Origin of the sequence: Niabella agricola (assembly GCF_021538615.1) — a bacterium.
Lineage (GTDB): Bacteria > Bacteroidota > Bacteroidia > Chitinophagales > Chitinophagaceae > Niabella > Niabella agricola.
This window is the reverse complement of the sequence record NZ_JAJHIZ010000003.1, coordinates 3,978,660-4,036,330: the sequence shown is the minus strand read 5'-3', so window position 1 is coordinate 4,036,330 and position 57,671 is coordinate 3,978,660. Positions and strand designations below refer to the sequence as shown.

The window sequence follows — 57,671 nt, the reverse complement described above, 5'->3', positions numbered from 1 at the left end:
AGGTATCGTCAATATATTACCTCCGGAATCTTCTATCCGGTAATAGCCATCATTGGTTGGAACCAATTTCCATACAGGCGCTGAGGAACTATAGTAATTGAGCCTAAGTGTACTGCTGATATTTGCCATTGCATAATCCAGGTTGTAGAAGTTCATCGCATAATCACCGGAACTACCATTCAATGTCCAGGCATAGTAGAACCTTGTGAGACTGTCATTATTCACCAATTGTAAAAGTCCGTTTACGGGGTATAAAGGGGAGTAGGAAGAAGTGTCTACTCCAATCTCGTAATTAGAATCGAGCACTGATACAATGTGGTAGACACCGCCCGAAATAATAGACGGAGGCGCCACGCAGTCGCCAACATTCTTATTTGGCAATTGCCCTGATCCTCCCTCACAGAGAGTTATAAGAATAAACGCCTTTACATTAAAATTTCCAGGAGCCTTTCGTGTAACAACAGCAGAATCAGAATTAGCACCAAACACCTGTATGGATGCCTTCGAAGTATCATCAACACTCCATGTTACATATCCATATGAAGGGAAAGCGCCTCCGGGGGAACCAGCACTTGTTCCTTTGATCACATATGATTCAGGTGTACCGGCACATACCTGATCCGGACCAGTAATATCAAACTGCTCAGTTACTGAAGGACCTTCACCCGCACACCTTGGCGTCGCCGGCTTATCGCTAAACGAAGATTTAGAACAGGAAATACTGAATACTGCTGTTAATGCCAGCAATGAGAGCGTTAGATTTTTCATGCTGTTTCATTAATTCGGTATAAAAAGAGATTTAGAGACGCTGTTAATTTGGTTGTACCAAGGTACCATAGTTTGTACCCGTTGGCAATACCCCATAACGCGTATTTTACTTGTACAAAAGATATAAGGGTAATGTTGGTGATTACCTCAACTAACTAAAAAAGCAATCTTCAAATACAAGCTTGTTATAGATCAAAAGGAGACGCTGCCCGGCAGGCAACAAACTTCCATCGCAACCCGTATTTCACCAGACGGCCAAGATACAAGATCCCGACAATCGAAACGCACTAAAACGCAAAACCCGTACTGCCCTCGCCGCTCGGGTCTTGCCGTAAACTTATAAATACTGAGGAAAGCAGAATGCCTGCTTCAATTGATATAGGGGTAATTCTATGCGCTCTGGGCAGTTTCGTTTTCTTTGTTCAAAGGTCACATAACTATTTGCGTTAACACCCGGATGCTTCATTTTTAACTGGGTTGCCTGTCAAAACTATTGGTGCCCTACCTAGCTTCACAGACGCTTCACCATTTGATCCTGCAGATAAAAAACCAATTATCGCAGCCAGACCGCACTTCAGAAGAGGCAAATATAAAAAACGAAGAAGCCGCCTCAATATTGAGACGGCTTCTTCCTCTTAAATCTTATTCCTGATCAACAATCTGTGATTGCTGAGTTGGATTTGATCTTATTTTCCGTAAGAATCAGCGAACTGAGACAGAGCAGCAGCGTTGTTCACGTTGATACCTCTTGCAGCAGCAGCTTTAACGATATCTCCAGGAATTACATAAACCTGTACCTGAATCAGGGGTTTGCCCTGGAACCAGCTAGCCGGTTTACCATTCTTAATGCGGATTTCTGGTAATACATTGTTTGCCAGGAAGTCTGCATAAGCGGGGTGACCACTTACAACCGGACTACCAGTTACCCATCCAAACAGGTTGTTAGAACTTACTCTGTAGTAGTTGTTAGAAGGTACGCCATCTTTCCAGTAAGGAATGCTGCTATTACCTACGCCCAGTGCTGCATTGTAGTAGTTGTAATCACCAGTGTAGTAGTTTCCACCGATCCAGCTGTCATCAACAGGGTTGATAGAGCTGTTGGGGTTTACCAGGGTAATCGGACCGAACGGAACCTTAGTAGCAGTATCGCCCCAGTTGCTACCTGTTTTAACCTTCCAGTTAACTTTAAACACGCCGCTTCTAGCAATAGTGTTCATTGACTTACCAACAACTTCCAGGCTTTGATCCAGGTCAATCCAGTAAGCATGAGGATAACCACCGAAATGCTGCGTAGTGCGATTGGCTGGAATGAGCGGACCATTTACATTATACCCCCACAGGTAGCCCTGGTTGAACACATCAAATCCCTGAACACCACCGCCAGCTACAGTTACACCATGTAATGATGCAGTACCACCCAGCGCAGGCCATTCTTTGGTTACATTTACATCTCCAGGACCATAAGATACACCACCCAGGGTATAGTTATACAGGTAAGGAGTTGCTTCATACCAGCCAGCCTGGTTACCATTGTTATAAGAACCACTTCCAGCAGGAGTATCATCACCAAATTTGCTCGAAGTTGCATAGATAACTTGTCCGGTCATCGGGTTTACGTAACGATATTTCAGGAACACTTTACCATCTTGCTTGTATTTTTCCAGCTTGCTGCCTAACCCAGCAATTGTATTCAGATTCAGGTTTGATTCAGCGGAATATTCAGCATGGTATTTACCATCAACATCAGCTTGAGCATCAGACAGGTTGTCAATCTTAACGTTTTTAATCCGCCAGAAGTTGATACGATCGCCGTCTTTAACCTTGCTCAGGTCTGTGTTATGTACTGTAGGCTCGGCCTGGCTATTGGAGTACGCAAACGCTGCATAAGTCCAGTATTTGAAACCTTCACCAGCCTCAGACCGCATACGGTCAATATCAACCTGGCTCAGCGTAAATTCCTGAGTACCGGATGTAGTAGTACCATCATAGTTGGTATTACCAGAGAAGTTCTGCGTATAACGGAACTTCATACCAACCTGAGCCCAACCGCCACCACCGGGCAGGTAAGGGAATCCAGCAGCCAATTGGCTAGAGCTCCAGCCAAAATCGTTCGCAGACTGTGGAACTCTGTTAAAAATTCCAGAACCCGGAGTAGTTTCAAATATCATCTCACGGTTTAATCCCCAGCCTTTGTATTTAGCGATACGGTTCCGGTCATCAGCATTGAAATAAAATTCGCTGGCGCTGATTTCTGCCTTATCAAACTCAAATGAGTGATTTTGGGCATTTTTACGGTAAACCTGTTTTACATTTTCCAGACCTACAGTCAGGTAGAACGTCTTCGCTGCATTTGCTGCCCCGATCGGGAATACGTTAGCAGACCAAGGAGTAGCTCCTGCCACTTTCGGACCGTAGAAAGTAGAAGTATTTGTATCGAAATAGTAATCACCAACATTACCAGTACCAGCAGTGGGTGCGCCGGCTCCGGTTAAGAATTGAGTTCCGGGATCACCTTTAGCACCTGTAGCACCGGTAGGACCTGCAGCTCCGGGCGCGCCTGTGGCACCAGTTGCACCTGTGGCACCAGTTGCGCCTGTAGCACCTGTGGCACCATTAGCACCGCTACCGCCTAAAACGGTACCAGTACCCCAAGCACCTCCGGTTTTAGGACCATAAAGCGTTTTAGTTGTCGGATTGAACCAGAAGTCTCCATCTTTGGCAGCAGCAGGGTCGCTTGTTGCAGAATAGATCTTAGTTCCATCAGCACCTGTTGCACCTTTGGCGCCATCAGCACCTTTGGCACCGGCAGGACCAGCAGGACCCGCAGGACCGGTGTCCCCTTTCTTACAGGAATCCAAACCTGTAAGCAGGGAGGCTAGAACTAGGACGGATAAGAATGTACGTCTCATAAAAGTTTAATTTAATTTTATTTACTAGTTAATGATTAAATAATGCCTACTCTAGAAACTGCTTTTCGGCTTACGCAGGGTTGATTTTTTTATTGTGCCACAAGAATACGATGTTCTGTTTTTACTTTCACTAACAAAGGACATAAAGTGATTTTTGAAGGACGAAACAAAATCAAAAAACAATACGTCCTTCATTTTTGCGGTTAGTAGATACGATTTTATATAAGCGGCTCATGCCAATTTTGCTAAGCGATTTGTTAATTTCGTTTCCGTTGGTCAATTTTAACTTACACTCTTTGTTAAACACATCACTATCAAGATACACAATCTTGGAAATGTTAATGATGGTGCTTTTATCGATCCGGACCAGTTCCTTCAGGTGGATACGCTGATCAATAAAAGTGATGTTCTCATTCACCGTTTTCTGGCTGCCGTCCTTAAATGTGATCTCACAAATGTTCCGGTTGGATTCTACAAAAAGAATATCCCGTTGATTCACATACAGCAGTGAGCGGTTTGCTTTTAAAGTGATAAAATGATCTTCAATCATATCCCTTGCTTCTTCCTGAAGTAGTCCGATTACCCGGCTGATCGATTTCCGCAGATCATTGGAATTAATAGGTTTCATGATCAGTGAAGTAACCCCGATATCGATAATATTCTGCAACTGACTTAATTGATTGGAAGAGGCTACAACAATGATCTTTACCCTGAAAACCTTCTGATTGATGAGGCTTTCGATGATCTCAAATTCTTTATTCTTCAATAGCTTCAGGTCGAATATCAGGATATCGGGCCGGTGCATGAAAATAGCACCGATGGCTTGTTCCATAGTGGAGCAGTAATCCAGGAATTGCAATTGGTTATCGGTTACACTCTCTATTTTAAACTTCAGCAAATTCCATGATACCTTGTCCTCATCAACAATCTGAATTTTAAAACTCATAGATAATTACAGCTTGTTTAATTGTTAGTTTTTCGCAGTTATGTTTTACAAATGACACGTCAATACCGCCAGCCTCTCATACCGAAAAAAACGTATTGGTAGGTGCAATATATATTAACTTTTAAAAAAATATTAACTTTTTTTCATTATTTTTTTCCACAATACATTTCAATAGTGTAATAATCATACAGTTACACAAACTATTTAATAGAAAAATAATTTTACAATGGTTCTTCCCAAAGCGGCAAAACTACCATCCGGAAAAAACGATATACTGACAATAAAAGCGTCTTCTAGGCCGACACCGTATCGTAGGCTTCTTTTTTGCGTTCGCCGATCTGCTGACGCCACATAGCATAATACAGGCCTTTTTGCTGTAGCAATGCATGATGATCGCCGGTCTCGACAATTTCCCCCCGCTCCAATACATAGATCCGGTCTGCATGCAGTATGGTACTCAACCGGTGCGCAATCAGTACCGTAATCTGGTTTTTCTTTGAAGACACCAGCTTAATCGTTTTGGTAATTTCTTCTTCTGTAATCGAATCCAATGCAGACGTTGCTTCATCAAAAATCAGCAGATGCGGATGTCGTAGCAATGCCCGTGCAATGGCGATACGCTGCTTCTCGCCGCCGCTTAGTTTTAATCCTCCTTCACCGATCACCGTATCCAGGCCGTTCTCGGCACGCGCCAGCAAACCCGTACAACTGGCTTTTTCCAGCGCATCCTTCAGATCGTTATCGGTAGCTCCGGGATTTACAAATAACAGGTTCTCCTTTATCGTACCCGCGAAGAGCTGGGTGTCCTGTGTTACAAAACCAATCTGAACCCGCAGTTGGTCAAAGTCGATTGCTTCGCCGTCTACACCGTCATAATAAATCGTTCCTTTTGCCGGGCGGTAAAGACCTACCAGCAATTTCACCAGTGTACTTTTTCCGGAACCACTGGGTCCTACAAACGCGATCGTTTCGCCTTTTTTAACCGTAAAGGAAATATCATTCAGCGCATTAAAATGGGCCGTTTGATGACGGAAAACAATATTCCGGAACTCCAGCAATTCAATCATCCCGATCTGCCGGGGATTGGCCGGACGCGGCTCTGCCTTTCGCTGCATGAGCTTATGAAAATTATTCAGCGAAGCTTCGGCCTCCCGGTAAGAAATAATAATATTGCCAATTTCCTGCATGGGACCAAAAATGAAAAATCCATAAAACGAAAGGGAAAGATACTGACCGGGGGAAATGGCGTCTTTAAAGATCAGCCACAACAATGTAAACGCAATCACCTGTTGTAAAAAATTCACCATTGTACCTTGTATAAAACTGAGCGCCCGGATGCTCTTTACCTTTTTAAGCTCCAGCCCAAGAATCTTAAACGTATTGTTATTGAGTCGCTGTACCTCCTGTTCTGTCAGCCCCAGACTTTTCACGATTTCAATATTCCGCAGGCTTTCGGTAGTAGTACCCGCCAGCGCGGTTGTTTCTTTTACAATATTTTTTTGTATCACCTTGATGCGCCTGCTGAGCAGGCTGGTAACGAAGGCAATGGCAAAAATGCCAACAGCGTATACCGGCATAATAGACCAATGCAACTGGAAAGCATAGATGGATACAAAGACAATACTGACAATAATGACAAAAAACACATTGATAAAACTGGTGATGAATTTTTCGGTATCCGTCCGGACCTTGGTGAGGATCGAAAGGGTTTCCCCGCTGCGCTGATCCTCAAAATCCTGATAAGGCAATCGCATGGAATGCTTCAGCCCATCCGTAAAAATAGTTGCGCCAAACTTTTGAATGATCACATTGACAAAATAATCCTGGAAGGCTTTGGCAATGCGGCTCACCATCGCCGTGCCAATCAGTAGTATTAAAAAGAACAATAATCCGTGATACCCGTTGCTGCCAAACAGGTACTGGTGTTCCGAACGCGGCAGGGTTTTGGCATGATCAAAATGATGCGGATGCGTGGCAAAAAGATCCAGCAACTTTCCGCTGATCAGCGGGGCAAAAAGTGAAAAAATCTGGTTTACGGCCGCCAGGAACAGCGCAAACACTACCAACCAGCGATAGGGCTTGATATATTGAAGAAGAATACGCATATGACTAAGTATATTTTTATAAAAATAATCCCAAAGTAAAAATTTCCTTTATTCCGGGAAATTTTTATTTACACAAACAATAAAAAACACCAATAGTTGGCTAATAATGCCTTATCGTAAAAAGCATTCTACAAACTCCGCATCCCTTCAATTATAGCATCAACGCCCTGACCGCCTTTCTTCCGCATTAAAAAACAGATCAATTTACTACAGAGAGCTTATTTTTGATCTGATAATACCGACTAGTCAGCAAAGAAAAACGCGATCTACTGCGATTTCGATAACGTTGTATAATTAATATGATTTCAGCTAAAGAGCACACATTTGTAGTACCGGCATACAAAGATTCACCGCACCTGACCAGATGCATCGAAAGCTTGTTAGAGCAAACCGTTCCAACCCATATCCTGATTGCGACATCCACCCCTTCTGATTACATAAAAACCACCGCTGCCCGGTACCAGGTTCCCTATTTTGTTTCGGATGCAGCCAGTTCCATTGCAGGCGACTGGAACTTTGCGATGAACCAGGCCACCACCCGGTATGTGACCATCGCGCACCAGGATGATATCTACAACCGGGATTTTGCAAAAGAAGTGCTTATTAAACTAGAGCGGTTTCAAAACAAAAAACCGCTGATGGTGTTTACGGATTACGATGACCTTGTCAACGGCCAAAAGCGAAAAAACTCACTCAATGCGGTTGTAAAAGACGCACTGTTGCTCCCGTTCCATTTGAAACAGGCCATCCGGAGTCCATTCGTTAAAAAGTCGGTTCTGGCACTGGGTAATTCCATTTGCTGCCCTTCTGTAACGCTCGACCGGCAGCACATTAACGGAATGCAGTTCTCGCCGCAGTATACCTGCGTTTTGGACTGGGTGGCCTGGCTCACCCTTGCTAAACAGGAAGGCGCTTTTATTTTTATCAATAAAAGGCTGGTTCAGCACCGGATCCATATCGATTCTGAAACCACTAACCAGATTAAAATAGGAAAGCGCCAGCAAGAAGAACAGGCGGTATTACAATCCGTTTGGGGCCAGACATTGGGGGGGCTGATTGCAAAGCTTTACAGCAGAGGACTGAGCGACAATAAGGTTTAGGCACTACAATTTTTGCTCAATCGCCCATTTCAAATTAGCCGGGGCATTGGGGTGCCCGGGATTCAGCTGCAGGGCCTTTGTACAGGCTTCACGTGCCTTATCCCATTGCTTTAGCATATTGTAAGCTGCACAGATATTGTTATACGCGTCGGCATTGTTCGGGTCCAGAGACAGCGCTTGTTTACAGGTATTGATACACGCTTCATACTCGCCCTCGTTATACTGCTCCAGGCTGATATTGATATAATTGATTACCGAAACGGCATTTGTGACATCTTTAGGGAGTGGCGTAACTGTTTTACGCTGTTGAGCTGCCTGCAGGTATTGCAGGGCCTTCGGATCCTCCGGATTTAACTGAAGCGCTGCCGCTGCCGTCTGCTTTAACTGATCCCACCTGCTCAGCCCCTGTAAGGCTCCCATCAATACCTCGTAGGCCATATATGAACGACTGTTGATTGCCAAAGCCCTTTCTGCCATGTTTTTGGCATCTTCAAAACGGTTCTGCTCCAGGAAATAGCGGGCAAAATAGCTGTAGCCCACATCGTCGCCGGGTGCCAGTAGCAGGGCTGTTGAAAAATTTTCTATCGCCTTGTTGTGCAACTTCAATCCTCCATACGCAATGCCAAGATTGACGTATACAGTGCTATACCCGGAATTGAGATCTCTTGCTTTAGTAAAGATCGCCACAGCTCGCTTGTAATCGCCTTTTGCCATCAGTGTTAGTCCGTAGTTCATCCATCCTCTTCCGTTATTGGGACTTTTTTCTGTTACATCTTTCCAGAGAGTTTCTTCATTATCCCATACCTGGTTGCGTTTATACACGCCAAATGCATTCACAGCAATCACCAAAAACGCCGCAACGATGAGGAACCGGTAATGCTTATTCCTGGTAAAGTATGCCTCCCGCTTAATAACCAAAAGTCCCAGGGTAGTAACGACACTTAAGGTAAGTCCCACAAAGGCGAAATACATCCGGTGGTCATTCATCACCTCTGCAAAAGGCACAAGGGAAGTAGGCAGTAACGATGCAGCAAACCAGATCAGTCCGAAGGCTATGGGCCGGGTTTCACTTCTGCGGGATGTTTTAAAAATGGTAACGATTAACGTGGTAACAAACAATATCCCTGCAATAATACGCCAATCGAGCGGATTGGTAATCACTCCCAGATCCGTATCCGCGCTGAGATCAAACGGTAAAAAGAATGACCGGAAATAATGCAACCAAACATAGGTCTGCGTAAGCAGGTTATACCCCAGGGGATTCGACATTCCATGTGATGCAGAAGCCTGTGACATCCGGGAAAGCGTATATAGCTGAACCCCCGCTACAACCACAATCAGCGGCAGCAAAGACCAGATGCAAGCCAGCACCTTTTTGATGTTTGAGCGCCTGAAGAGATCATACAACGAAAACCCGTTTTCGAAAAGCAGTAAATAGAAGAACAAAAGGATAGGCAATACCGGAACCGTTTCTTTGGCAAAGACACCCAATACTGCCAGCAGGATATATAATCCATACTTTCTTTTCTCAGGGTAGGCCACATACGTCAAAAAGGAAGCTACAATAAAGAATGTAGATTGCACATCCGACCTGGAAATGATATAATTGATGGTTTCTGCAACAACCGTATGCAGGCCAAACCAGCCCGCACCCATCAAAGCGATAAATGGCACCCACTTATGGGTGTTGACCTTCCCGATCAACCTCCGGTACATAAAAAACAACATAATACACAACCCGATATGCCAAAGGAATGTGGAAAGCTGAAACATGAACGGGTGCAAACCGCCACCCAACCAGTAATCAATGGCCAACGAGGTGGTTACCAACGGGCGCAGGCCTCTGTGGTTGCTACTGGCGCTAAACATATCGGGGTTAGTAAAGAACTCAGGAATATTACCAAGTTTACGGATGGCTACATTCTCCTGGATGGTATGACTGTCGTCAAAATGAAAATCATTGTCGAAATGGTTGGCATACGCAAGAACTAAAAGAACCAGCAACGCCGCACCGGCTATTATCAAACTTTTAGGTTTCTTCATTTTTAACGGATCTTCAATTATTTTGGTCATAGTAGCCTTCTTTCCTGCCGGTTTACGCTGCCGGTGCCGGGTTAATGGATTGGTGGACTGCAATTAATGGCGGCAAAATTAACCCAAATGGTACAATCTTGTACAGATCGCCTAATTTTGTATATAAAATAAAACTAATAGCGAATGTCTTTAAACAGTTCTATCTGCGTGGTGATTCCCACATTTAACGAAGCGGGGGTCATCAGAGAAACGCTCAATGAGCTGTTGGCTTATCGATATGTAATTGTGCTTGTGGATGATGGATCTTCAGACAACACAAGGGAAGTTGTATGGGACCTGCCCATTTATTATCTCCGCCATGCAGTAAACCTGGGCCAGGGAGCCGCCATTCAAACCGGGCTAAATTTTGCAAAGACGCTCCCGGGGTGCAACTATTTTGTAACTTTTGACGCGGACGGACAACACCCTGCGGAAAAAATTACACCCATGACTGAGTTTCTTATAGCCGGTAACCTGGATATTGTGCTGGGTTCGCGGTTCCTGGGTACAAAGGCGCTTAATATGAGCAGGACCCGCGGCATGCTTCTAAAAATAGCAAGGGTCGTTAATTATTGTTTTTCCGGACTTTTTCTTACCGATGCGCACAACGGATTTCGCGTGATGAACCGGAAAGCAGCCGCTGCGATTCATCTTAATGAAAACGGCATGGCCCATGCCACGGAAATCTTAATACAGATTAAAGCGTGCAAACTGGCCTATGCCGAATTCCCCGTAGTGATCGCATACACCAGTTATTCGCTTCAAAAAGGACAGCAAAACCTGGACAGTGTTAAAATCCTGCGGCAGATATTGATCAATAAATTTTTTAAATAATGAACAGTATTCAAATCATATTGATCGTTTGCGTTTCGCTGATGACCCTGTATATCACCAGTATTTTCAAGCCCAACAAATTACTCATCCTATTACTTTTTCTTGCGTGCGTATTCATCATCGTGTTCCCGGACGAGCTGACGGCGATTGCCCACCTGGTGGGGGTAAACCGGGGGGTGGACCTGCTCTTTTATTTTACGTTTCTTTTTTTATTCCTTACCATTATTGTTTTATACAAAAAGATCCGGGATCTTCAAAAAAAGATCACCAAACTCATCCGCAACGATGCCGTCGGCAATGCAGAGCAGCTCTCCGGCACAGCCGAACCGGCAGACGGGCAATAAATGCATCCTGCCACGAAATATAATCAACCCTGATACAGGCCTCAAAAATCAATGACAGGTTTCCGGGCAGTTTTAAGAGGCGGGTATAGTGTTGGCCGGTTATTTGTACTTTACAAATTTTAATATCAAAACCGTAACGCTGATCTAAGCGCCGATCCTTACCCCGCCCAGCTTTCCCGGTCAAGGCTGCGGTATTGAATCGCCTCGGCGAGAAACTCCGGACGGATCTCCGGCACACCTTCAAGATCGGCTATCGTGCGCGCCACTTTTAAAATGCGGTCATAAGCCCGGGCCGAAAGACCCAGTTTTTCCATTGCCCGTTTCAGCAACACTTGCCCAACATTGTCAATAACACAGATCTCTTTTAACTGCTTGCTGTTCATTTGCGCATTGCAGTAAATGCCGGGCGTTTCCTCAAATCGGACCAGCTGGATTTCCCGGGCACGGATTACCGCTTCCCGGATTACCCCGGAAGTTTTTTCGCCACGTGCTGAGGATAATTCACTGAATGGAACCGGCGTTACCTCCACATGCAGATCGATGCGGTCCAGCAAAGGACCGGAAATTCGGTTGAGGTATTTTTGAACCGCTCCCGGAGGACAGGTACAGGCTCGCTCCGGGTGATTATGAAACCCGCAGGGACAGGGGTTCATCGAAGCCATCAGCATAAAACTTGCAGGGAAGTCAACCGCGATCCGGGCGCGGGATATCGTTACCTTCCGCTCTTCCATAGGCTGACGCATTACTTCTAAAACGGATCGCTTAAACTCCGGAAGCTCATCCAGAAACAATACCCCGTTGTGTGCCAGCGAAATCTCGCCCGGCTGTGGCGTACTACCACCGCCTACCAGGGCTACATCAGAAATGGTATGATGAGGCGACCGGAATGGCCGTTTTGAGATCAGTGTGGCATTCTCCGGGAGCTTCCCGGCTACGGAATGAATTTTTGTTGTCTCCAGCGCTTCCTGCAGCGTAAGCGGTGGAAGGATTGTGGGTAGCCGTTTGGCCAGCATCGTCTTTCCCGCTCCGGGAGGGCCGATCAGCAGCGCGTTGTGCCCGCCTGCAGCTGCAATCTCTAACGCCCGTTTGATGTTTTCCTGGCCCTTTACATCTGAGAAATCAATATCAAAATCATATTGCGAATTAAAAAACTCATCCCGGGTGTTAACCACCACCGGGCTTAAGCCCTGCTCTCCGTTTTCAAAAAAATTCAAGACTTCCTGTATATGCGCCGCTCCATATACATTCAGATTATTAACCATGCCGGCCTCACGGGCATTTACTTCCGGTACGATCAATCCTTTAAAGCCCTGTTTACGTGCCTGGATGGCAATCGGTAACGCCCCTTTTACGGAACGGAGGGCGCCATCAAGGCTGAGCTCGCCCATAATTACATAGTCCGCTAATGCCTCCCTGGCCTTCAGTTGTTCTGTTGCAGCCAACAAGCCGATGGCAATTGGCAAATCAAATGCCGCCCCACTCTTTTTGATATCAGCAGGTGCAAGGTTTACTACAACCTTGGTCCGGGGCATCTCATAGCCATTGGTCTTAATGGTGCTTTCCACCCGTTGCCAGCTTTCTTTTACAGCACTGTCCGGAAGGCCAACAATCATAGGATCTTTACCAGAAGGCATCCAGTTAACTTCTATAATGATGGGTATGGCCTCCACTCCATAAACAGCACTGCCATTGATCTTCACCAACATTAAATGAAGTTAGTGCATTTTATGCTCATTTATGCCACAGAGGCGCCGAAACACCGAAGATTTTTCTGATTCAGTCAGCCGGCGCAGCAACTGCATAAAGATGCATAGAAGGAGGATTCCGACTGGCAAATGCAGGTTAATACACTTCCCGGTTGGTTTTATATTTACGCAACCGTTTTTCAGCGCGCTGCAGTTTCCCGTAAATATCATTTTGCTCTTTCGGGCTCAAATAATCATCGGCCTTTGACCGCTCAATCGTTTTGCGGATCACGTCCTGCTCTTCCAGCAATTTATAATACTCTTTGGGGGTTACCTGCTTTTTCCTGAAGGCGGCTTTAACCGCTGCTTCCAGACTTCGTTGTTTCCGTGCCAGGTCCTGTGCCTCCACCCGCAGGCCGGCACCTGACAGCAACAGACACAGCAGTATTTTTGTTATACGCATCTTTCCCGTTTTATACTCACTTCTTGTATCCGACGAAGCATTAATTTGTTGAAACCAGACCATTCCTGGTAACCGTCATTTTTCTCAAATCCATTTTATGTTGCCTTAAGAACCGGTAATATACCATATCCGAATCCTGCAGCTGCTGCATTTTATTTCCGGCCCTGCGCGCACCTTCATATGGTTCATTTGCAAAGACGAGATCATAGAGCAGGTACTCCGCAGCTTCCTGTTTTTTCCGGTGCGACCAACCGGCAACATCGATAATGCATGCAACCTGATTCCGCACGGCATTAATCTGCATTGCAGAAGGATCAATATGCTGCCCGTTGGCAATGCGCCACATCCCCAACAAATACGCACTAAAGGCATCTGCATAATTATGCTGCACATCCAACCCGATATTTTTTAGATACCCGGCATAGGCCGGCAAAGGGTTGTTTCGCTTCAGCACTACTTCAAGGTTATTACCTGATCCCGGGTTCTTCTTTTTGAGATCATCAATAATAGAGCGCTTTACGATAGCCGATACAGCAGCATCCGGCTCAAATAAAAATGAACGACCCGGGCGGATCGCCTTTAGCACTTCGTTGCTGTTTTGGCTACTCTTCCGCAGGATTTTCCCCTGTTCGTATTCACTACGGATCCGCTCCCGCTGAAAATCATGAATAGCAATATTGGCGATCGTTGCGGTAAGCATATCCTGTCCGTGGGTGTTTAGAGAATGCAGGCATAACAGGCCGCACAATAAGAATACCTTTTTCATTGATGCTGATTTTATCAGGTTTAGGCATATGCGCTCCGGTTTCCGGGATATCAGGGCAACTGCAGCGCTTTAAAATAATCAACCTGCATGGTTGAGTATTTCCGGATCTTAAAGCCCGGCTGATCAAGTGTACTGTTCCCTGGTGAAGGCATCGCAAACAGCTCCCGGTCGTTGATATAAAACCGGAGCTCATTATTCACCAGTGTAATACGAAGCTTGTTCAACTCGTTCTCGCGAATCACGCCATTCAACACCCAGTCCCTGTATATCACATACGGTTTTTCGGAACCATTAGGATATCCCCATACGGTGTAATAACCGTCATAACTTATCTCAAAGTAAAAGCTGGTATACAGGTCATTATCATCCTTTTTTTTCAATCCCCAGATCAACCCTCCTGCACCGTCATTGGCCCCTCCATTGGTACTCAGTTTCACGCTGGCTTCAAGCGCTGCTCCCCCCGTTGTTCCGGAGAAGATCTTTCCCGTCCACACCTCCCGTCCCCCACTGCCGCCTTTGAGGACATAATAGCCATTGCTGACGGCTGCGGATGCCCCGGCAGTGCCCAGGTTTCCAGTAGTCCAATGCCCGTCATCTGTACTAAAATCTGTTTCATACAACGGTATTTCTTTTTTTGAAACCTCTTTTTTCTTACAGCCAGCAAGAACAACCAGGGTCAAAAGCAGAATCCAGATCCATTTGTGTTTTTTCATGTTTATATTTTTAAAAATAAAAACTCAACCCAATGATCGGCGCGAACAAATTTTCTTTATACCGCAGATCTTTATTTGCTTTATTTTTCAGAGCACTGTGCGCATAGCGCAGGCCCAGTTCAACAGCCGCCTGTTTATTAATAAAATAGGCCCCGCCGAGAATGCCTCCCATCGTAAAACCGGAAAACTTATTAGTATCATCGCCTGTACCACTCCATGCGTATACAACTCCAGCCTGCACATAAGGTCTTAGCTGTGTACCAACCGGCAAATAATAACAGATGTTTGGACCAAGCGACATAGCGGATGTACGTGATTCCGCCGTATTACCATTACTGTACACCGTAGTCGTCTTGGACGCCTTGAGCATCACCTGGAAACTCAACAACAGATCTTTCATTATAAAATAGCCGCCATAAGGACTAAAATTGAACTCCCTGAAACGTATATCGCCACTGGGTTCCCCGGCCATCGTGTAATTTTGCTTACCGTTGGTGAAGCTTAATTCAGAGCTTCCCCCAATCGTAATCCTGCCTTTTTCCGTTTGTCCATGTACCGTTAAAGTGATAAATAGCAGAATGACGGCCATTACCTGTTTAGGTATACTGCTGTTTAATTTCATTTGTATGTTTTTAAATGGTTAAGAGATTTTTAACAGCGCTACACAATGGCATTCAACTCAAAAGCTGTTTTAAGCTTTCTCGGTTCCGCAGTTCAAAGATGCGCTGCATTCTCAGCTCCGGCAATACTCCCAAGGGAGTATTTTTTAGCCAATGCTATGCTTATCAAAAAAAATATGTAACATTACTCTTCAATTTTGCAGTTTGCGTGAACCGTTATGTATACATCATTATTGCATGTACGCTGGCTTTCCAGGCTGCCACAGCGCAATTGTACCAGCGCCGGGCAGACAGTTTGCAGTCCTTACTGAGAAAAGCATCCAGTGATACAAACCGCATATCGCTGCTGGGAGAATTATCCAACACCTATATCAATCTGGGTGCCTCGCCAACCGCCCGCGCGCTGGCCGCACAGGCCCTCACCTTAAGCCGGCAGATCCCCGGCAATTATTATAAAGCCATGGCATACCACCGGCTGGGTTATGTATACCTTATGTCGGCTCAGAACGACAGCGCGATCGAACAATTCAACCAGTCGCGGCAATTACTGACGGCAGATACAGTCAACCTGTTATCCAAAAAGTTGTATATCCGGAGTACCAACAATCTTGCCTTTGCCTATGATAACAAAGGCTACTCCGAAAAGGCGCTTGAACTGATCATTGCGGTGCTGCCAATGATCGAAGCAGTAAAAGATACGGTCCTGTATGCCGTAGCCCTGCACAATGTATCTGCAGGGTTGACTACCATGCAGCAGTACCAAAAAGCATACCCCTACTTCCGCAAAGATCTATCACTCAGGATACAGCGGGGACAACCGGACGAGTTAGCGACCGTATATCTGAGCGGCGCACTGCTGATGTATCTGATGGACAGTCTTGAAACCTCAAAACAATATCTTGATCAGGTATGGATACAGTTGAACGTCACCGGTCCAACAAAGCTTTGGGGTCGCTATTACAGTTACCTGTCGTTTTACTATACGGGAAAAAAGCAATACGATCTTGCAGCCGTAGCCAGCAAAAAGGCGTTTGAGCAACTGAAGCTGTATCCCGGCAGGGAAAATCTGTATGACGCCTATGATGCGCGCAAAACACTGGCCGCCGCGCGGGGAGATTTTCTTCAGGCAAGAGAAGCCGCATATACGATCAATAAGATGGCAAATGAAGATTCAGTTTCCACTTATATGCTTTCTTCTTTAAAAGACATTGCGGAATTTTCAAAGCAGGCAGGCGACATGAAAACTGCGTTCCACTACCTTGCACAATATACTCAACTGAAGGACAGTATCGATAAACAACAAACAGCGCTTAAAATGAATGAGCTGGAGTTACGGTACCGGTCTTCACAAAAGGAACGCCAGATATTAGAGCTAAAAACCAGAGCCAACATGCAAAAGCTTCTGTTGTGGAGCACAATGTTATTACTCACGCTTACCATCCTGTTTTTTATTTACAGAAGCAAACAAAAAAAAATACAGACGGCACAGCAATTAAAATCTCTGGAACAGACGCAGCAGCTTCAGGTATCTAATGCCCTGCTGATCGGCGAGGAACGAGAACGCAGCAGGTTAGCCCGCGATCTGCACGACGGGTTGGGCGGAATGCTGGCGGGCGTAAAGCTCAACCTGTCCGGGATGGTGTATCACTATGAGCAGCATCGTGGCAGCCTCGAACTTCACCCAATTATTGATCAGCTCGACAATTCGGTGAAAGAACTAAGACGGATTGCCCGCAATATGATGCCGGAATCCTTATTGCGATCGGGTTTGCAGTCAGCACTAAAAGATCTTTGCGAAAATCTCGCGCATCCCGGCACCATCATTGTTTTAAATGCCTTCCATATCCAACCCCATATTCCCCAGCAAGCACAGCTGATGATTTATCGGCTGATTCAGGAAATTGTTGGCAACGCCGTAAAACATGCCCAGGCCAGCAAAATTATTGTGCAATGCAGCCAGGCTGATACCACTTTCTTTATTACCGTTGAGGACAATGGTACCGGCTTTGATCCACAGCGTGAGGACCTGGAGGGCATGGGCCTCAATAATATTTACAGCCGAGTACAATTTCTGAAGGGATCCATCCATATCGATTCATCGCCGGAAGGTACCATTATAAATATTGAACTCAATGTGGCAGCCTGACCCCGTTGTTCATATCGCCATTGCAGACGATCATCCGATCGTGATCCAAGGTCTCAAAAATCTGCTGGAAGGTATGCCCTGTTTTTTGGTAACAGGCACGTTTACCACTGGAGGCCGCCTGCTCAATTACCTGGAACAACATACCGTAGACCTCCTGCTCCTGGACATTAGTTTACCCGATGGAAGCGGCATTCTTTTTTGCAGGGAGATCAGGAAAAAATATCCGGCAATAAAAATAATAGCCATCAGTAACCTCGGTGAACGCAGCATTATTACCCAAATGATGCAAAATGGCGCCTCCGGATACCTGCTTAAAACAGCCGCCGCGAAAGACATACTGGACTGCATGCACAAAGCTCTTAATGATGAAATTCCCGTTTTCAGCGCGGAAATCGGCGAGATCATGGCAAAACCAGAGCCCGACACCCTTCCTGCACTGCCCGATCTTACCAAGCGGGAAAAACAGATACTGTTACTACTGGCCAGTGGAAAAAAATCGGCAGAAATTGCAGCCGAGCTTTTTATCAGCCCGCTTACGGTAAAAACCCACCGGGCGACGCTTCTACAAAAGTTCGGAGTAAACAATATTGTGTCGCTGGTGAACCGCGCAAAGGAATATCGCTTTATTTAATATTAAACGGAAGAAGGGACACTGGTGGTCGTTCAGCCACTCAGAGCGCCCCTCTGCCTTTCGGCCGCCGCCTATTTGCCGGCCGTTTCTTTTTTCAGCTTCATCAACTCAACTTTCAACCGTTCGATCTCCTCCTGCTGCTGTTTGATCGAAGCTACCAATACCGGTATGAGGCCGGATTCATCGACGGTGCTTACGCGCGCATCCCGGTAAGCGTTTTTACCAAACATATACGCCACTTTCTTCTCTTTTACAAGATGCGGAAAAACCGCTTTCACGTTCTCTGCCATAAAACCATATTGGGCGCCTTCATCCAGTTTCAGATATTTATAAACCTTTGCCTTGTATTCAAACTGTTTGGGCTCCAACTGTACAATTTTTTGCAACGGATTTTCAATTGCAATCACCTTTGTTTTAAGTTCATTATCGGTTAAGGTTTGCGCTCCGGCAACCAGTGCCGCAGAGGAGCAAACAAACGCAGTCAGTACTGTTACAACAATTTTGCTGTTCATCATTATCATCAATTATATTAAATAAAGGAATAAAAACAGATCCGGGACCGGCATCCCGTTGTACATCGGTTATTTGTACGCAGTTATCCGGGGCGGCGGCGTGGGGATACGGGCATACAGGGCCTGAATATGAGGCTGCCGGAAAGCAGCAAATGCCTTTACGAAAGAAATTCCGGGTTGCTGTAACTGGAATCCATTATTATTGATAAATGCCTCCTGGGGCAGCAACTCTTTTAATTCGCTGGTTTTTTTTTCCATTCCGGCATCGGTCGCAAGGGAAATATCTTCCTTGTTTACATGCTTTTCATGCATCCATGCTATGCAGGGCGAAAAAGCGGCAAATAAAACCACCAGCCATAAAAAACCGGCAATACCATATCGTATCAGACCATACATGAATATTGCAAAGATAACCGAACCGATTATGACATACAAATGATCGTACAGGAATTAACATTATCATGTAAAGCGGAGCATGAATCCCCCACATCAGCCAACCCGGAGGGACCGCATATGCAATCATGCACAGTTTGAATTTCGCATCGCATTGCCCGCCACCAGACAGGTTATAGTTTAAGAATGGAGGCAACCTTTCCGTTCGCGGATGAACCAACACAAAAAACTCCTAATTTGCATTCATGGAAATTAAGATTCGGAGGGCAGTAGCGGCCGACTGCGAGCGGATACTGGAACTGGTGCAGGAACTGGCCGATTATGAAAAAGCCCCACAGGAGGTAACTGTTACCCTGGAGCATTTCAGGGAAAGCGGTTTTGGGCCCAGCCCGGTTTGGTGGGCATTTGTAGCAGAAAACGAAGCAGGTATCGTAGCCTTTGCGTTGTATTACATCCGCTTTTCCACCTGGAAAGGGCAGGCCATGTACCTGGAAGACCTGCTGGTAACCGAATCCATGCGTGGCCATGGAATAGGCGCCCGGTTATTTGACCAGTTATTTGAAGAAGCAAAGAAAAAGGGATTGAAACGCGTTTGCTGGCAGGTACTCGACTGGAACGAACCGGCCATTAATTTTTACAAAAAATACCATGCACAGTTCGACGGCGCATGGATCAACTGCTCGGTAGATATTTAATCCGGTCTGCTCCTATCGGTTATTATCATCCTTTAGGGTTACATAAAAAGGCGGGCCTTATGTAACTGTATTTTGTAACAAAAGCCCCGTTGCAAAACGGGGCTTGGATAACCAGCAGTAATGGTCCCTATCAGAAAGAATATACGGCAGCAAGTAAGAAGGTGCCGGTGCTTTTAGTTCCGTCGCCGGAATTTTTTGTAAAGATGGGATCCTTTGCACTGTCAAGCCGGAATTCTGGTATGATCATCAATCCGCTTACCGGCTTTATGTTAAAGGACAAAGTCCCCTGGATTACGGAAGTACCCAGCAAGGCACTACCGTCGGCGTTGGTGATCACGCCTTTTTTATCATCGAAATATTCCCCGCGCAGCGTGATTCCGAATTTTTCGGAAGGATCAACATTCACATATAATGCAGAACCCCACCAGGACTGTGAAGAAACATCAGGAGATTTTACAAATTTTACAGTACCGTCATATCCCAGCGAAAATTTGTCGGTGATTTTTGCTGTAGCAGTCAGCCCCAGCTGATTGGATGCAACCTCAGCCGTATCCTTACCGCCCACATAGTTTAAATAAAGATTCACCTTTTCAGAAGTTTTGCTGAACTGTCCGATAATAAATTTCTTGTTCCATGGAGCCGACAGATAATCGGTAGGATTGGTAACGCCGGCCATAATACCAAAACCGTCACCTACTGTAAAATCGGCTTTCAGCCCCGTATGGGAAAAAGGTCCGTAGGAGAACATATAGCTCATACTGTAATTCCGGTTCAGCTGCGGATCAAGCAACTCGTACCCCACATGCGTACCCCATTTTCCCGCAGATAATTTAACATGCTCCGACGGTGCATAGGTAATGTAAGCCTGTTTGATTGCTTGTGTAACCCCGGTTTCATTATAGGAGAACTCCCTTGCCCTTGTTCCAAAGCCCAGATCTACCACTACCCCGGCTTTCCCTTTGGTGTAACTTGCCTTTAATGATGCCATGCCCAGTTCAAACGAATTGTGGGAGTTGGTGAAACTGGTAAAATTATTCGCCTGCTGAACAGATTTAGCATGGTTAAAGTTAAACCGATAATAGGCGTCAACAGATCCATTGATCTGTAATGCGCCTTTTTCTTCTGTTTCCGGTGCAGTAGTATCTTGTGCCAGCAATGCGCCCGAAATAAAAATTGTTTTTGTGAGCAATAGCATTTTCCTCATTCAATAAAATTTTAATTTGTTTTAAAGTGTGTTTTATAGTTTTTCAAAGCAGGCATGTTCCGGTGATTTTCAGGCTTTTTCATGGAAAGAAGTTGTTCAGGCAGGACTTTGATATTAATATATATTATTTTAACAATGTTTAAATTTTCCATCAAATAACCGATAAATTATATTAACTACGTCTTTATGTTAATATTTACCTGATAAAAATACAAAATCAAACGACTTTAACTAAATATTTATTATATATATTTAATAATAATATATAATTCTATATTTTATTCATAAGGATTTGCAGCATATTTTTCAGAAAGGCTATTTGTGAACTTATTCTCAACTGCTATCTTTGCCGCCTCAAAAAAAATTACATGGCAAATACAGCAGACATCAGCCGCGGCATGATCTTAAAGCTCGATGGCAACCTTTACTCAGTAGTTGAATTTGGTGAAAACAAAACTGCACGCGCTGCAGCAAAGGTTTGGGCCAAATTAAAAGGTGTAGATAATACCCGTACAATTGAGAAAACATGGAATTCCGGCGATACGATCTATCCTGTTCGTGTTGAAAAGCGCGCCTACCAGTACCTGTATCAGGATGAAACCGGTTATAATTTCATGGATAATGAAACATTCGAACAGATGAGCGTTGCCGAAAACCTGATCGATGCGCCACAATTTCTGAAAGAAGGACAGGAGGTTGCGATCGCAATCAATACCGAAACCGAACTTCCGGTTAGTGTAGAGCTTCCCGATAAAATAGTAATGCTGGTTACCTACACCGAACCCGGACTGAAGGGCGATACCGCAACCCGCACGCTGAAACCGGCCACTGTTGAAACCGGTGCTACTGTAAGCGTTCCTCTATTTGTAAATGAAGGAGAACTTATCCGTGTAAATACAAAAACGGGTGAGTACGTGGAACGTGTAAAAGAGTAAGACAAGATATTCCTGAAAAATGGCTTAAATCACCCGATTTTAAGCCATTTTTCATATAAATCGTGGCATTTTTCCTTAAAATATCACAGAATTGCTAATGAAATGTTTACCTTAGCTTTTCACATTTTTTGTTGTTTTTTCCGTTAACAGTTGCAAAAAACTGACCCAAACTATTTTAAATCTTGAACAATATGGACTTTAAACAAATCCAGGAGTTGATCAAAATGATCAACAAATCTAATATTGGTGAGCTGAGTATTGAACAAAATGATTTCAAGATCACGATCCGCCAAAAAGAAGAGCAGGTAACCCAGGTGGTTACAGCCGCACCCGTACAACTTCAGCAAGCCCAGGTACCAGCTGCACTGCCTACACAAACGGCTCCTGCAGCTCCTGCAACAACGCCCAAACCAGCAGAAATTCCTTCTAATACCATTACCATCAAAAGCCCGATGATCGGTACCTTTTACCGGAAACCGGCTCCTGATAAACCAAATTTTGTGGAGGAGGGAGATGTAGTAAGTCCCGGCAAAGTGATCTGTGTAATTGAAGCAATGAAACTCTTTAACGAAATCGAAAGCGAAGTAAGCGGTAAAATCGTTAAAGTGCTGGTAGACGATGCCTCTCCTGTAGAGTTTGATCAGCCGCTGTTCTTGGTAGAACCCTAATTAATTTGATAATTAACCAATTTGTCCGAGGGACTCTCCAAAAAGGCCTTGCATCTTGGAGAAGATTTGAAAATTGTAACCTGTTTTCAATACTTTGATTGGTTTTTTATTTTTCAAATTGGCATATTTTCAAATTATCAAATTAGCAACATGTTTAAAAAAATATTAATCGCGAACAGAGGTGAAATTGCCCTGCGTGTGATCAGGACCTGCAGAGAGATGGGCATCCAAACGGTAGCTGTTTATTCTACCGCAGATAGCGAAAGCCTGCACGTAAAATTTGCAGACGAGGCCGTTTGTATCGGAAGGCCGGCCAGTGTAGATTCCTATTTAAATGTGCCCAATATTATGGCGGCAGTGGAAATCACCAATGCGGATGCCGTACACCCAGGCTATGGTTTCCTTGCCGAAAATGCCAAGTTTGCCAATATCTGCAATGAGAACGGAATCAAATTTATTGGCCCCACTGCTGAAATGATCAACAAGATGGGCGATAAAGTTACTGCAAAAGAAACGATGATCAAAGCAGGGGTTCCTGTTGTTCCGGGAGGTGAAGGATTACTGCAAAACCTCAACCAGGCCAAGGGCGTTGCGAAGGAGATCGGATATCCGGTTATTTTAAAAGCAACGGCCGGCGGAGGTGGTAAAGGAATGCGTATTGTTTGGGAAGAAGCAGAAATGGAGCGGGCTTATGATACGGCAAAGGCGGAAGCAGCCGCGGCCTTTAAAAATGACGGGATCTATATGGAAAAGTTCGTAGAAGAACCCCGCCATATCGAAATTCAGGTAGCCGGCGACCAGTATGGCACCGTATGCCACCTGAGTGAGCGCGATTGTTCTATTCAACGCCGGCATCAAAAGCTGGTGGAAGAATCGCCTTCCCCCTTCATGACCGACGAGCTGCGTCATGCAATGGGCGAAGCAGCAAAAAAAGCAGCAGGTGCTATTGGTTACGAAAGTGTGGGCACTATCGAGTTCCTGGTAGATAAGCACCGGAACTTCTATTTTATGGAGATGAACACCCGCATTCAGGTCGAACATTGTGTAACGGAAGAAGTCATCAATTTTGACCTGATCAAGGAACAGATCAAAATCGCTATGGGTGAAAAAGTTTCCGGAGCCGATTATTTCCCGCAAATGCATGCTATTGAGTGCCGCATCAACGCAGAAGACCCCTACAATGATTTTCGTCCCTCACCGGGAAAGATTACCAATCTTCATGTACCGGGGGGCCACGGGGTACGGGTAGATAGTCATGTATACGCAGGTTATACCATCCCCCCCTACTACGATTCAATGATCGGAAAGCTCATTACTGTAGCACGCACCCGGGATGAGGCCATCAATACCATGTATCGTGCGTTAAGCGAATATGTGATCGAAGGTATTAAAACCACGATTCCTTTTCATTTACAATTGATGCAAAATGAAGATTTCCGTTCCGGAAACTTTAACACCAAGTTCATGGATAGTTTCGTGATGAAAAAATAGCAATTGAATCTTGCTGATACGACCCCGGCTTTGCCGGGGTTTTTTATTATGCCGTTCCGACTGCTCCTCCTGTTTCAACAAGTGCACCCGAAGCCCAATTCTTTCACAACACATTTACCCCCCTTTACCAGCTCTTCCTTCAATTTATCTACGAAAAAGCGCAGTTCATACATCCTGCTTCCAGCTACCACATTTATACTAGTACTTTTACGGCAAACCAGAAGTTTTTCAACAACCATAAAAAGAACAACATGCGTACATTCATCCTACTGGCTGCTTATGCAACGGCCACTCTATGTTTTTCATGCGACCAGGCGGGTAGCTCCGGCAAGCCTGCAACCGCTCAACCCACAACCACGGATGCTGCCACAATGGTAACACGTGGTGAATACCTGGTAACCATCTCCGGGTGTAACGATTGTCACTCTCCCAAAAAAATGGGACCAAACGGCCCCGAAGTGATTCCGGAAACCATGCTTTCAGGATATCCGGCCAACCGGCCCATCAGCCAGTTCGACAGTGCCCTGGCTCAAAGAGGCATTGCTCAGTTTAACGAAGACATGACGGCCGCTGCCGGCCCATGGGGAATTAGTTTTGCATCCAATCTTACCAGCGATGACAGCGGCGCGGGAAGCTGGCCGCTCGAAAACTTTAAAAATGCGCTGCGACACGGGAAATTTAAAGGGATGGACGCTGCTCGGTCCTTGCTGCCGCCTATGCCCTGGTTTAACTTAGCTAAACTTACCGACGAAGATATACAGGCCATTCATGCCTATCTTAAAACCACCAGGCCTGTTAAAAACGTAGCTCCCGCTCCTGCGCAGTTTAAAGACATTCCCAGAAAACTATAGTGCCGCGGTCATCGCTCCAGTTACCATAAAAACAGCACCCCATTAAAGCCGGCAGTAAAAAACTACCGGCTTTAATGTTTACAATAAAAAAATTCAAAGCACCCTCCCGTTTTGTTCTCTGAAAAACAGGAACAAAGCGGGTGTTTTGTTAAAGGCATTTACTAACGTCATAATATAAACGCGCAAGTATAGCCCATTTCAATAATTAAAATAAGCCGGTAAAGATTGCTAATGATAACGCGAAGGTCTGGTTCTTCCTAAGGTATACAACAAGCGAGGCCTTCAACATTTTTTAAAGCCGAAGGGCAGCCTCCCGGCATATACAGTTCCTCACACACATAACGCTGCGTCTGGATTATCTCTCCTCGGTTATGGCTACATTTTTATTTCCTTTAAATTGCTGTTTAAGCACAATAACCCGAGACTACATACAGCTGATAAAAAGGGATGGAGTACGCCGGGATCGCATATTTTAATTCGAGCGCGCCATCATCTTCTTACCCACTAAAAAGCGGTTGCCGCATCACTTGAGACAACCGCTTTTTACCGAAATCATGATCCTTACTGGGCAGTTCGATATATAAAATGCTCCAGGATAACTTCCCGTGCATTTCCGGAACGATGCAACCGCATAGTGGTTGGATAATATCCGGACAGCTGTACCTTCGCCGGCTGGGGAATGGCCCTGCTGAATTCGGGATTAGCTTCGATAAATGCCTTGGTGATCATGGGCTCCATAAAGGTCACCTTACCATTGTAGGAACCGTAAAGAAACGTTTGCCCAAAAACAGCTCCATTTAATTCAGGAGATGTAACATCCATCCAATGGCACCCCATTTTGGGCACACCTCCACCCGGATTTATATAATTCACCGGGAAATAAGCTGCTTCAGGCCAGTTTTTAAATCCGGAACTATCTGCTTCATATGCCGGGATTGCCGCAACTTCATTTGGACTCATGCTATAAAAATGGAAGTCAAAATGCGGTAATCCGTAAACCGGCGCAGGCTCGTGCCCTTGCGGGTTCCAGTCTAACCCTACATGATTAAAGATGCGCTGGTCCACTTTTGGATGAAATGCCAACACCGTGTTGTTTGTATGGTGATGCCCGCCACCAGCCTGTACATCTGCCTCTGTAGGCAAACTGTTCCATGCAGCATCGTCCATCCAAATTGCCAAACGCAAGGGCTTGTCATCCACATCGGTTTCATACCAGGTGCTTGCCTTCCCTTCGTGAAACATCACTTCAGGTCCCTGATATCTTTTTTCACGCAGTTGTACCCCGTTTCTGGTACAGGATGCCGACAACAGTGCCGCACCCAAACTTAACATAACAAATTTCTTCATAGCTATTGTTTTTAGAGTGCGAAGGTGCTTCCGGATGATTTCGGGGAAAAGCATATGACGAACGAAATGCCAAATTATCTGCACGAATTGTTTGAACAGCTGTATCCAAATACCCCGACATAAAGCCCCCCTGAAACGAATACCAAATCAACTGCAAAAGTGGTAGCATGAATCGCTCAATTTGTTCAACCGGTTGTATACTGCTCTCATTTTTTTACGGTAGATTTGTTTTTACAAACCATTTTTTTTGATCAAACAACTGTTGTGTTTCATTTTACTGGTGAGGTGCTTTATAGCCAATGCGCAGCAAAACTACCTGTTTGCGCACCTTGGCCTGCGCGATGGGTTGGCCAGCAATACGGTAAGCAAAGTACAGCAGGATACAAAGGGTTATATTTGGATGGCAACGCCCAATTGCCTGCAACGTTATGACGGATACCGTTTCCTGAACTTTCGCACGGATGGCAGGCAACTTCCCCAGGGTGCGCTGAACGATCTTTATGTTGACCGCGGGAGCCGTGTCTGGATGATCATTGCCGACTCGGTATTGGGCTATCTCAATACAACCGATTTCAAATGGCACCCTGTGAAGTTAATTCGACCTGCACATATCCGGCCCAGGAACGCCAGTTTATTTGTAGACCAGGATGAACGCATCGTAGTCGTATACCGGTTGCAGGGATTTATGACCCTGAACGCAGCCGGAACAGAGGTAAGCGAACGTTATAATTGGTTTCGGCTACCGAACGGATGGCTTCCCACGCAGTTTTACCAGGATGCGGATCGGAACTACTGGATCGGCACTTCAAAGGGATTGGTAAAATACCATTCCTTCCGTCATCAGCTTTCTTATGCAGGTTCAAATGCAGGGAATGATCCTTCCATTGAGGCTTTCGGCAATTTGACAATGGTGAACTTTTTTTATGTGGATGCAGATAAAAGAAAGTGGATCGGAGCTTGGCCCGAAACGGGACTGATCCTACAAAGTATGGATCCGTCCGGACATATCAAGCGATGGGATGATAAGATTCTGCAGGTGCTAAAAAGTGAATATTTTACAGCATATGGCATTTTCGAAACCGAAGGAGGCGCTACATGGATCGCCGGCGATAACCTTTTTGCCAAACTAAACCCTTCGCAACATAAGGTGGAGCTAATCGAAAAAAATGCCCCGGGTATCTACAGCCTGCGATATGATATTGTGCACCACCTTTTACAGGACCGCGAAAAAAACATCTGGCTGGCTACAAATAAGGGGGTGTATCATTTTAACCCACCACAGCATCTTTTTAACTTTATTTATAACCGTGTCTCAAACAACGATGCTCCCTTTAAACAGGACGTAACGGACATCCTGGAAACCCGTACGGGAGAAATTCTTGTGAGCACATGGGGACATGGAATCTTTGCCTATAACCAACAATTTCAACCATTGGTTCCCGGCTTTTTTCCAGGTAATGCCGGGTTACAGGAAGGAATGGTCTGGTGCCTGGAGGAAACTCACAAGGGCGATATCGTATGGGGTATTCAAAACGGCGGCGTAGGGTTTTACAACAGGTTAACAAAGAAAATCACCCGGATTTATCCACCTGTCTTCCAGCAGACCACTGTACGACAGGTAGCAGAAGATAAAAACGGCAATCTTTGGTTCGGAACACAGGGCGGCCATATCGTAAAATACCACCCCGCCGAGCAAGCTTGGAAACTGATCGAAAAAACAAATTCACCAGTCTGCCGGCTGCACATCAGCAAACAAGATGAATTGTGGGCTGGTACCATCTGGGACGGCCTGTACCGGATCAATGTGCAAAAAGAATTAAGAACCGGGCATTATATGCCCAATCAACCCGAAGGAAAACGGATAATGGGCATTGCCGTTTCGGATATAGCAGAAGCTGCCGATGGCACCCTGGTATTTAGTTCAGACGGGCTGAATATACTGGATAAAAAAACCGAAACCTTTCGATACCAGAAAAAACAGGCACCCGTTGCCAACCTGGCCATCGATAATAATGGAGCCATCTGGACCAGCAGTCCCACCGGCATTACAGCCCAATGGCCGGATCAAAAAACCGGAACGTATGCGTTTGATGAACGTCACGGATTGGATGACATCAGTTACAATTATGCAGCTGAAACAACCCTTAAAGATGGGCGCATCGTTTTTGGCACCAATCACGGAATGGTAATTTTTAACCCTGAAGTGATCATGGGCCGGATCAAGGGACATGCTGCTCCCCGGATACAACTCGCAGAGTTCTATATCAATGATGTGCCCGTTCCGGTGGACTCAATCCTGGCTTTAAAGAAACTCCGGCTGGGCCCCGGACGGATCGCACTTAAGGCGCGGTTTACGACCAACACATTTCACACGACCTACCCGGTTTATTTTAAGTTTGAAGGAATGGACAAAAACTGGAAGGCGGCCACTGCTACCGGTGAGGTCCTACTCAATTACCTGCCCTCCGGCAAATACACCCTAAGCACCGCCTTCCTGGATGAAGGCCATATCCTGACGGGCATCCTCACTATTCCCGTTGTAATTGAAGCGCCCTTCTACAAAACGCTTTGGTTTTATATTTTGCTAGCCTTACTAACACTGCTTTTGTTGTATGTGTTTGACCAATACCGAATGAAGCGGCGCGAAGAAATGGAAAAATTACGTACCAATATCGGCAGCAGGCTCCACAATGATGTGAGCACTACCCTCGAAAACATCAATATCCTAAGTGAAATGGCCGTATTGAAACACCGTTCGGATCCAAAGAAATCGCAGGAGTTTGTGGAGCAAATCCGGTTCAGAAGTTCTGAAATGATATCAGCGATGCAGGACATGCTCTGGGCCATATCCCCCGAGAACGACAATACAGAACAATTGTTACGACGCCTTCACAAATATGTAGGCATTCTGAACAACCGGTACCGCACGCATATCGACCTGGCTCATGACCCCAAAGTGCACCTGCTTAAAATGAATGTACAGTTGCGGTACGAAATTCTTTTGTTATTTAAGCGCAGCATTAAAGCGCTACTGAATGCAGGAGCCGAAAACATCTGTATTCATTTCGGTGCTGATAAAAACCGGCTGTTGTATACCCTGCAGTTTTCGCACCAGCACTGTAACAAAGAGCAGTTGCAGCATTTCTTAACGAACCGCGAATTTGTGAGCAGGGTAAAGAACATTAATGGCTGGATCTATTCTTCGATACATACCAACCAGGCCGAAATTGAGTGCCGCATTCAATTATAGCCATCCGTTTATGAAACTGTATTTTTCTACATATACCTGGAAGCGTTTTAAAACGATTGCACTGATCTGCATCCCAACCGCATTGGTGGTCAATAGCATTTACTTCGACCGGTCTTATTACAGCAGCGGTTCCTTTTTTGTGGCCGCCACCAGCGTTACGTTTACAGAGTTGATGCTCGTATCCTTTGTCTGTACTTTTATTTCCTTGCTGCTCAGGAAACGGTTTCCCAAAGAAGAGGAGGTGATCAAAAAGTTGAGCCTGATGGTCATCACCTTTATCCTGGTAAGTGTTTTTTTTAAATACCTGCTTTTTAAAGTCTACGCAGCCATTCCTTTGTTTAAAACAGAATTCAATGAGCACCGGCTTGCCTGGATCTGCCTTTCCGTATCCATCATTACCATTTTTCTTACCTTCCTGATGGAGAGCATCCACCGCTTCCGGGAATGGAAATTGACACTGCAGGAGACTGAACAGTTGAATACTTCGTATAAACAAAGTCAGCTGAATGCGTTAAAAAGCCAGGTAAACCCGCACTTCCTGTTCAACTGTTTGAATTCACTCAGCAGCCTGATCGAAGAAGATGAAGAAAAAGCGGAAAACTTTTTAAATGAACTTACCCGGGTATACCGCTACCTGCTGCGAAATGATCATGAGCAGCTCGTAACATTGCATACAGAGATTGATTTTTTGAAAGCCTACACCCATTTACTCCGGGAACGTTTTGGTGAAGGCCTGCAGGTGCATCTTGCAATAGATGAAAACGACCAGGGGAAATTATTACCACCCCTGCTCTTACAGGCACTTATTGAGCATACCTGTGCCCAAAACATCATCAGCAAACAACAGCCACTCAGGATTCATATTACCTCTACTGGGTACCATGTACTGCGTGCTGCTTACAACCTGCAGCCCAAAACATTTTCGAAAGACCTGGATCATGACAATTCCCTGGATGCCATGATCAAAAAGTACAAGCTGCTGGGACTTGAACTAATCATTACAAAAGACCGGAACGGACAGCAGCTGATCCTGATTCCCCTGATATCCGAAAAAAAGGAGGTGGTACAATGAAGCGACTCAAATGGCCCAAACTGCGGCTATATTCATTTTTGTTTTCGATGCCGTTTATTACGGCCATGCTACACCTCATTATGTTTGAAGACCGCATCTGGAACGAACCGCTCATCTGGCTGTTTTCCGCCCCGCTGATCTTCGGTTTCGGAATACTGTCGATGGATGCGCATACCCGCTACGACCTTTTCATCGAAAAAAAATATCCTGCACTTAGTCAAACGCGGCAGCGCATCATGGGGAAAGCGCTGGTAACACTTTTTGTAATGACGCCTTCCGTTTACATCATTTTTCTCCTCTACCATGGACTGCATATTTTCAACTACCGGCTCCAGACATCACATCTCTGGCAGGGTGCATTGGTGGGCCTTTGCGTAAACCTGGTTTTTGAACCCCTCTACGAAACCGATTATATTTTCAGGAAATATAAGGAAAGTGCCACAGGGAAGGAAATGCTTCACCAGCTTTCGCTGAAACAGGAGTTTAGTGCGCTAAAAGACCAGGTAAACCCGCATTTTCTCTTCAATTGCTTTAATACCCTGTCGTCCCTGATCAGTCTTGAAAAAGAACGCGCCATCCGGTTCCTGGATGAGTTGAGCAAAGTGTACCGGTATCTTTTAAAAAACAACCGGGAAACCCTCAGCACCCTTACGGATGAACTTCAGTTTATCCGGTCCTATTTTAAACTCCTGCAAACCCGCTACGAAAATGCCATCGAACTGCATATCAGCATCGACAGTCAGTATTACAACTACTTCATTCCTTCCCTTACACTACAGTTAGCCGTAGAAAACGCCGTAAAACACAATACCATTTCCAAAAGCAGTCCACTGATCATTGAGATCTTTACCGCGGGAGAAAACAAACTGGTGGTAAACAATAATCTTCAGCGAAGAACAACATTGGTACCCACCAACGGCATTGGGCTCCAGAATATCCGGACCAAGTACCAGCTGCTTCAACAGCCCGGTTTCCAGGTGATGGAAGGACATAAGAATTTTACCGTGGTGCTGCCGCTGCTTTGGCGTGTATAGCACCGGGAGGATGCGTATAAGAGCAATTCATACGCATATAAAACAGTTAATACAGATATAGAACCGCTTTACCACGCATTTATTTAATTTTATCCGTCAAATATTTTTTTATGAAAGTGCTGATCATCGAAGATGAAGAATTGGCGGTTAAAAAACTAGAGAAAACCCTGATAGCGGTAGATCCTTCAATTGAAGTGATGGGCGTAGCAGACAGCATTAAAAGTGCTGTGGACTGGCTGGAAAGCAATCCCGACCCCGATCTGATACTGATGGATATTGAGCTCAGTGATGGCCAAAGCTTCGAAATATTTAATCTTACCGCCATAAAGGTCCCGGTGATCTTCACCACTTCCTATGATGAATTTGCGCTCAAGGCCTTTAAGGTAAACAGCGTTGACTACCTGTTGAAGCCGGTTCAAAAAGACGAGTTGAAAAAAGCACTGGAAAAGTTCCGGCAGAATTTTTCAAAACAGCGGGAACCATTGGGGTTTGAACACCTCGTAAAAGAACTGCAACAAAAACTGCAACTTAAAGAATACCGCAAGCGCTTTCTCGTAAAAAGCGGCAGCCGCCTGGTGAGCGTAGACATTGATGAGATCGCATATTTCTACAGTGACGGCCGGCTGATCTTTTTCAAAACAAAGGACCAGCGGAAATTTATTGTAGACTATACAATGGAAGACCTGGAAAGCATGCTTAATCCGGAGCAATTCTTCCGGATCAGCCGCTCCTTTTTTATATCGATCGGGTGCATCGAAAAGATTGATGATTATTTCGGGAACCGGCTTATTTTACAACTAAACCCTCCCATCGATAAAGACGCCCTGGTAAGCCGGGAACGCGTAACAGATTTTAAAGTCTGGATGGGGAAATAATTATTTTTCATAGAGCAGGTTCTTGAGCAGCACATCGATCCGTTTGCTGGAAAGCAGGTCGGTCAGCAAGATCCCTTTTTCCTTATTGGTATCCAACAGGGTCACGTCATGGTCGTATCCCAACTTAAAGTAAACACGATCGTCGATGATCCAACCCTGTACTCCAAATTTATATCCTTTATACGAAAGCCCCTTTCGGGCCGTTTGCAGGTCTTCGTCCAGCACGATATCTACAATATCTCCATCCTGGAAATTCCGGATCCGCCCCAGCACATGCGCCATCACATATTCTTCCCGCACTACTGTTTCTTTTTTGTCGGCATTTTTTGCTACCTCCTTTTCAATTTCCTGTAATACATCCGGGTCATTCACCACTTTCAGATCCCTGGAGGCCGGCATATTTTTCGGTCCTGATCTAGGATTAAAAATATTGTACCCAAACTTGGCATTATACAGCTCCGGGTATTCAAACAATTCCTTTACTGCAATGATCTTATATACATACAGGGCCGTTTCAGGATTCAGTTTCATGGTAAAATAATTATATCCCTGTGCTTTTACCGCCTTTACGATATTACCAATGCCAAAATTATACGCAGCGATGGTCAGCGGCCAGTTGGTTCGGCCTACAAAACGGATCAGCATATTGTAATTATCTTTTATCAGGGTACAGGCCAGGCGGGTAGCCTTATCAAAGTTCTCCCGTTCATCCCGGGTTTCATCGATCACCAGCCCGTAGCTGCGGGCCGTTGCGGGCATGATCTGCCAGATGCCTTTTGCGCCTACGGCCGATTCCTCCTCTGTAAGAAAGCCACTTTCAACAATCGGCAGGTATTTCAGATCCCGGTGAAGGCCATATGCGGCCAGGTAACGTTCTACCAGCGGAAAGTAGGCAAACGCTCTTCTCCGGAGCGCCGGAAAATTCACCACGTTTACCTGTTTACGAATGGTATTGATCAGTTTGTCCTGTATAAACTGCTGATCCATGGGAACTGGCTCCCCGCAAAAAGAAACCAAATGCTGCGCACTCCCGGGAATGGATACAAAAACCAGGAAGAGTCCTATAATCCGATATTTTTTACATGTATTCAAAGGTCTGAGTTTGCTTGTATAAGGGCCTTTCATATTCTGTTGTAGCGCCCGGAGCACGCTTTTATAATTGCCTGTTATTTTTTGCCCGTTTCTTTGTGCGGGAGTCACCGCCTGTTGCGGGTGCGGCGGTTTTACCTGGGGTAGAAGTTCCCACTCTTACCTGTACACTTTCCAATACCTTGTTATAATTGCTTCCCGGGATTACAATACTGGCCGTACCCTTTTCTTTTCTACGTTCGTCTACAAACAATACCAGGCTCTCATCGTTTACCATATTGGGAGAGCGCGTTACAAATACCACATGTTGCGTGGTCTTGGGCCGTACCAGCGGAAAAAAACCGATATAGGTAAGATAACTGCCCTTTACCATCATCTTCGCCCGGTCGGCGCCGTCGTACCAGTACATATAGGTTCTTCCCATAAGAAAGTCTTCATCAGTATTATTTTCAATTTTGAGTTTATAATAAGTATGTACGTCCTTAAACACAATATTTTCCAGTGAGATCACTACTCCTTTATTGATGGGTTTATCGGCAACGATATTGAGTTTATCCGGGATATCAGTATGGAGCAGGGAATCGGAGATCCGGAAATTCCTGAGCGTATCGCGTACCACGTAAAAATCCGAATTTACCGTTGGCACCTGGTTCCTTGGAAAATTATAGAGGTCTATTCCTTTTTTTCCATACCGCTGCCAGATACCCGCTTCCGAATACGCCTTTTCAGCTTCTTTCTTTTGACGCTCCGCCTCAAGCTTCGCCAGCCGCTCCTGTGCCTCCTTTCGTGCTGCTTCTTTGCGGGCCAGCTCTTCGGCAGCCCTTTTCCGTTGTTCTTCTTCCTGCTTTTTCTTCTGGGCCCATTGTTCCTGCTGCCGTTTTTCTTTTTCAGCCGCCTCTTTTTGTGCCTGGGCTAACGCTTCTGCATTTTGCTGCTCTCTTAATGCTTTCTGTTTCTTTTCATCCTGTTCCTTTTGTAAAGCCAGTTGAGCCGCCTCTTTGCGGGACTGCTCCTCCGCAGCTTTTTGGGCAGCCGCTTCCTTTTCAGCGGCCAGCTGCAGTTGCCGTTCTTTTTCCTTTGCTTCCTTGCGCGCAAGCTCCAACGCCGCTTCCCTCTGCCTGCGTTCCGATCCACTTTCTTCCGCCGCAGCTGCTGGTGCCTTTGTTACTGCCGACTCCTCAGATTTTTTCTGCGCAGCCAATGCCTCTTCCCGGCGTTCCGCAGCTTCCTTTTTTTGCCGCTCTTTTTCTTTTGCCAGTTCATCGCCTGTGCTTGTTTCAGACGGATCCTTCTGATTCTTTACAAAGGCTTTCAATTCTTTTAAATTGGAATGATCGTACCAGAGGGGCGGGCGGCTGTCATCATTGATATCATAGGTAGAATCAAACAACAACCGGAACATATGGCTGCGCCCGCCTTCATTTACCAGCAGTCCGGTAACCGGTCCGCTGGCTTTCTCTTTATTGAACTGGATAGAGATGGACCGTTCCTCTCTCCGCTTGGGAATATAGTAGTCGTATGCCGCCTCATCCGAAAAATTGATGTTCACCACCTTATCCGGAAAATTGATAATTGTAATGCTTTCACGTCCTACAATGATCTTTTCCCCGTTGATATTCTGGGACCTGGCCTGCGCGTAATAAAACGAACAACACAGTGCGATCAATAAACATTTTTTTAAATAACCGGATGTATACATATTCGAGATTTGAGATTTGAGATTTGGGTGCCTGTTTCACGCTATCCGCTTTTAGTAATAAGCCTTAGGAATCGTCATAGTCGGTGTCCCAAATTTTTCCCTCATCATTCTTCTGCCCTTCCATCTTGATCAGAAAGTTTTTGGCAGGGAAATAGGGCTTCATAAAAATATCCAGGTGAATATTGTCTTTTTTTACGGCATCCTGTTCGAAACGCCGGATTGTAAAATTCTCAACCAGTTTCCGCGGCCCTGAAATATTGTCCAGGAACAGCACCATCTGTGTCATGAGCTCTCTCCTTGTATTAGCATTAAAGTTTTCAAAGGCCCTGCGATTCAGGAAGTCGATCAGCACCTTGGTTACATAATCAAATACCCGGACCACAGAATAGGTCTGTAAACCCATATTATCTCCATTAAACAAGGTTTTTGCAGAAAAAGCCATTACATAGCCCTGTTCCTTTACCATCGGGATCAGGCTCATTTTTTCCAGGTGTGCAATCTCACTTTTCTTTAATTCGAAAGCCACCCCATTCACTCCCCGGAGCACTCCGAATTTTTTACCTGCGGCCACCTGGCTCATCATTGTTGTATACAGTTTTCCGGCCAGTGCCGGAGCAGGTGGCATAAACAGGTCTTCCTCTTCTCCGGCCACCGCATAACCACCTCTGGCCACCAGCCAGTTACAGGTCATCATTACGCTGGATAAAAACTTTTCGCCCCCTGCGTGTTGCACACGCTCAAATAGTTCCATCACATCATCCGGCGCATCCAGGTGTTCAAAATCTGTGATCAGCATTACCTTATGCTCATGCGCCAACTTTCCCCAAACTTCCACCATCGCTCTACCGCCGAGATAGCCCGGAATAACCAATAGGCTATAATGATCCCTGAGATCCAGCCGGTCATAGTTCTTTTTAAACTCTTCCCGTACAAAATTGATAAAAACCGGTGCATCTGTATCTTTTAGCTGTTCCAGACCAGCGTTCAAAAAGGTTACATTAGGAACGCGGTCTTTTTCTGTATTTTCAAAAAAGGCATGAACACAGCGGTACATGCATTCCAGATTTTTGCTGCACTGCAGAACCGCCTTCAGATTTTGCTGATAACGGCCTTGTTCTTCAGTTGCGATGTCTTCGCAATGGTTTGCCAGGGCATCTGCATCCAGTCCTGTGTCCAGCAAGGCGTTCCAGATGCGAAGCCGGGCCAGTAAACCAGCACGCTCTTCCCGGAAGCCGGCTTCACTTAGAAACAGATCCATTTGCGCCCTCCGGTCCGGGTTCAGGTATTGTATCGCTTCCATAAGGGATACAAGGAGTTCGAAACTATCCTCCGGGATCGATTGCACCGCCTCAATATCTGGTGCTAAAGAAACTGCTGTTATATGGTCGGTATGTGTTGTCATTGTTCCCAGGTTCAATGCCTGTTAATCGGGTATAAAGGAGCTAACCCCACCACCGGAAGTATTGTTGCTGGTGCCGGCTGTTTCACCCGACTTTGTTCCACCCGAGCCGGCGCCACCCCAGAATTTGGATTTATCAAACACTTCACCGTCAATTTCCATTTTGCTGCATGAGATGAGTAGCCCGATGGTCATTGGGTTTTCGCCCGACCCGGTAAAAGTTTCTGAATAGTTAAGGCAGTACCCGTTGGAAAACTTCACCCGCCGCATGGCTGCCTTGGTATCTCGTTTCATAAAAATGATTTCGCCATCCTGCGTCATCGTAGGAGACAGCATCCATTTTATAAACAAGGTATCCAGGGAAGACTCAACCATCAGGCTGATCATTCCGCCATCTGTTCCAACCCTGGGCTTACCATACTGATCGGTTGATTTTTTAAAATCATATGCAACGCTCAGTACATTGTAGGTCTTCCCGGAAATTTTTAGTATCGCATAAAATGACATACAAGACTTTTTATTTCATTTATAAATATTGTTCCAGCAGTACCATTATTTTTTTAATGGCGGTATGCATATCTGATCTCTTTTCTTTGGATACAAGTACCTGTCTTAAAGAAGCATTTGATCTCAACATACGGACGGCATTCAGATAGACTGTTGACTGAAACCGGCTTTCCCGGAGCACTCCGCTTCTGATGCCGATCTGACTGGGAGCAAAGTCTTCCAGGCCACAAAACCGAAGGGTTTCCTTTACGATGCCGCCTGTTGCCGCTTCCAGCGCTACCGCAAGTTCCGGCTGATAATGCGCAAACACCATTTCCAGGTTTTGCAACCCGTACACTGCCTCCGGCTTTAATGGTGCTTGGGCCGTTAACAATCCGGCAATCAGCGTCCGGTTCGGCGCGATCTCCGCCACCGTTTCCGCAAGCTGTTGCCTGCGGTTAAAATCCTCTCCTGCTATGTCATCTGTCATGATCTTTTGTTTTATTCGATAAAAACCCTTCTTTCCTATCGCACCCAACCCGGCAGGTACACAGACGGCATGGAAAGCACGGTAGTCCCTGTTGTAATATAGTCGGCCGCACCTGAAGCTTTCAGCCGTTCCATTGCCTGATGAATGCATTGGGTTGGACGTTGTTCGTTCGGATGCCAGGTATACGGATCCCGGATCGATACCTGTACCCGCATCAGGAAAACAGTGCCTCTGCGAAGCGCACGGAGCAGGTAAGCCCGCTCGTCGGTTTCGCGGTTATCGTAGGGATTGTAATCCCCTTCCAAACGCCAATGCACTTCATCGATATTGCCGTTAGCATTCAGCCAGTCTTCCGAATCATAATCTCCCTGGCTGATGGGAGGCGGGTGCCCGTCATCTACCCCACGCCCGATAATACTTCCCGAGTCATCATGAGGATGGACCTGCAATTGTCTCCCAATGGCGTCAAATATTTTCGACCGGATTCTCGGGTTCGCATTAAACAGATCGCCCAGCTGCGGTTCAGCATATTCGCTGCCCCCACCGCGCCGGTAGTGCCACAGGTGCGCCCGGGCATTGGGCTGCGGTGAGATCCAGGTCCAGTAATTCATAATCGAATTATACACCTGCTCGTCTGTCGCCCCCGTGCAAATAGCCTGGGCCCTCAAGTAATCTCCCAACCCGTCGAACATTTTTCTGTTTTTTTAAGACGCCTGCTTCTTTATGGCCGGCACCGCATCCTGCGCCCCCCCTGAAGCACCCTGCGTATATTCATTCTTTTCCAGGTTAAAAAAATGCGCTGCCCCTGTATTAACCATGTAATCCAGGTATCCGGTTTCCTTGTCTATGACCTGCAATACAGGGCCATACGCTTTTTTCAACATCTGGTTATGACTGTTATAAATAAAGTACAAACTGTTTGCATCCTTGTGCACGGGATAATTGTTCCGGTTCAAAAACCCCTTTACCCGTTTGAGTTCTGCATCAAAATTTTTTATAGATGTCTTTAAGCCGGGTTCCTCCGGAGTACCTTCATCAAAATCACCCAGGAATGTGCCTGTCAGTTGCTTCAACGGCGCGAAAGCCGCATCACCCGTTAGTTTCGAAAGAAAACCGTTTAAACCTCCAAGCGGGAGGTATTGCAATAATTTCGCATAAAATTTTTTCTTTGAAGGCATCATCGGCAACAAAAGAGCTGTAACCGCCGTTGCCATACGCGCTCTGTCCTCCCCCGAGATATTGGGATTTGCAAGATCCAGGTCCTGCTTTTCGGTTATTGCAACAATGCATTCCCTGCAGGTATTGATCATGGCCACAGACTGATCATATACAATCGCATTCGCCGATTGAGGGCCGGGTTCCTTTCCTTCTTTTTTTTGCTGTGCTTCCTTCACCTGTGCTTCCGCGGCCATCTTCGCTACCTTCTCCAGGTATGGGTCCACACCCAGCTGTGTAACGGCTTCGTTTTTCGGTGCCCGGATCTTTTTTACTTCCGCCTGCTTCATCAACCGGTCTACCACTGCATTGGAGGTTTCAGAGTCCACGGAAAACATCCGGAGCATATCTGTAAGCTTATCTACCAGCGGGCACAGAAAGTTTAAAACCTTTTCCTTTTTGATCCGGCTGGTATCCAGGCTCGTGCCCTGTGCGGCATGCTTAATTTCGTCAAGAAATTTTTCCAGCCGGCTCACTGATTGCCCCGGTATCGCATCAAGGTCCTTCAATAATTGATCGAACTTTGGAAGATCAGCTGGTTTCACCAGGTTCGGAATCACGTTCACCAGGTTTTTAACCGCATGCACACATTCCTCTATCAGCCCGCGTACCTCTTCCTTTGTTTGTTTCAACCGGTTCAAATGCCCTTCGTTATCCTTGCCGGTTCCAAACCCGTCAATACTTAGCAGGTTGGCCAGTGCCGCTACCAGCCGCATTTTAATTTTGCCTGTAAACACTGAAAGCGGATTGGCATTGCATTCGGCGATCACCCGGCGCAACGTATCGTTGGGTTCAAAATATTCGATCACCTGCGCGGTCAAATCAAAACGGTTACCAAAGGCATATTTCCGGCCCTTCCCTTTAAAAGCTGCCGGCTCATCGAAGGTATGCTGATAACGGTAGAAGGGTGTAGCCACATAGACCACCGACTGCACCCACCATTTATTTTTAAATCCCTCATCCTGGCTTAATTCCCGGATGCATTCATTGGCTACGTTACCGCCCTGCCCCAATCCCACAAAATGAAAGCAGGAACTGTATCCCTTCCAGGAGGCCGTTTTTGCCTTTATTTGTGTACAGAGCTTCTGCCCTTCTTTTTTCCGGCCTTCAGCATCGGAGGCATCGAAATCAAAAATCAGCGCCTCATTATCGATATGCAGTTTATTGGAAAGCTCGTTTTTCATTTTCCTGATATACGCATCCCAGTCTTTATAATCTTTATAATAAGTGTATTCTTTGTCGCATTTTTTTTCCGGTTCGGTTTCTTCTTTAAAAAACAGGTTAAGGCCGGGGATTGCGGCTGCAGCTGATTCCAGTTTATCAACCGCTCCTTGCAAGGTATCGGCCATGCCGCCCAACATGCTATCTGCAGCTACCGCGCCTGCAGGCCGGTACCGCACCAGTACCAGCAGTTGCCGGATATCGTTCAATTCAAAATCCTGTTTGGTATCGGCTCCTTTTCCCGGCATATCTTCCGTTTATTTTATTTGAGAAAAGCCACGGTACAGTCGGCGGTTGTATATCCTTGCAACGGTTCTGTGCTTCCGCCGGCAGAGGTTTTGCCCTCATGAATTTTACCATCGCTGGTCCGGATTTCATAACGCTTCCCGGCAACTGCTTTCTGCGCTTCATCCTTTAACGTAAAGCTGGCAGTAAAATCTTCACGGGTCGTTTTCTCAGCAACGGCGCCGCCTTTTTGTGCCGCTTCTTTTAAAGCCCCTATATTGGCTATGTCTTTCGCCTGGGCCGCGCCTATCGTTCCGCTTCCTATTAAATTGCCCCCTATACCAGCTCCTCCTCCTGCCCCGCCACCGCCGGTTTCGCCGATCAGAACGGTGAAGCATCCGAGTATAATACTTCCGCCATGAGCAGTGGTATCACCCATTCGCGCTGCCGGTCGCCCCCCGATGAGTACACCGGCGCTGCCCAGCACAATTACATCGGGGGGACCTGTGCAAACACAGAGATCACCCATTGTTGCTGCGGGCATACCGCCAATTAATACGTTAGGCACACCCGCCGGCAGCACTGGCCCGCCCACATGGGGCACCAGCCCGTTGATCAGCGGGCATACATGCATATCTCCAATCCTTGCTGCAGGTTTTCCCATTTATACTTTTTTACTCGATAAAGAATCTTCTGCGTTTGGAAGGCACATCCTTAACAGGAGCAGTCTCTTCATTAAATGCTTGTGGCTCCTCCGCCGTTTCTCCCTGTGGCTCCATTTCCGGCGCCTCACGATCCGGAAGTATGGCCGCTCTCCGTACCGGCATCCTTGTGAGCTCATACCGTCTGTCTGGTTTCCACTGATCCAACAAGGCTTCATCGGCTGCCTCCGTATAAAAACAATCAAAAAACTCAAAAAACATGACCCGGTCCTTTTCACTCCATTCTGCAAACTCCCTTAACAACACCCGGGGATCCCATATCCGGAAATAAACCAACCCGGTTTGACCATTCCGGTATATAAACTGCTGCAGGAACTGTACTACAGCCTCCATACACTCACCCGTTTCCAGCAGCATACAATGATCCAGCCGGATCAGCGAACTGTCTCCTCTTAACTCGTAAAAATTAGAATCTACCTCAAAAAGATAGGGCGCCGCATCCCAGATCTGTTCATCGTCCGTACCGGTAAACAGCGAACCATAACGCGGGTACTGTTGCAGGAGCCGGATCAGCGTATACTCCTCATTCAAAGCCGTATCGTAACATAGGAACCGCACAGGTCAGTTGATTTTAACAAGGGCCCCGGTCAACGATGCGATACCATCGCCTTTCAGATCCAGCATAGCACCGGCCAGTTTTGCCTGGCCCGATCCGTTAAGATCAAGTGAAGCGCTGGCATCTACTTTTATATCTGCCGCCGAAAGCTCCGCCGACATCTTACTTTTCAGCGAAAGCGTATCGTCTGCTTTTATACTTACGTTCGTCGCGTTAATGTTGATCTCATCTGCGGCCAGGTTAAGGGACTGCTTCGCTTTAATATTGATCGTACCCTCCGAAGTAATGTCCATAACTGTACCATCCCGTTGCATATCGATTTTAAGAATTACATTGCCGCCACTTTTCACGCCAACGGTCGCACGCCCCTTATCACCATCGAGAAAAACCACCGAAAAATTATCGTCGTCGTTACCGCTGGTAAGCTTTATTAGTTTTTGCTCCTTATTCTTTAATAAATAAAGCCGGTTACCGATATCGTTGTCAAAATCATCTGCCAGCATCATTTCACCTTTCTCGTCATCCATTTCCAGCCGCCTTCCTGTCTTGGTACCAATCCGTTTTATATGATTACCTTTTTCCGGTATTTGGGGTTTATGTTTTTCTGTATACAATGCGCCAACCACGTAGGGCCGCTCCGCATTATTGTCTGTAAAATGCACCATTACTTCATCCTCAATTTCCGGAAGGAACCGGAATCCTTTTCGGTCACCCGCATGGGGCACAACCAGTGGGATCCAGGGACTTTTTTCATCGTCCGTCATCCAGGGAAATTTCACCTTTACCCGCGCCATCCCGGCATCATCTTCATTGTCGGTTACAATACCGACCTGGGAAACAGCTCTTGGAAAAACAGCAGCATTGGCATAAGGGGGGATCTCCGATTCAAAAGGCACCGCCGTAAAATGGTTGCTGTAATGATCTGCCCGCATAGCGCTGTGATGGATCTGGGTGATGATAAACCGCTTTCCCCCGGAATCATCCTGGTCCTTGATCTGGATGATCCGGCCGATCGCCAGCTGGTTGTTCCGCGTGCTACCGGTTATAGCTGCCGAGGCTGTATAGCTGGACTGCTGGTCGATACGGAAAATATGATCCATCATTTCCTGGTCAAAACCTGAGGCCACGAAGTCATCGCCCCGCGTTTCCAGTGCTTTTTTGCCGGCGTCCTGTGCAGCTTTCAACATTGCATTCTCTGGAACAGCTTCTTCTTTCGAAGAACGAAGCGTTTCTCCTTTAAAACTGTCCGTGCCCACCATGGCACGCGCATTTCGCAGTACATGCGCATGAATATTCAGGTTAAACACATCATCCGGGGCAAACAATTCTATGGCTTGACCATCGGGCTTTTTTCCAAACAAAAAATATTCTCCATCATAGTAAGCCCATTCTCCGAATCGCAGCGCCAGCGATGTAGTAAAATCAAATAAGGTCTGATTGTATTGAACGGTGTAGTGGAGCGGGCGGGTATACCCGGGGGCTTTTTTCACCAGCGATTTGAGTTCCGAATCCTTATAGGCCTTATCAATGATATCCGAAAGCGTCTGTTTATAAAAAGAATGATATTCCGGTATCTTGTTGATTTTACAAAACAGCCCCGAGCCGCTGATCTGAAATTCGTAATAGTGTTCATCGATCAACGATGAGTTTACTGCTTCGATAACGCCCTTAAACCGGTGGCGCGAAGCATCGCTGCTGTCCTTGAACTCGATCTGAAGTTCCTTTCCCAGGACCGATTTTTTAAAATTGATGATCGCATCGAGGGTGGCATGATCATCATCTGCACGCATGGAAAAAGAGAAGTAATTCACTTTTACAAGCGCTTCATCCAGCAACAGATTCGAAAATAAAACAGGCTGGCTGTTTTGATATCCCTGGATGATAATTTCAGTTTTACTCAAAATGGCGTCGTTCGACATGTGTTGTGATTTAAGCCGGCTTTTAACAGATGAAATGAACCATTCACTGTATATAAGGTAAATCAACGGAACTGATACCCGATGCATACCTGTTGTCCTTTCCTAGATTACACAGCTCGCTATTGCCTAGTTTACAGAATAGGTTTTATTCTTCGTAAAAATAGATCATTGCCCCACTACAAACCATCGCTATTATTAGGTATAGCGGGCCGCCGCCTTTTTTTTTACTTTTGGTTATCCAGATTATATCGGTCTGGTCATGATGTCATAATTAAAACAACATGAGCTCCCGGGGTCACCATATTATGAAACCTCCGTTTCGCGCAGAAGCCATATGCGCGGGATTAATTGAGTCAGGAGTGGAGTTGGAAAAAATTATCGTCCATGCAAAAGGTGGTTTCAAAAAAAGCTTTAGCATGGATGTATCCGAAATGGTCGCAACCGAAACCGAAGGCATTTTTGAGATGATGTTGAACCGGGATGGTATCTATGATAAGCTGCCCGAGGGACTTTTTCATCAAACAAAGGGCAACAGCCGCGTGCGCACCGTTCAGGATGCCGTGGATGAGCACAAACGATTCAGGGAGGAAGAGCGGCAGGCCCGGAGTTTTTTTGCCCCCCTTGAACAATTATTGTTCCGGTATCAGGTTTTTGTGGAAGCGGAAGAACGGGAGGCGCTGTTTACACTGCAAAGCGGAAGGCGGGACCCGGCGTGGTTCCGTTTCTGGAATTTTAATGAATCACTTCCGGAGGAAGAAGCCGGCCGGATGCTGCAGCTAATGCCTTATCTCCATTTTATTAAGGGGGATGCGGCTTCCACAGAAGCGGCGCTTGGCCATATCCTCAGTAAAAAAGTAGTGCTGCGGCAGGAAGAACGCAGGAATACCGTGGCTATGCAACACCCCGCAATACTTACGGAAACGCATATGGGAATGGACAGTGTGCTGGGGCACAACACCCTTGAGTTTTTCCCTTGCTGGATTTTTACCATCGAGGGAACATCGAATGAAGAAATGCAGCCATTTGTCAAACAGCCCAACAAAATGACGATTCTTCAAAAATTTGAGGACCTCTTTATCCCTTTTGAAATGGACGTGCAGTTCGAATTCGAGATCCGGGAAGAAGCGGCCGGCAAAGACCTTGGCGCAGTATTAGGCTACGGAGCTCATATTTAGCCCGGGACTTTATAAACATTTATTTCAAAACTTCAGCACTATGGCGTTAAAGTTTTTTATACTCTACGCAGGGATCTTCCTTTTCTCTTCACTGGCCTTGATACCCTTTATCCGGCAAATGAGCAGCACTTTCAGCAACATGGGTAAAAAGCCCTGGATTTTTAGTTTTATAACAGCAGCAATTTCTTCCGGTACTGCATTTGCCATCACCTATATTACTCAAAACCTGTTTACTACTTTTTGGTTGCTGAGCGGGGTATTTCTCCTGCTTGGCCTGCTGTTTTTATTACTCATTCATAAAAAATATTTTCGAGCCCGGCGCGATAACCGGAACAAACAATTATTTGCCGAGCTTCTATTTGGGTTTTCCATTCTCTTCCTCTGTGTGTCGATCTTTTCTTCACTGCAATATTTCCTGAAAGACCGGAACTTCATGTACTTCCCCGTATTGCTGTGTATGCTGTTCTTTTTTATTCCCATTTTGCTGCTTCACACGTTCGATGCCGCCATCAGTATCCCGCCACCGGATTATACCTCCTGGACCTACCCGCAGCAGGAGATCGAAATGCCGGATGAAAAAGAGGGCGAGCACCTGTATGTGATCTGGTTTGAAATTGCAAAAAAGATTACCGGTGATCAGCAACGTACTTTTTTCAGAGGGAAAGCCCCGGAAGATATGCTGCTGGGGGATCTGTTCTATCATTTTATTAATGAATACAATGAAGACCACAGCGAAACACCCATCGAATATACCAGCCAGGGAAAGGTCGCAGAATGGTTGTTCCGTACCCGTCCGAAATGGTATCGTTTTTCCAGGGTGCTGAATGCAACCACGACCGTAGCTCAGAATCGTATCAAAGAAAATACCATTATTATTTGTGAACGCGTTTAATCATTTTTCAAAAGCTAAAACATGGACAACGGATTTCATTTTTTGCGTGTAAACTGGTCAGATGGCATGAAGCTGAATAAAGAACTTTTTATTGCCCAGGACAATGCCGCTGCCGCCACGGCCCACCAGCTTACGGCAACCACGCTTTCACCCATCCGGTATGGGCTGATCCCGGATGAAAAAAATTTCAATGTGCGCCTTTCCGTCGACAACCAGAACACCATCCGGGTATCGGTGCTGGCGTTGAAAGCACTTACACGGTCGGGGGTACCGGTCATTATCGATGCATTCACGGATGCGGCAGCAACAGATGGTGTTCCTGCAATATCACTGGAGATCAACAGTAACCAGCCAACCACCGGCTGGGTTGTATTGCTAGCAAAACCCTTTGAAAGAAATCCCGCAGGAGCTATCGATCCCGATGAAACGCCCGCCCGTTTTCCCTATGTGAAATCAGGATTCAGCGTCCATATTGCAGATGCGCACAATATCCAGCAATATAGCCAGCACCCTCTGGCCATCATTATCGGCAAGGTAATTATAAATGGAAATGGAGCACATATTGAAGAAGAATATATTCCTCCCTGCATCGCCACGGCTGCATCGCCGGACCTGACCGGGTTGCATGCTGAGCTAGACCAGTTCCTGGCCGGGCTGGAACAATCCTGCTCCATAATCGTTCAGAAAATCTATAAAAAAAGCCAGCAGAACGCATTATCGGAACTGGCACGATTCCTTTGCGACCGGATGATGCTTTTCCTGGGACAGGCGATCACCGAGTACCGGTGGAGCATTATTTACGAATCACCGGCGAAAATGCTCAGCTACATTGCAGCCTTGTCCAGAGTCATAAAAAACACGATCGATCTGCGTATCGGGTCCGGAAAAGATGAGTTGATGAGTTACCTGTGTGAATGGTGCGAACTGAACCAAGGCGAACTGGAAGGATTGCTGAATGAAATGGCCCTGCTCCGATACAACCACAATGATATCAATGAAAATATCCGGCAAATCATACAATTTGCCAAGGTAATCGGGAAACTCTTCAATACACTGAGCAACCTGGAATTCATTGGCAAACGGAAGGATTCGGGCCTATTCGTAAAGGAAGAGCAATCTTTCCCGGTTAATGATACCAACGCTCCCAAACCCAAGCGCCGGTTTTTCGGTTAAGGCCACGGTGCTTACTGACCATATATTCAATAAAAAAAAGAGCATTCATGAAACCCAACAATACCAACGAAAGAAGCAGTGCCTTTGCAAGGTTCCTCCTTTTCTTTTTTCTGACCATTGCGCTTATTATTACCACCATCTTCTTCGGCATCCGGATTCCCTATGCAGAAAACGAAAAGCTCCGCGAACAATTGGCCATTATTGAAAAAGAAAACCAGTTCCGGGATCATTTTGCAAATGACATGTTACAAACACAGTCGCTCCTGGACACCGTTAATATGGACCCTGCAAAATCAGGACTCATCGATGGACGCATTACTCAAAAAATCCAGGAGATGGATGCACAATTGAACAAAAATGAAACCAGTTCAAAAGAAATTTACGCGCAGATCATCAAAGCACTGAATAATACGCAAACCGATAAAAAAGGGTTGCGGGCCGCCAGCAGCAAGGATTCGGTAGTTGCAATGTACAATGCACAGATCCAGGAACTAAAAAATTCGCTTACAAAATGGCAGGACTCCTATAAACAACTGGAAATGCAGAACCTGCTCCTGCGCCAAAAATAAACAGATGATCTTAAATCTTTTACCGTATGCATTTTGTATATACCAAACAATGGGGCCGGCTGGATTTCAGGGTATGGTTCACCCTGATCATCGTTGCGGTAACAGCACTGGCGCTGCTTAGCTATAAGGTGGTAACCAATGTTTCCTGTCCAGAATTCCAGTTAAAGACCACGAGCAATATCAATCATATTTCGGATGGCCCGCACACGTACTTTGTAAATGAGCAGGTTCGCTTTTTTGCTACACACAATGATGCAAGCCTGATGGTTACCTGGAATTTTGGTGATAAATCCGCCACACAGATCGGCGCATCGGTAACACACAGCTTTATCAAAGAAGGCAACTATCTTGTTACCGCCATTATCAACGGTCGTTGTGCGGAATCCATAAATATCCGGGTCATTCAAAACAGTACGCTGGTCAGTACCAACAGCAGCCCCCAGATTAACCGCATTGTCTCGGATGATGTGGTGGCCACCGGCAATGAAACCGTATTCAATACCACTGCCGAATCAGCTACATACAACTGGAGTATACAGGAACTACCGGAAATGGGGCAACAGATTACTAAAACCGCAAAATTTATTTTTTCAAAGGCCGGCACTTTCACGGTGACCCTCAAGCTGGACCAGGGAGCTTCCTATCAAAAAACCATCCAGGTTACCGATCCGTTGGGGCCTGCTCCCAATACCACATCCAGCCTGCCATTGCCCCCTGGCCCCGCTGAAGTTGGCCCGCCCCCACTTCCTGCAGCAGCTCCTGAAAAAAAAGAGGAGGAGCCCAAACAGGAAGCACCCAAACCCGCAACCCAGGAACCGGAGCCCGCTACAGCAAAAGTATACGATCAGCTACCGGAGCCTGCCATACAAGCAATGCTTGAAGAGGTTACAGAAGGTAAAAAAAGTATTGCCGACTTTAATAACATCCTTTGCAATGGTGCAGGCACCAAGGTAATGGCCAACAATCAGTCTACCACCTTTGCAGCGCTCTGCAACGAGCTGAAGGAAAAAAAAGGATTACCGTTGCTAAAAAGGAAAAAAAGGATCCAGTCCTTTAAGGTAGTAAGAGACCCGGCAAACGGCAACTGTGTAAAAATCACATACATTACATATAAGTAAATTGATGCAAGTGAAAGAGTATTTAAAATTGCCGCTGCGATTCGACCAATTTTTCGATCGAAAAAAGCTTCCCTCCTGCGGTCTGGTGGATTCGATCTATCGCAACCTGCACCTGATCATAACAACAGGACGGGGCGAGAATAAAACAGATACCGCATACGGCGCTTCATTCTGGGAAACAGACTACGACATCCATCTCGATAATGATTCCCGGAAAGAATTAATCGTGAATAATTTAAAAAAGCAGATCGCCCTTTATGAAAAAAGGCTTGCCCATGTGGAAGTGCATGTAGACGTAACACTTACCGTGCTTAAAACACCAAGTGCCGATCTGCCAAGAAGAAAGATCGAGATTACGATCAGCGGCCAGATCCAGAAGACCTTGGAGCCGTTCCGGTTTCAAACCGGTTTATTCATCGGACCGCTCACATTGGATTAATAGCTATTTACTGTATCCATCCAATCTGATTCAATTATGGAACTCTTAAAAAAAGAACAGATCCGCGACCGGATGATTCGCCTGGCAGCAGCGCACTGGCAGGTTCCTGAAAACGAAATCGAAGCCAATTTTGATCCGCTGCTAATGTTGATTTTTGACGTATTGGCCGGAGAAGTAGAACATATCGGCTATCAGATCAATGACGTAAAAAGCCGCTTGCTTAATGAGCTGTCTACCATCATGCTTCCTCATGCTTTATTAAGGGCAAAACCGGCCTCCTGCGTTATTACAGCAACACCCGCGGAACAAACTGCGGTACTGGAACAGGAACATTGCTTTACAACGGTAGCTGCCTCGCAAACAGCCGGATCTCCATCTTCTGAAACCGAGCTTTGCTTTACCCCAAACGGCTCGGTAAAACTATTCCGGCTACATACCTTGTTCTTAAGAACAGGTAGCAGGGTATATAAACTGGGAGACGCCGGGCGTAAATCACTGGTATATGAAGCCCCGCAGGATAAAGCGCCTGTTAATGAGATTCATTTTACACTGCACACAAAAGACCTGTTTGAAAGCTTGCAGGGATTGCAGCTCTTTTTCGATCTTAAAGGACACTCTGAGGCTGCGAACTTTTATTTTGCGCTGCAACATGCCCGGTTGTTTATCAATGAACAGGAGACCCGTTTTACAAAAGGATATTATCAACAGCAGCAATACGAAACCAGCCTGAAAGACAGCCTTGAAATGGAAGGCGATTATAGCCGGAAAATCCGGAGAGAAGTCGCCGGTATTTATGAACAACAATTCATCACCGTACAGCAGGAATCCCTTGTCTCCGTTCCACAGGATGCTTCCATCTTACAAAATCTGCCGGATAAGCTGCAGGAAGAAATCCGCGCAAAGGAGGTGATCTATATCACTCTTAAATTGAGCCGGCACTTCCAACAGGAAGCGCTGGAGCGGATGCTGGTGGGCGTAAACGCATTCCCCGCATTAAACCGGAAACCGGAAAAAATCCACTTTAAAACTGAAAAATGGATCAATATCATTCCCTTGCCGGTAAAAGGGTCTTACCTCGATATTAAAAGCATCGAAGGCGCAAATGGTACCCGGTATCAACTACGGCCCGATGCCGGCGAAGACCCGATCCATGAAGGGCAGGCTATCGTAAGATCTGCGAAAGTTGGAAAAGAAAGCAGCCGCGATGTGCGCAATACCATTAACAGCCTGCTGGAAAGCATCCGGGATGAAAGCGCCTATTTTAGCAGAACCAGCAACGACCTGATTGCCTCCCAGCTTCACGAGATTTCCAAACTGCTGACACGCTTGCAGGAGCGTCTGGCCGTTTCCAAGGACGAAAAACCGGCCTTTAATTATGTGCTGCTAAGATCAAAGAAAGAGCAGGAAACCGTATTTGTAGAATACTGGTCCACCACCCCTGCCGCAGCGGCAGCTGTAAAGGCGGCAGCCGTGTTTAAACCGTTAATGCATACGTTAACGGGAAGCCCCTGCATCGCACTTACCGCCGTTAGCGGCGGTGTGGAAACATACAGCGATTATGCCCAGCAGCAAATGTTGATACGCCAGCTCTCTTCAAGAGGCAAGGTTATCAGCAAGGAAGATATCCGGCTCTTATGTCACGAGCTTTTTGGCAACCGGCTTCAAAAAGTGATCATTAATAAAACCATGAACGTACTCCAGGGTCCAAAAACGGGCATTACCCGAACCATTGGAATCGATCTTTATCTGAAAGAAACCGATTATACAGAAGACGAGTTAGCCTACCTGCAAAAGCAGTTGCGTTACCAGCTGGAGACCAACGCTTCCTTTTCATTCCCCTTTGAGATAAACATGGTATACAGCGACTAACCATTCTTTATAGAACATGTGATAACCGCAAACAGGGTCATGCAGTAACAAACAGGTCCGCAGCAATACCGTCGGCGAACAACTTTCCTTCACGGGTGAGCCGGATGCCGGTTTCATCAATAATCAGCAGTCCGCGCTCTGCATATATTCCGGCCTGCTCCAGGATCCGTTGTTTTGCAGGCCCATCCAGCTGTTTCAGTTTTATGCCTTCGCTTGTACGAAGTGCAATCATCACATATTCGTTTTGTTGCTGCGCCGGCGTAAGCACTTCTTCTTCATAGGGAATATGTCCGGAATTGATAGCTCGGATATACTGCTGGTTATTGGCAACATTCCAGCGGCGGATTACCTGATTATAAGAATGCGCTGCCGGCCCGAATCCATAATAAGGCGTGCCCTTCCAGTAAGCACTGTTATGCCGGCTCCGGAATCCGGGCTTCGCAAAATTGGAGATCTCATAATGTTCATAACCTGCGGCCTGCAACCAGTCCATCAACAGCAAAAATTGCTCCGATTGCACCTCCCCGCTGACATCCTCCTTTATATGTTTTCGTACCATTTTGTCCAGCGGGGTTCGGGGCTCTACTGTAAGGGCATAGCAGGATAAATGCGGGACTCCGGCCTCTAAAGCAGTAACCACATTTTGCTTCCAGCGTTCATTGTTCAGTCCCGGAACCCCATAAATCAGATCCATGGTGATATTATTAAAGTACTGCAGGGCCAATTCCAGTCCGCTCCTGGCCTGAGCCGCATTGTGAGCACGGTTCATCCATAAAAGATCTGATTCAAAAAAAGACTGCACGCCAATACTCAGCCGGTTAATTCCGGAGAGCTTCCATGCTTCCAGTTTTTCGGAGTTCAGGTCATCCGGGTTTGCCTCCAGGGTAATTTCAGCATCGGTTGCAAGCGGGTAGCATTCTCTTACCTTTTTTAACAGGAAATCAATATCCGCTGCAGGCAGCAGGCTCGGTGTACCTCCACCAAAGTACACGGTTTGCACCGGTGCCCGTTCTATAAAATCCGAGGTTGCGGCCATTGCCATTTCTCCTGCGATGGCCTGCACCAACTCTTCCCGGTAATGCAAGGAAGTGGAAAAATGAAAATTACAATAATGACAGGCTTGTTTACAGAACGGGATATGAATATAGATGCCAGACAATGAGGAGGATTTATTTGTTTACTATTTTTAATTCGAACACAGCGCCCAAACGATGCTTCGTTCAGTAAAATGGCGTTTATTTGTGTTTCCGAATGACAAAGGTACAACACCGGTTAACGCTGCTCCTGTTATTTTTATGGATGGGCTTCCAGGCCGCCTCCCAGAACCGGTATGCCCTGATCATTGAGGCTGTTGACCGGGCGCCTGCTTTCATCACCGACACCCTTGGTATTAAAACAGATTTCATCAACCAGGAAGATTGCCGCCAGTATACCCGTCAATTGCTGCCGCTGTTACAGGCAAAAGGCTATATCACCGCATCAGTTGATACCCTCCGGCTGGATTCCGCCTCCGCCTATATGCGGCTCTTTACAGGCATGCGATATACCTGGGAAGCGCTTTCCACCACCGAAGAAAGCCGTAAATGGCTGGCGCAGGTAGGCTATGACCCGCATCTATTTGAAGACCGCCCGCTGGATTACGATCTGTTGGGCAGCATTCAGCAACGTATGCTAAACTATTTTGAGAACCACGGTCATCCTTTTGCAAAAGTATACGTAGATGCGTTAAACATCCATGGTGAAAAAGTATCCGGGCAACTGCAGGTACACCCGGGGCCCCTCTATAAAGTTGACAGTATCCGGATCACCGGCAACGCAAAACTCAGCAACGACTATCTTCAGAATTACCTGGACATCCGGAACGGCTCCATCTATAATAAGGAAAAACTGCAGCGCATCTCTGCGGAGCTCAAAAAGCTTAACTATGTAGAGGAAACCTTCCCGCCCCGTTTTTATTGGGGAAGCATGGGGGGAATGGTTGAAGTTTTCCTGCAGCAGAAGAAAAGCAACCAGGTTAATTTTATTGTTGGCTTTTTGCCCAACAGCGATGTTGCGGCGGCGAAAAAATTGCAGATCACCGGGGAAGGTCTGCTCAACCTGAAAAATGCGCTGGGTGGTGGGGAAACCATTGGGCTGGTATGGCAAAAGCTGGCAGCCGCCTCTCAACAGCTGGATCTTGCGTTTTTGCAGCCCTATCTGTTCCGGTCGCGCTTCGGGCTTGATTTTGCATTTAATATGCTGAAACGAGACTCCAGCTACCTCAATTTTGAATACCGGGCCGGTACACAATATACCATCAACACCCGGCAAAATATTAAACTTTTCTATAACCAGTTCTCCACCATTATCAGCGTCATCAATAAAAACGAACTGCTGCAAACCCGGCAGCTGCCCAGGGAAGCTGATGTAAAAATTTCGAATGTTGGCATCGAGTACCAGCTCAATACCACCAATTATATATTCAACCCGGTTACGGGTTTTGATATAAAGTTTACGGGAACCGGCGGCATCAAGAAAATCAAGAAAAACAACCAGGTGCTGGAACTGGAAGACCCGGAGGATCCCGGATTTAATTTTGGCAGCCTGTACGACACTGTAAAACTCCGGTCGGTGCAGGTTCGTACGGTATTGTCAGCTTCCCGCTATATACCATTGTCTGCGCGTGGTGTCAGCACCATCAAAGCTGCGATACAGGGCGGATATCTGGCCGGCGAAAATATTTTCCGCAACGAGTTATTCCAGATCGGCGGATACCGGCTGTTGCGGGGGTTTGACGAGCAAAGTCAGTTCCTTTCGCAGTATGCTATTGGCACACTGGAATATCGTTATCTCGTTGGGGAGAATTCCTATCTTAACGCCTTTGCCGACGGCGGCTGGGGATACGACGGAAGCCGGGGTGTTCGCAAAAACTACAACTTTCTTGGAGTAGGCATCGGCCTGGCATTCGAAACAAAGGCCGGTGTATTCAATCTTGCCTGGGCTGTTGGTAAACGCAATGACACCAGTTTTAACCTGCGACAGTCGAAGATCCACTTCGGGTTCATCAGTTATTTTTAGGATATGCGGTCAGTTTTCAGCCATTAGCAGTGCACAATAAGCAGGCAGCCATCAGGTGCCCGTTTTCAGGTGCTGGACTTTCGATTCTGGATTCTCAATGCTCATTCTGAAAGAAAGAAAGTACCTTTGCACAAAATTTTTTCACATGAGAAAATTATTCTTCATTCTATCCGCATTATCTATGCTGAAAGCCAATGCACAACCATCTCTCAGCCCCGAAACGCTGCTAAAATTAGGCAGGGTCAGCGCAATAGGGATCTCTAAAGACAAACAGTCCCTGATCTATAAAGTATCGACCCCGAATCTCTCCGCCAATAAAATGGATTCAAAAGAATTTTCGATTCCCCTTGCCGGAGGGCAGCCAACTGAACTGACCAGTTCTGAAGACGTGATTGACAACAACCGAATATCACCCGACGGAACATACATTCTTAGCAGCGAAGCGGTAAAATTAAAAAAAGTGATGGGCAGTGATCTTTACCCCGAACTGGATCAAACATCCGCACAGGTATATACCGCTCTCAATTACCGTCACTGGGACAAGTGGTTTGACGGCAGCTTCAGCCATGTGTTTTTTGCGCCTTATACCAACGGGAAGGCCGGCGAAAAAAAGGACATCATGCCCAATGAACCCTATTTTTGTCCACAGCAACCCTTTGGAGGTGATGAAGATTTTATCTGGTCGCCCGATAGCAAGCAGATCATCTATGTAACCAAGAAAAAATTTGGCACCGAGTATGCCGTGAGTACCAATACCGATATCTATGCATACGATATCGCCTCCGGAACCACAAAGAATCTTACAGAAGCCAATAAGGGATATGATGTAGCTCCGGCATTTAACAAACAGGGAAAAATGGCCTGGTTGCAGATGAAGACCGACGGTTATGAAGCCGACAAAAATGACCTGGTGGTAATGACCAACGGGACTACAGTAAACCTGACCGGCCACAACGACCAGATCAATGTTTCTTCTTTTATCTGGAGCAACGATGGTAAAAACCTGTTCTTTATCGCCCCTGTAAACGGAACAGAACAGTTGTTTACGGTAAACGATATTGGCCTTACCCGCATGCTTCCCCGTATCCAGCAAATCACCAAGGGTGATTTTGACATTACGGCCATCGTGGCTCAAACCGGTGATGAACTTATTGTTGCAAGGGAAGATATTTCGCGGGCTTCAGAGATTTATAAACTTCATATCAAAACCGGTGCCCTTACACAACTGACGCATGTAAATGATGAAGCCTATCAGCAGATTGCCCCGGTTAAAACTGAACGACGCTGGATCACGACCTCCGATCAGCGGAAAATGATGGAATGGGTCGTTTACCCGCCCAATTTTGACCCTTCCAAAAAATATCCGACGCTCCTGTATTGCCAGGGCGGTCCGCAGTCTGCCACCACTCAATTCTACTCCTATCGCTGGAACTTTCACCTGATGGCTTCACAGGGATATATCGTGGTGATTCCCTGCCGCCGCGGGATGCCTGGCTTTGGCACACAGTGGAATGCAGAAGTAAGTAAGGATTGGGGCGGAAAAGTAATACAAGACTATTTAGATGCCATTGATGATATTTCAAAAGAACCTTATGTAGACAAAGACCGCCGGGCAGCGGTAGGTGCAAGTTTTGGAGGGTACTCTGTTTTTGCGCTGGCGGGCCGTCATCAAAAGCGGTTTAAAACATTTATTGCACACGACGGTGTTTTTGACTTTACCGCCATGACCGGCACCACGGATGAACTTTGGTTTGAGCAATGGGAAAAAGGCGGTTATTACTGGGAGAAAGAGAATAAGACGGCACAACGCTCTTATGCAGCTTCTCCGCTGCATGCGGTGGCCAATTGGAATACGCCCATCCTGATCGTTCAGGGTGGAAAGGATTACCGCGTACCCATTGAGCAGGGTCAGGGTGCTTTTCAGGCAGCCCAGCTCAGAGGCATTAAAAGTAAATTCCTGTTCTTCCCCGATGAGAACCATTGGGTATTAAAACCCCAGAATGCTCTTGTATGGCAGCGCGAATTCTTCGGATGGCTGAAGGAAACGCTGTAACAGCGCGGGATTCAATGCTAACAAATCCATCCGTCATAAAAATAAAGCCGGGGACATAAGCCCCCGGCTTTATTGTGTTTGGGAGTGCCCCGCCATCCACAAACGCCATCGCGTCCATGGCTTCCTATGCCTGCTATCGGCAAACATATATTCTTCGTTCCTCATCTATAAAAAAGATACCGGCGGTGCAAACGATTTACAACGTTTTCGTAAATCGTTTATATGGTTTGGTGCTTTTTATTCGTTATTTATTCGTTAGATTTGTAATGCTTGATCATGCGAAATGTAAAATCGGAATAACGATTGTATTTTTTTAAAAAATGATTTATTGGACGTAGATGGCATGCCCCCCGGGGTATAGGGATCATCATGCAATTGAATTCATAAAACGGTTCTCCAGGTATTAACTAAACCAAATTAAAATCATGTACAGTTGTAGGAATTGGATAATTGTCTTTATGACATTTATCGGGGTATGGAATGCGGGCGCTTCCTTTGCCCAAACCGGCAGATGGAAAATCTCCGGAACGGTTAAAAATCAGAGTGGCACTCCCGTGCCGGGTGTTACCGTGCTTATTAAAGCCACTACAACCGGAACCACAACAGACCAGGATGGTAAATTTACGTTGTCGGTTCCCGGCAACCGCGGCATCAAACTGGAGTTTACAGCCACCGGCTACCGGGCTCAGGAACAAACGGTCAACGGCGACAAAGAGATCAACATCGTATTGGAAACCGAGACCCTGGGTTTGGATGAAGTAGTGGTCGTAGGATATGGCACCGCCAAACGGAAAGACCTTACCGGCGCCGTAGCTTCTGTACAAGCCACCAAACTGGAGAAGGAGGCCCCGCGCTCTGTTCAGGATCTGTTGAGGGGTAACGCCGCTGGTATTATTATCGGGCAGAGCAACCCGGGAAATACCGCCCGGGGCGATGCCGATATCCTGGTGCGGGGATCAGGCACGTTAAAGGCCGGAAGTAACCCGTTAAACGTAGTAGACGGGGTCATTTTTGACGGATCCTTTTCCGACATCAACCCCAATGACATCCAGTCGATCGACATCCTGAAAGATGCTAGTGCCACAGCGGTGTACGGGGCAAAGGCGGCCAACGGCGTCATTCTTATCACAACAAAAAAAGGAACCTCCGGAAAGCCCCGGATCACCTTCAATGCCAATATCGGATTTGTAGAAACGGCTGGTATGCCCCGCGTGATGAATGGCGAAGAATTTCTGAAATGGCGCTATGATTACGAAGTAGGAAGACGTACGGATGCCGACCTTCAAAAATACCCTGAAATGTTTGTAGATCCACGTAAGCTAACCAATGTAACACAGCTTGACTGGTACAACTACGATCAGAAAACACCGGTAGCATCCGTAACCGAAGAGCAACTGATCCGGGCCTGGCTATCACGGCTTGAATTAAAGTCTCCCGAAATTGACAACTATATAGCTAATAAAATCACCAACTGGCAGGACCTGGTTTTCCAGAAAGGTTTTCAGCAGGACTATACCGCAGCCGTCTCCAATAAAAATGAAGGTTCCAGCTACTATTTTTCGCTCAACTATGTAGACCGCGAAGGAATAGTGGTAGGAAACCGGTTCAAGAACTTCAGAACCCGCCTGAACCTGGAATCAAAAATCACTTCTTTCTTAAAGGTTGGCGCCAACACCAATTTTGCCGTGCGAAACGAAGGCTTTCTGCAGGCAGACTGGGGACAGTCGGCCGTAATCTCCCCTTATGGCTCTAATAATATAGACGATCCCACAAGTATTTACCAGCGACTGCCTACGGGAGATGCCACCCCGGTAAACCCGTTTTATGACAACCAATTCCGGGATCGGAGAGATGTGTCCAGCACCCTGAACTCGA

49 protein-coding genes (2 of these 49 cut by a window edge) are annotated in these 57,671 nt (G+C 46.2%); 24 read left to right on the top strand and 25 right to left on the bottom strand.

What is annotated here, in order from left to right; translation table 11 throughout:
- The 4 genes from LL912_RS22270 to LL912_RS22255 form a co-directional block, all read right to left on the bottom strand.
- Positions 1-768 carry the 5' portion of an RICIN domain-containing protein gene (locus tag LL912_RS22270; RefSeq protein WP_235555821.1) on the bottom strand. The gene continues 420 nt to the left of window position 1, outside the view, so the window shows 768 of its 1,188 coding nt (coding positions 1-768); the start codon lies at positions 766-768; the stop codon falls past the left edge of the window.
- A gap of 686 nt (positions 769-1,454) precedes the next feature.
- The gene (locus tag LL912_RS26040; protein WP_264759843.1) at positions 1,455-3,677 is read right to left on the bottom strand and encodes a hypothetical protein; all 2,223 of its coding nucleotides are present in this window, start codon (positions 3,675-3,677) and stop codon (positions 1,455-1,457) included.
- A gap of 172 nt (positions 3,678-3,849) precedes the next feature.
- Positions 3,850-4,623 carry a LytR/AlgR family response regulator transcription factor gene (locus tag LL912_RS22260; protein ID WP_235555820.1) on the bottom strand — a complete coding sequence of 258 codons (774 nt, stop codon included), beginning with the start codon at positions 4,621-4,623 and terminating at the stop codon, positions 3,850-3,852.
- 293 nt (positions 4,624-4,916) lie between these two features.
- Positions 4,917-6,728 (bottom strand): ABC transporter ATP-binding protein, encoded by a 1,812-nt coding sequence (locus LL912_RS22255; protein ID WP_235555819.1) that lies wholly within the window; start codon positions 6,726-6,728, stop codon positions 4,917-4,919.
- Between the two features lie 299 nt (positions 6,729-7,027).
- Between LL912_RS22255 and LL912_RS22250 the strand changes: the two genes are divergently transcribed.
- Entirely contained in the window at positions 7,028-7,828 is an 801-nt protein-coding gene (locus LL912_RS22250) for a glycosyltransferase family 2 protein (protein ID WP_235555818.1), read from the top strand.
- Positions 7,829-7,831: 3 nt separating this feature from the next.
- Here LL912_RS22250 and LL912_RS22245 read toward each other — a convergent pair whose 3' ends face one another.
- Complete coding sequence (locus LL912_RS22245; protein WP_235555817.1) at positions 7,832-9,901, bottom strand: tetratricopeptide repeat protein; 2,070 nt, start codon at positions 9,899-9,901, stop codon at positions 7,832-7,834.
- A gap of 144 nt (positions 9,902-10,045) precedes the next feature.
- Here LL912_RS22245 and LL912_RS22240 point away from each other — a divergent pair, with 144 nt between their 5' ends.
- On the top strand, positions 10,046-10,735 hold the full coding sequence (locus LL912_RS22240) for a glycosyltransferase family 2 protein (RefSeq protein WP_235555816.1): 690 nt from the start codon (positions 10,046-10,048) through the stop codon (positions 10,733-10,735).
- The gene (locus LL912_RS22235) at positions 10,735-11,079 is read left to right on the top strand and encodes a DUF2304 domain-containing protein (RefSeq protein WP_235555815.1); all 345 of its coding nucleotides are present in this window, start codon (positions 10,735-10,737) and stop codon (positions 11,077-11,079) included. Before LL912_RS22240 ends, LL912_RS22235 begins: the two co-directional genes overlap by 1 nt.
- Before the next feature lie 158 nt (positions 11,080-11,237).
- On the opposite strand, the gene LL912_RS22230 is transcribed toward LL912_RS22235, so the two are convergent.
- The 5 genes from LL912_RS22230 to LL912_RS22210 form a co-directional block, all read right to left on the bottom strand.
- The gene (locus tag LL912_RS22230) at positions 11,238-12,785 is read right to left on the bottom strand and encodes a YifB family Mg chelatase-like AAA ATPase (protein WP_235555814.1); all 1,548 of its coding nucleotides are present in this window, start codon (positions 12,783-12,785) and stop codon (positions 11,238-11,240) included.
- A gap of 136 nt (positions 12,786-12,921) precedes the next feature.
- On the bottom strand, positions 12,922-13,227 hold the full coding sequence (locus tag LL912_RS22225) for a hypothetical protein (RefSeq protein WP_235555813.1): 306 nt from the start codon (positions 13,225-13,227) through the stop codon (positions 12,922-12,924).
- Positions 13,228-13,267: 40 nt separating this feature from the next.
- The gene (locus tag LL912_RS22220) at positions 13,268-13,993 is read right to left on the bottom strand and encodes a hypothetical protein (protein WP_235555812.1); all 726 of its coding nucleotides are present in this window, start codon (positions 13,991-13,993) and stop codon (positions 13,268-13,270) included.
- Between the two features lie 50 nt (positions 13,994-14,043).
- Positions 14,044-14,706 carry a hypothetical protein gene (locus tag LL912_RS22215; RefSeq protein WP_235555811.1) on the bottom strand — a complete coding sequence of 221 codons (663 nt, stop codon included), beginning with the start codon at positions 14,704-14,706 and terminating at the stop codon, positions 14,044-14,046.
- Positions 14,707-14,716: 10 nt separating this feature from the next.
- Positions 14,717-15,328 (bottom strand): outer membrane beta-barrel protein, encoded by a 612-nt coding sequence (locus LL912_RS22210; protein ID WP_235555810.1) that lies wholly within the window; start codon positions 15,326-15,328, stop codon positions 14,717-14,719.
- 98 nt (positions 15,329-15,426) lie between these two features.
- On the opposite strand from LL912_RS22210, the gene LL912_RS22205 reads away from it, so the two are divergent.
- Entirely contained in the window at positions 15,427-17,472 is a 2,046-nt protein-coding gene (locus LL912_RS22205) for an ATP-binding protein (protein ID WP_235555809.1), read from the top strand.
- Positions 17,459-18,103, top strand: a complete 645-nt coding sequence (locus LL912_RS22200) for a response regulator transcription factor (protein ID WP_235555808.1) — start codon at positions 17,459-17,461, stop codon at positions 18,101-18,103. Before LL912_RS22205 ends, LL912_RS22200 begins: the two co-directional genes overlap by 14 nt.
- 71 nt (positions 18,104-18,174) lie before the next feature.
- Here the strand turns inward: LL912_RS22200 and LL912_RS22195 are convergent, their stop codons facing one another.
- The gene (locus LL912_RS22195) at positions 18,175-18,618 is read right to left on the bottom strand and encodes a tail fiber domain-containing protein (RefSeq protein ID WP_235555807.1); all 444 of its coding nucleotides are present in this window, start codon (positions 18,616-18,618) and stop codon (positions 18,175-18,177) included.
- Positions 18,619-18,684: 66 nt separating this feature from the next.
- The gene (locus LL912_RS22190) at positions 18,685-19,011 is read right to left on the bottom strand and encodes a hypothetical protein (RefSeq protein ID WP_235555806.1); all 327 of its coding nucleotides are present in this window, start codon (positions 19,009-19,011) and stop codon (positions 18,685-18,687) included.
- A 242-nt stretch (positions 19,012-19,253) separates the two neighbouring features.
- Between LL912_RS22190 and LL912_RS22185 the strand changes: the two genes are divergently transcribed.
- Positions 19,254-19,703 carry a GNAT family N-acetyltransferase gene (locus tag LL912_RS22185; RefSeq protein WP_235555805.1) on the top strand — a complete coding sequence of 150 codons (450 nt, stop codon included), beginning with the start codon at positions 19,254-19,256 and terminating at the stop codon, positions 19,701-19,703.
- 130 nt (positions 19,704-19,833) lie between these two features.
- Here LL912_RS22185 and LL912_RS22180 read toward each other — a convergent pair whose 3' ends face one another.
- Complete coding sequence (locus LL912_RS22180) at positions 19,834-20,907, bottom strand: porin (protein WP_235555804.1); 1,074 nt, start codon at positions 20,905-20,907, stop codon at positions 19,834-19,836.
- Between the two features lie 368 nt (positions 20,908-21,275).
- Between LL912_RS22180 and efp the strand changes: the two genes are divergently transcribed.
- The 4 genes from efp to LL912_RS22160 all read left to right on the top strand — a co-directional run bounded on the left by efp (position 21,276) and on the right by LL912_RS22160 (position 24,852).
- On the top strand, positions 21,276-21,842 hold the full coding sequence (efp, locus tag LL912_RS22175) for an elongation factor P (protein WP_235555803.1): 567 nt from the start codon (positions 21,276-21,278) through the stop codon (positions 21,840-21,842).
- Between the two features lie 191 nt (positions 21,843-22,033).
- Positions 22,034-22,510 carry an acetyl-CoA carboxylase biotin carboxyl carrier protein gene (accB, locus tag LL912_RS22170; RefSeq protein ID WP_235555802.1) on the top strand — a complete coding sequence of 159 codons (477 nt, stop codon included), beginning with the start codon at positions 22,034-22,036 and terminating at the stop codon, positions 22,508-22,510.
- Positions 22,511-22,660: 150 nt separating this feature from the next.
- The gene (gene accC, locus LL912_RS22165; protein WP_235555801.1) at positions 22,661-24,001 is read left to right on the top strand and encodes an acetyl-CoA carboxylase biotin carboxylase subunit; all 1,341 of its coding nucleotides are present in this window, start codon (positions 22,661-22,663) and stop codon (positions 23,999-24,001) included.
- 251 nt (positions 24,002-24,252) lie between these two features.
- Positions 24,253-24,852 carry a c-type cytochrome gene (locus LL912_RS22160; RefSeq protein WP_235555800.1) on the top strand — a complete coding sequence of 200 codons (600 nt, stop codon included), beginning with the start codon at positions 24,253-24,255 and terminating at the stop codon, positions 24,850-24,852.
- A gap of 561 nt (positions 24,853-25,413) precedes the next feature.
- Here LL912_RS22160 and LL912_RS22155 read toward each other — a convergent pair.
- Entirely contained in the window at positions 25,414-26,199 is a 786-nt protein-coding gene (locus LL912_RS22155) for a DUF5602 domain-containing protein (RefSeq protein WP_235555799.1), read from the bottom strand.
- A gap of 247 nt (positions 26,200-26,446) precedes the next feature.
- On the opposite strand from LL912_RS22155, the gene LL912_RS22150 reads away from it, so the two are divergent.
- From LL912_RS22150 to LL912_RS22135, 4 genes are all read left to right on the top strand, one after another.
- Positions 26,447-29,449 carry a ligand-binding sensor domain-containing protein gene (locus LL912_RS22150; RefSeq protein ID WP_235555798.1) on the top strand — a complete coding sequence of 1,001 codons (3,003 nt, stop codon included), beginning with the start codon at positions 26,447-26,449 and terminating at the stop codon, positions 29,447-29,449.
- Positions 29,450-29,459: 10 nt separating this feature from the next.
- A complete protein-coding gene (locus tag LL912_RS22145; RefSeq protein WP_235555797.1) occupies positions 29,460-30,521 on the top strand; it encodes a sensor histidine kinase in 1,062 nt (353 codons plus the stop codon).
- The gene (locus tag LL912_RS22140; RefSeq protein ID WP_235555796.1) at positions 30,518-31,555 is read left to right on the top strand and encodes a sensor histidine kinase; all 1,038 of its coding nucleotides are present in this window, start codon (positions 30,518-30,520) and stop codon (positions 31,553-31,555) included. The genes LL912_RS22145 and LL912_RS22140 overlap by 4 nt, the downstream gene beginning before the upstream one ends.
- 110 nt (positions 31,556-31,665) lie before the next feature.
- Entirely contained in the window at positions 31,666-32,430 is a 765-nt protein-coding gene (locus LL912_RS22135; RefSeq protein ID WP_235555795.1) for a LytR/AlgR family response regulator transcription factor, read from the top strand.
- Here the strand turns inward: LL912_RS22135 and LL912_RS22130 are convergent, their stop codons facing one another.
- The 10 genes from LL912_RS22130 to LL912_RS22085 all read right to left on the bottom strand — a co-directional run bounded on the left by LL912_RS22130 (position 32,431) and on the right by LL912_RS22085 (position 43,451).
- Positions 32,431-33,522: a lytic transglycosylase domain-containing protein gene (locus LL912_RS22130; protein WP_235555794.1), complete on the bottom strand. Its 1,092-nt coding sequence runs from the start codon at positions 33,520-33,522 to the stop codon at positions 32,431-32,433.
- 61 nt (positions 33,523-33,583) lie between these two features.
- On the bottom strand, positions 33,584-35,185 hold the full coding sequence (locus LL912_RS22125; protein ID WP_235555793.1) for a cell envelope integrity protein TolA: 1,602 nt from the start codon (positions 35,183-35,185) through the stop codon (positions 33,584-33,586).
- 97 nt (positions 35,186-35,282) lie between these two features.
- A complete protein-coding gene (locus LL912_RS22120) occupies positions 35,283-36,620 on the bottom strand; it encodes a DUF5458 family protein (RefSeq protein ID WP_235555792.1) in 1,338 nt (445 codons plus the stop codon).
- 21 nt (positions 36,621-36,641) lie between these two features.
- Positions 36,642-37,124, bottom strand: coding sequence for a type VI secretion system tube protein TssD (gene tssD / locus LL912_RS22115; protein ID WP_235555791.1), 483 nt, complete (start codon positions 37,122-37,124; stop codon positions 36,642-36,644).
- Positions 37,125-37,143: 19 nt separating this feature from the next.
- A complete protein-coding gene (locus LL912_RS22110) occupies positions 37,144-37,593 on the bottom strand; it encodes a hypothetical protein (protein WP_235555790.1) in 450 nt (149 codons plus the stop codon).
- Between the two features lie 35 nt (positions 37,594-37,628).
- Positions 37,629-38,285, bottom strand: a complete 657-nt coding sequence (locus LL912_RS22105; RefSeq protein WP_235555789.1) for a hypothetical protein — start codon at positions 38,283-38,285, stop codon at positions 37,629-37,631.
- A gap of 12 nt (positions 38,286-38,297) precedes the next feature.
- Positions 38,298-40,277 carry a hypothetical protein gene (locus tag LL912_RS22100; protein WP_235555788.1) on the bottom strand — a complete coding sequence of 660 codons (1,980 nt, stop codon included), beginning with the start codon at positions 40,275-40,277 and terminating at the stop codon, positions 38,298-38,300.
- A gap of 14 nt (positions 40,278-40,291) precedes the next feature.
- A complete protein-coding gene (locus LL912_RS22095) occupies positions 40,292-40,918 on the bottom strand; it encodes a PAAR domain-containing protein (RefSeq protein ID WP_235555787.1) in 627 nt (208 codons plus the stop codon).
- Positions 40,919-40,928: 10 nt separating this feature from the next.
- Positions 40,929-41,534, bottom strand: coding sequence for a DUF4123 domain-containing protein (locus tag LL912_RS22090; protein ID WP_235555786.1), 606 nt, complete (start codon positions 41,532-41,534; stop codon positions 40,929-40,931).
- A gap of 3 nt (positions 41,535-41,537) precedes the next feature.
- Positions 41,538-43,451, bottom strand: coding sequence for a type VI secretion system Vgr family protein (locus LL912_RS22085; RefSeq protein ID WP_235555785.1), 1,914 nt, complete (start codon positions 43,449-43,451; stop codon positions 41,538-41,540).
- Between the two features lie 416 nt (positions 43,452-43,867).
- On the opposite strand from LL912_RS22085, the gene LL912_RS22080 reads away from it, so the two are divergent.
- From LL912_RS22080 to LL912_RS22050, 7 genes are read left to right on the top strand one after another with little or no spacing between them, the layout of a single operon-like run.
- Positions 43,868-44,626 (top strand): hypothetical protein, encoded by a 759-nt coding sequence (locus LL912_RS22080; RefSeq protein WP_235555784.1) that lies wholly within the window; start codon positions 43,868-43,870, stop codon positions 44,624-44,626.
- 40 nt (positions 44,627-44,666) lie between these two features.
- On the top strand, positions 44,667-45,518 hold the full coding sequence (locus LL912_RS22075) for a TssN family type VI secretion system protein (protein ID WP_235555783.1): 852 nt from the start codon (positions 44,667-44,669) through the stop codon (positions 45,516-45,518).
- A 21-nt stretch (positions 45,519-45,539) separates the two neighbouring features.
- Positions 45,540-46,691, top strand: coding sequence for a type VI secretion system baseplate subunit TssK (locus LL912_RS22070; protein ID WP_235555782.1), 1,152 nt, complete (start codon positions 45,540-45,542; stop codon positions 46,689-46,691).
- Between the two features lie 47 nt (positions 46,692-46,738).
- On the top strand, positions 46,739-47,260 hold the full coding sequence (gene tssO / locus LL912_RS22065) for a type VI secretion system TssO (protein ID WP_235555781.1): 522 nt from the start codon (positions 46,739-46,741) through the stop codon (positions 47,258-47,260).
- A gap of 26 nt (positions 47,261-47,286) precedes the next feature.
- On the top strand, positions 47,287-48,378 hold the full coding sequence (locus LL912_RS22060) for a PKD domain-containing protein (RefSeq protein ID WP_235555780.1): 1,092 nt from the start codon (positions 47,287-47,289) through the stop codon (positions 48,376-48,378).
- 10 nt (positions 48,379-48,388) lie between these two features.
- Positions 48,389-48,817, top strand: a complete 429-nt coding sequence (locus LL912_RS22055; RefSeq protein ID WP_235555779.1) for a GPW/gp25 family protein — start codon at positions 48,389-48,391, stop codon at positions 48,815-48,817.
- A gap of 36 nt (positions 48,818-48,853) precedes the next feature.
- A complete protein-coding gene (locus LL912_RS22050) occupies positions 48,854-50,686 on the top strand; it encodes a hypothetical protein (protein ID WP_235555778.1) in 1,833 nt (610 codons plus the stop codon).
- Positions 50,687-50,723: 37 nt separating this feature from the next.
- Here the strand turns inward: LL912_RS22050 and hemW are convergent, their stop codons facing one another.
- Positions 50,724-51,845: a radical SAM family heme chaperone HemW gene (gene hemW / locus LL912_RS22045; protein WP_235555777.1), complete on the bottom strand. Its 1,122-nt coding sequence runs from the start codon at positions 51,843-51,845 to the stop codon at positions 50,724-50,726.
- 92 nt (positions 51,846-51,937) lie between these two features.
- On the opposite strand from hemW, the gene LL912_RS22040 reads away from it, so the two are divergent.
- The 3 genes from LL912_RS22040 to LL912_RS22030 all read left to right on the top strand — a co-directional run.
- Entirely contained in the window at positions 51,938-53,743 is a 1,806-nt protein-coding gene (locus tag LL912_RS22040) for a POTRA domain-containing protein (RefSeq protein ID WP_235555776.1), read from the top strand.
- A gap of 145 nt (positions 53,744-53,888) precedes the next feature.
- Positions 53,889-55,796, top strand: a complete 1,908-nt coding sequence (locus LL912_RS22035; RefSeq protein WP_235555775.1) for a S9 family peptidase — start codon at positions 53,889-53,891, stop codon at positions 55,794-55,796.
- Between the two features lie 458 nt (positions 55,797-56,254).
- Positions 56,255-57,671: the start of a SusC/RagA family TonB-linked outer membrane protein gene (locus tag LL912_RS22030; RefSeq protein WP_235555774.1), read on the top strand. It continues 1,733 nt past the right edge of the window; the window shows 1,417 of its 3,150 coding nt (coding positions 1-1,417); the start codon lies at positions 56,255-56,257; the stop codon falls past the right edge of the window.

Coding starts and splice junctions, on each gene's coding strand:
- LL912_RS26040 (WP_264759843.1), bottom strand. CDS start 3,677: ATGAGACGTACATTCTTATCCGTCCTAGTTCTAGCCTCCCTGCTTACA.
- LL912_RS22260 (WP_235555820.1), bottom strand. CDS start 4,623: ATGAGTTTTAAAATTCAGATTGTTGATGAGGACAAGGTATCATGGAAT.
- LL912_RS22255 (WP_235555819.1), bottom strand. CDS start 6,728: ATGCGTATTCTTCTTCAATATATCAAGCCCTATCGCTGGTTGGTAGTG.
- LL912_RS22250 (WP_235555818.1), top strand. CDS start 7,028: ATGATTTCAGCTAAAGAGCACACATTTGTAGTACCGGCATACAAAGAT.
- LL912_RS22245 (WP_235555817.1), bottom strand. CDS start 9,901: ATGACCAAAATAATTGAAGATCCGTTAAAAATGAAGAAACCTAAAAGT.
- LL912_RS22240 (WP_235555816.1), top strand. CDS start 10,046: ATGTCTTTAAACAGTTCTATCTGCGTGGTGATTCCCACATTTAACGAA.
- LL912_RS22235 (WP_235555815.1), top strand. CDS start 10,735: ATGAACAGTATTCAAATCATATTGATCGTTTGCGTTTCGCTGATGACC.
- LL912_RS22230 (WP_235555814.1), bottom strand. CDS start 12,785: ATGTTGGTGAAGATCAATGGCAGTGCTGTTTATGGAGTGGAGGCCATA.
- LL912_RS22225 (WP_235555813.1), bottom strand. CDS start 13,227: ATGCGTATAACAAAAATACTGCTGTGTCTGTTGCTGTCAGGTGCCGGC.
- LL912_RS22220 (WP_235555812.1), bottom strand. CDS start 13,993: ATGAAAAAGGTATTCTTATTGTGCGGCCTGTTATGCCTGCATTCTCTA.
- LL912_RS22215 (WP_235555811.1), bottom strand. CDS start 14,706: ATGAAAAAACACAAATGGATCTGGATTCTGCTTTTGACCCTGGTTGTT.
- LL912_RS22210 (WP_235555810.1), bottom strand. CDS start 15,328: ATGAAATTAAACAGCAGTATACCTAAACAGGTAATGGCCGTCATTCTG.
- LL912_RS22205 (WP_235555809.1), top strand. CDS start 15,427: ATGCGCTGCATTCTCAGCTCCGGCAATACTCCCAAGGGAGTATTTTTT.
- LL912_RS22200 (WP_235555808.1), top strand. CDS start 17,459: ATGTGGCAGCCTGACCCCGTTGTTCATATCGCCATTGCAGACGATCAT.
- LL912_RS22195 (WP_235555807.1), bottom strand. CDS start 18,618: ATGATGAACAGCAAAATTGTTGTAACAGTACTGACTGCGTTTGTTTGC.
- LL912_RS22190 (WP_235555806.1), bottom strand. CDS start 19,011: ATGTATGGTCTGATACGATATGGTATTGCCGGTTTTTTATGGCTGGTG.
- LL912_RS22185 (WP_235555805.1), top strand. CDS start 19,254: ATGGAAATTAAGATTCGGAGGGCAGTAGCGGCCGACTGCGAGCGGATA.
- LL912_RS22180 (WP_235555804.1), bottom strand. CDS start 20,907: ATGAGGAAAATGCTATTGCTCACAAAAACAATTTTTATTTCGGGCGCA.
- efp (WP_235555803.1), top strand. CDS start 21,276: ATGGCAAATACAGCAGACATCAGCCGCGGCATGATCTTAAAGCTCGAT.
- accB (WP_235555802.1), top strand. CDS start 22,034: ATGGACTTTAAACAAATCCAGGAGTTGATCAAAATGATCAACAAATCT.
- accC (WP_235555801.1), top strand. CDS start 22,661: ATGTTTAAAAAAATATTAATCGCGAACAGAGGTGAAATTGCCCTGCGT.
- LL912_RS22160 (WP_235555800.1), top strand. CDS start 24,253: ATGCGTACATTCATCCTACTGGCTGCTTATGCAACGGCCACTCTATGT.
- LL912_RS22155 (WP_235555799.1), bottom strand. CDS start 26,199: ATGAAGAAATTTGTTATGTTAAGTTTGGGTGCGGCACTGTTGTCGGCA.
- LL912_RS22145 (WP_235555797.1), top strand. CDS start 29,460: ATGAAACTGTATTTTTCTACATATACCTGGAAGCGTTTTAAAACGATT.
- LL912_RS22140 (WP_235555796.1), top strand. CDS start 30,518: ATGAAGCGACTCAAATGGCCCAAACTGCGGCTATATTCATTTTTGTTT.
- LL912_RS22135 (WP_235555795.1), top strand. CDS start 31,666: ATGAAAGTGCTGATCATCGAAGATGAAGAATTGGCGGTTAAAAAACTA.
- LL912_RS22120 (WP_235555792.1), bottom strand. CDS start 36,620: ATGACAACACATACCGACCATATAACAGCAGTTTCTTTAGCACCAGAT.
- tssD (WP_235555791.1), bottom strand. CDS start 37,124: ATGTCATTTTATGCGATACTAAAAATTTCCGGGAAGACCTACAATGTA.
- LL912_RS22110 (WP_235555790.1), bottom strand. CDS start 37,593: ATGACAGATGACATAGCAGGAGAGGATTTTAACCGCAGGCAACAGCTT.
- LL912_RS22105 (WP_235555789.1), bottom strand. CDS start 38,285: ATGTTCGACGGGTTGGGAGATTACTTGAGGGCCCAGGCTATTTGCACG.
- LL912_RS22100 (WP_235555788.1), bottom strand. CDS start 40,277: ATGCCGGGAAAAGGAGCCGATACCAAACAGGATTTTGAATTGAACGAT.
- LL912_RS22095 (WP_235555787.1), bottom strand. CDS start 40,918: ATGGGAAAACCTGCAGCAAGGATTGGAGATATGCATGTATGCCCGCTG.
- LL912_RS22085 (WP_235555785.1), bottom strand. CDS start 43,451: ATGTCGAACGACGCCATTTTGAGTAAAACTGAAATTATCATCCAGGGA.
- LL912_RS22080 (WP_235555784.1), top strand. CDS start 43,868: ATGGATGTATCCGAAATGGTCGCAACCGAAACCGAAGGCATTTTTGAG.
- LL912_RS22075 (WP_235555783.1), top strand. CDS start 44,667: ATGGCGTTAAAGTTTTTTATACTCTACGCAGGGATCTTCCTTTTCTCT.
- LL912_RS22070 (WP_235555782.1), top strand. CDS start 45,540: ATGGACAACGGATTTCATTTTTTGCGTGTAAACTGGTCAGATGGCATG.
- tssO (WP_235555781.1), top strand. CDS start 46,739: ATGAAACCCAACAATACCAACGAAAGAAGCAGTGCCTTTGCAAGGTTC.
- LL912_RS22060 (WP_235555780.1), top strand. CDS start 47,287: ATGCATTTTGTATATACCAAACAATGGGGCCGGCTGGATTTCAGGGTA.
- LL912_RS22050 (WP_235555778.1), top strand. CDS start 48,854: ATGGAACTCTTAAAAAAAGAACAGATCCGCGACCGGATGATTCGCCTG.
- LL912_RS22040 (WP_235555776.1), top strand. CDS start 51,938: ATGACAAAGGTACAACACCGGTTAACGCTGCTCCTGTTATTTTTATGG.
- LL912_RS22035 (WP_235555775.1), top strand. CDS start 53,889: ATGAGAAAATTATTCTTCATTCTATCCGCATTATCTATGCTGAAAGCC.